General features: G+C 36.3%; 63 protein-coding genes, 4 tRNA genes and 1 rRNA gene. 51 read left to right on the forward strand and 17 right to left on the reverse strand.

The features are described from left to right. From hisG to PLI06_07735, 9 genes are all read left to right on the forward strand, one after another. On the forward strand, window positions 1-516 hold a 516-nt coding region (hisG, locus tag PLI06_07695; protein ID HOI77475.1), incomplete at its 5' end, for an ATP phosphoribosyltransferase. Beyond that, the gene (gene hisD, locus PLI06_07700) at window positions 517-1,785 is read left to right on the forward strand and encodes a histidinol dehydrogenase (GenBank protein HOI77476.1); all 1,269 of its coding nucleotides are present in this window, start codon (window positions 517-519) and stop codon (window positions 1,783-1,785) included. Continuing rightward, window positions 1,775-2,824, forward strand: a complete 1,050-nt coding sequence (gene hisC, locus PLI06_07705) for a histidinol-phosphate transaminase (GenBank protein ID HOI77477.1) — start codon at window positions 1,775-1,777, stop codon at window positions 2,822-2,824. The genes hisD and hisC overlap by 11 nt, the downstream gene beginning before the upstream one ends. Beyond that, window positions 2,814-3,422 carry an imidazole glycerol phosphate synthase subunit HisH gene (gene hisH, locus PLI06_07710; protein HOI77478.1) on the forward strand — a complete coding sequence of 203 codons (609 nt, stop codon included), beginning with the start codon at window positions 2,814-2,816 and terminating at the stop codon, window positions 3,420-3,422. The genes hisC and hisH overlap by 11 nt, the downstream gene beginning before the upstream one ends. Beyond that, a complete protein-coding gene (hisA, locus tag PLI06_07715; protein ID HOI77479.1) occupies window positions 3,419-4,129 on the forward strand; it encodes a 1-(5-phosphoribosyl)-5-[(5-phosphoribosylamino)methylideneamino]imidazole-4-carboxamide isomerase in 711 nt (236 codons plus the stop codon). Before hisH ends, hisA begins: the two co-directional genes overlap by 4 nt. A gap of 6 nt (window positions 4,130-4,135) precedes the next feature. Then, window positions 4,136-4,708: an imidazoleglycerol-phosphate dehydratase HisB gene (gene hisB, locus PLI06_07720; GenBank protein HOI77480.1), complete on the forward strand. Its 573-nt coding sequence runs from the start codon at window positions 4,136-4,138 to the stop codon at window positions 4,706-4,708. Next, window positions 4,705-5,463, forward strand: a complete 759-nt coding sequence (hisF, locus tag PLI06_07725) for an imidazole glycerol phosphate synthase subunit HisF (GenBank protein ID HOI77481.1) — start codon at window positions 4,705-4,707, stop codon at window positions 5,461-5,463. The genes hisB and hisF overlap by 4 nt, the downstream gene beginning before the upstream one ends. Continuing rightward, complete coding sequence (hisIE, locus tag PLI06_07730) at window positions 5,460-6,083, forward strand: bifunctional phosphoribosyl-AMP cyclohydrolase/phosphoribosyl-ATP diphosphatase HisIE (GenBank protein HOI77482.1); 624 nt, start codon at window positions 5,460-5,462, stop codon at window positions 6,081-6,083. Before hisF ends, hisIE begins: the two co-directional genes overlap by 4 nt. Window positions 6,084-6,087: 4 nt before the next feature. Beyond that, window positions 6,088-6,744: a histidinol phosphate phosphatase domain-containing protein gene (locus PLI06_07735; protein ID HOI77483.1), complete on the forward strand. Its 657-nt coding sequence runs from the start codon at window positions 6,088-6,090 to the stop codon at window positions 6,742-6,744. 43 nt (window positions 6,745-6,787) lie between these two features. Here the strand turns inward: PLI06_07735 and PLI06_07740 are convergent, their stop codons facing one another. Then, window positions 6,788-7,411 carry a DUF998 domain-containing protein gene (locus tag PLI06_07740; protein HOI77484.1) on the reverse strand — a complete coding sequence of 208 codons (624 nt, stop codon included), beginning with the start codon at window positions 7,409-7,411 and terminating at the stop codon, window positions 6,788-6,790. 143 nt (window positions 7,412-7,554) lie between these two features. On the opposite strand from PLI06_07740, the gene PLI06_07745 reads away from it, so the two are divergent. The 5 genes from PLI06_07745 to PLI06_07765 all read left to right on the forward strand — a co-directional run bounded on the left by PLI06_07745 (window position 7,555) and on the right by PLI06_07765 (window position 10,858). After that, a complete protein-coding gene (locus PLI06_07745) occupies window positions 7,555-7,812 on the forward strand; it encodes a hypothetical protein (protein HOI77485.1) in 258 nt (85 codons plus the stop codon). A gap of 11 nt (window positions 7,813-7,823) precedes the next feature. Further along, window positions 7,824-9,077 (forward strand): tRNA (N(6)-L-threonylcarbamoyladenosine(37)-C(2))-methylthiotransferase, encoded by a 1,254-nt coding sequence (locus tag PLI06_07750; protein HOI77486.1) that lies wholly within the window; start codon window positions 7,824-7,826, stop codon window positions 9,075-9,077. 4 nt (window positions 9,078-9,081) lie between these two features. Next, window positions 9,082-9,426, forward strand: coding sequence for a hypothetical protein (locus PLI06_07755; GenBank protein HOI77487.1), 345 nt, complete (start codon window positions 9,082-9,084; stop codon window positions 9,424-9,426). Between the two features lie 161 nt (window positions 9,427-9,587). Next, window positions 9,588-10,502 carry a hypothetical protein gene (locus PLI06_07760; protein ID HOI77488.1) on the forward strand — a complete coding sequence of 305 codons (915 nt, stop codon included), beginning with the start codon at window positions 9,588-9,590 and terminating at the stop codon, window positions 10,500-10,502. 29 nt (window positions 10,503-10,531) lie between these two features. Then, entirely contained in the window at window positions 10,532-10,858 is a 327-nt protein-coding gene (locus PLI06_07765; protein HOI77489.1) for a zinc ribbon domain-containing protein, read from the forward strand. Here PLI06_07765 and PLI06_07770 read toward each other — a convergent pair. Genes PLI06_07770 through PLI06_07780 form a run of 3 tightly spaced genes read right to left on the reverse strand, consistent with a single transcriptional unit; the run spans window position 10,855 to window position 13,784 of the window. Continuing rightward, window positions 10,855-11,499, reverse strand: coding sequence for a DUF116 domain-containing protein (locus PLI06_07770; GenBank protein ID HOI77490.1), 645 nt, complete (start codon window positions 11,497-11,499; stop codon window positions 10,855-10,857). The genes PLI06_07765 and PLI06_07770 overlap by 4 nt on opposite strands. After that, window positions 11,496-12,149: a DUF116 domain-containing protein gene (locus PLI06_07775; protein HOI77491.1), complete on the reverse strand. Its 654-nt coding sequence runs from the start codon at window positions 12,147-12,149 to the stop codon at window positions 11,496-11,498. Before PLI06_07775 ends, PLI06_07770 begins: the two co-directional genes overlap by 4 nt. A gap of 39 nt (window positions 12,150-12,188) precedes the next feature. Continuing rightward, entirely contained in the window at window positions 12,189-13,784 is a 1,596-nt protein-coding gene (locus PLI06_07780; GenBank protein ID HOI77492.1) for a tetratricopeptide repeat protein, read from the reverse strand. A 128-nt stretch (window positions 13,785-13,912) separates the two neighbouring features. Between PLI06_07780 and rrf the strand changes: the two genes are divergently transcribed. The 11 genes from rrf (at window position 13,913) to PLI06_07835 (ending at window position 22,617) form a co-directional block, all read left to right on the forward strand. Then, a 5S ribosomal RNA gene (rrf, locus tag PLI06_07785) occupies window positions 13,913-14,026 on the forward strand. Window positions 14,027-14,092: 66 nt separating this feature from the next. Continuing rightward, a complete protein-coding gene (rpl7ae, locus tag PLI06_07790; protein HOI77493.1) occupies window positions 14,093-14,458 on the forward strand; it encodes a 50S ribosomal protein L7Ae in 366 nt (121 codons plus the stop codon). 4 nt (window positions 14,459-14,462) lie between these two features. Beyond that, entirely contained in the window at window positions 14,463-14,681 is a 219-nt protein-coding gene (locus tag PLI06_07795) for a 30S ribosomal protein S28e (protein ID HOI77494.1), read from the forward strand. Window positions 14,682-14,685: 4 nt separating this feature from the next. Beyond that, window positions 14,686-14,889 carry a 50S ribosomal protein L24e gene (locus tag PLI06_07800; protein HOI77495.1) on the forward strand — a complete coding sequence of 68 codons (204 nt, stop codon included), beginning with the start codon at window positions 14,686-14,688 and terminating at the stop codon, window positions 14,887-14,889. A gap of 34 nt (window positions 14,890-14,923) precedes the next feature. Beyond that, window positions 14,924-15,361 (forward strand): nucleoside-diphosphate kinase, encoded by a 438-nt coding sequence (ndk, locus tag PLI06_07805; protein HOI77496.1) that lies wholly within the window; start codon window positions 14,924-14,926, stop codon window positions 15,359-15,361. Window positions 15,362-15,376: 15 nt separating this feature from the next. Then, complete coding sequence (gene infB, locus PLI06_07810; protein HOI77497.1) at window positions 15,377-17,140, forward strand: translation initiation factor IF-2; 1,764 nt, start codon at window positions 15,377-15,379, stop codon at window positions 17,138-17,140. 88 nt (window positions 17,141-17,228) lie between these two features. Then, window positions 17,229-17,846 (forward strand): archaeal proteasome endopeptidase complex subunit beta, encoded by a 618-nt coding sequence (gene psmB, locus PLI06_07815; GenBank protein HOI77498.1) that lies wholly within the window; start codon window positions 17,229-17,231, stop codon window positions 17,844-17,846. Window positions 17,847-17,905: 59 nt separating this feature from the next. Beyond that, window positions 17,906-19,831 (forward strand): beta-CASP ribonuclease aCPSF1, encoded by a 1,926-nt coding sequence (locus PLI06_07820; GenBank protein HOI77499.1) that lies wholly within the window; start codon window positions 17,906-17,908, stop codon window positions 19,829-19,831. A gap of 7 nt (window positions 19,832-19,838) precedes the next feature. After that, window positions 19,839-20,141, forward strand: coding sequence for a DUF424 family protein (locus PLI06_07825; GenBank protein ID HOI77500.1), 303 nt, complete (start codon window positions 19,839-19,841; stop codon window positions 20,139-20,141). 52 nt (window positions 20,142-20,193) lie between these two features. After that, window positions 20,194-21,297, forward strand: a complete 1,104-nt coding sequence (locus tag PLI06_07830) for an NMD3-related protein (protein HOI77501.1) — start codon at window positions 20,194-20,196, stop codon at window positions 21,295-21,297. 78 nt (window positions 21,298-21,375) lie between these two features. Continuing rightward, window positions 21,376-22,617 (forward strand): argininosuccinate synthase, encoded by a 1,242-nt coding sequence (locus PLI06_07835; GenBank protein HOI77502.1) that lies wholly within the window; start codon window positions 21,376-21,378, stop codon window positions 22,615-22,617. 12 nt (window positions 22,618-22,629) lie between these two features. Here the strand turns inward: PLI06_07835 and PLI06_07840 are convergent, their stop codons facing one another. Next, window positions 22,630-22,863, reverse strand: coding sequence for a KEOPS complex subunit Pcc1 (locus PLI06_07840; protein HOI77503.1), 234 nt, complete (start codon window positions 22,861-22,863; stop codon window positions 22,630-22,632). After that, a complete protein-coding gene (locus PLI06_07845; protein HOI77504.1) occupies window positions 22,860-23,510 on the reverse strand; it encodes an HAD-IB family phosphatase in 651 nt (216 codons plus the stop codon). The genes PLI06_07840 and PLI06_07845 overlap by 4 nt, the downstream gene beginning before the upstream one ends. Window positions 23,511-23,580: 70 nt before the next feature. Here PLI06_07845 and PLI06_07850 point away from each other — a divergent pair, with 70 nt between their 5' ends. Beyond that, window positions 23,581-24,120 carry a DUF367 family protein gene (locus PLI06_07850; protein HOI77505.1) on the forward strand — a complete coding sequence of 180 codons (540 nt, stop codon included), beginning with the start codon at window positions 23,581-23,583 and terminating at the stop codon, window positions 24,118-24,120. Next, window positions 24,120-24,263, forward strand: coding sequence for a 50S ribosomal protein L40e (locus PLI06_07855; protein HOI77506.1), 144 nt, complete (start codon window positions 24,120-24,122; stop codon window positions 24,261-24,263). Before PLI06_07850 ends, PLI06_07855 begins: the two co-directional genes overlap by 1 nt. Here the strand turns inward: PLI06_07855 and PLI06_07860 are convergent. Beyond that, window positions 24,252-24,842, reverse strand: coding sequence for an HAD family hydrolase (locus tag PLI06_07860; GenBank protein ID HOI77507.1), 591 nt, complete (start codon window positions 24,840-24,842; stop codon window positions 24,252-24,254). The two genes, PLI06_07855 and PLI06_07860, sit on opposite strands and share 12 nt — an antisense overlap. Window positions 24,843-24,960: 118 nt before the next feature. Here PLI06_07860 and PLI06_07865 point away from each other — a divergent pair, with 118 nt between their 5' ends. Further along, a complete protein-coding gene (locus PLI06_07865; protein HOI77508.1) occupies window positions 24,961-25,203 on the forward strand; it encodes a hypothetical protein in 243 nt (80 codons plus the stop codon). Window position 25,204: 1 nt separating this feature from the next. On the opposite strand, the gene PLI06_07870 is transcribed toward PLI06_07865, so the two are convergent. The 7 genes from PLI06_07870 to PLI06_07900 form a co-directional block, all read right to left on the reverse strand. Continuing rightward, window positions 25,205-25,486 carry a peptidylprolyl isomerase gene (locus PLI06_07870; protein HOI77509.1) on the reverse strand — a complete coding sequence of 94 codons (282 nt, stop codon included), beginning with the start codon at window positions 25,484-25,486 and terminating at the stop codon, window positions 25,205-25,207. Window positions 25,487-25,539: 53 nt separating this feature from the next. Beyond that, window positions 25,540-26,409 (reverse strand): DMT family transporter, encoded by an 870-nt coding sequence (locus tag PLI06_07875; GenBank protein ID HOI77510.1) that lies wholly within the window; start codon window positions 26,407-26,409, stop codon window positions 25,540-25,542. Window positions 26,410-26,426: 17 nt separating this feature from the next. After that, window positions 26,427-27,392, reverse strand: coding sequence for a zinc metalloprotease HtpX (locus PLI06_07880; GenBank protein ID HOI77511.1), 966 nt, complete (start codon window positions 27,390-27,392; stop codon window positions 26,427-26,429). A gap of 102 nt (window positions 27,393-27,494) precedes the next feature. Further along, a tRNA-Gly gene (locus PLI06_07885) sits at window positions 27,495-27,566 on the reverse strand. A 26-nt stretch (window positions 27,567-27,592) separates the two neighbouring features. Next, window positions 27,593-28,126, reverse strand: a complete 534-nt coding sequence (locus tag PLI06_07890) for a DUF531 family protein (GenBank protein HOI77512.1) — start codon at window positions 28,124-28,126, stop codon at window positions 27,593-27,595. Further along, complete coding sequence (locus tag PLI06_07895; GenBank protein HOI77513.1) at window positions 28,104-28,709, reverse strand: DUF99 family protein; 606 nt, start codon at window positions 28,707-28,709, stop codon at window positions 28,104-28,106. The genes PLI06_07890 and PLI06_07895 overlap by 23 nt, the downstream gene beginning before the upstream one ends. A gap of 11 nt (window positions 28,710-28,720) precedes the next feature. Beyond that, window positions 28,721-29,083 (reverse strand): ribonuclease III family protein, encoded by a 363-nt coding sequence (locus tag PLI06_07900; GenBank protein HOI77514.1) that lies wholly within the window; start codon window positions 29,081-29,083, stop codon window positions 28,721-28,723. A gap of 96 nt (window positions 29,084-29,179) precedes the next feature. Here PLI06_07900 and PLI06_07905 point away from each other — a divergent pair, with 96 nt between their 5' ends. Beyond that, a complete protein-coding gene (locus PLI06_07905; GenBank protein ID HOI77515.1) occupies window positions 29,180-30,859 on the forward strand; it encodes a methylmalonyl-CoA mutase family protein in 1,680 nt (559 codons plus the stop codon). Here PLI06_07905 and PLI06_07910 read toward each other — a convergent pair. Continuing rightward, on the reverse strand, window positions 30,854-31,747 hold the full coding sequence (locus PLI06_07910) for a PHP-associated domain-containing protein (protein ID HOI77516.1): 894 nt from the start codon (window positions 31,745-31,747) through the stop codon (window positions 30,854-30,856). The two genes, PLI06_07905 and PLI06_07910, sit on opposite strands and share 6 nt — an antisense overlap. 224 nt (window positions 31,748-31,971) lie before the next feature. Between PLI06_07910 and PLI06_07915 the strand changes: the two genes are divergently transcribed. From PLI06_07915 to PLI06_07980, 14 genes are all read left to right on the forward strand, one after another. Next, window positions 31,972-32,256, forward strand: a complete 285-nt coding sequence (locus PLI06_07915; protein HOI77517.1) for a chorismate mutase — start codon at window positions 31,972-31,974, stop codon at window positions 32,254-32,256. Next, window positions 32,253-33,275, forward strand: a complete 1,023-nt coding sequence (gene aroF, locus PLI06_07920; GenBank protein HOI77518.1) for a 3-deoxy-7-phosphoheptulonate synthase — start codon at window positions 32,253-32,255, stop codon at window positions 33,273-33,275. The genes PLI06_07915 and aroF (PLI06_07920) overlap by 4 nt, the downstream gene beginning before the upstream one ends. After that, the gene (gene aroF / locus PLI06_07925; GenBank protein HOI77519.1) at window positions 33,276-34,298 is read left to right on the forward strand and encodes a 3-deoxy-7-phosphoheptulonate synthase; all 1,023 of its coding nucleotides are present in this window, start codon (window positions 33,276-33,278) and stop codon (window positions 34,296-34,298) included. A 1-nt stretch (window position 34,299) separates the two neighbouring features. Then, window positions 34,300-35,397 (forward strand): 3-dehydroquinate synthase, encoded by a 1,098-nt coding sequence (aroB, locus tag PLI06_07930; protein ID HOI77520.1) that lies wholly within the window; start codon window positions 34,300-34,302, stop codon window positions 35,395-35,397. Then, window positions 35,394-36,899, forward strand: coding sequence for a shikimate dehydrogenase (gene aroE, locus PLI06_07935; protein HOI77521.1), 1,506 nt, complete (start codon window positions 35,394-35,396; stop codon window positions 36,897-36,899). The genes aroB and aroE overlap by 4 nt, the downstream gene beginning before the upstream one ends. After that, window positions 36,889-38,169 carry a 3-phosphoshikimate 1-carboxyvinyltransferase gene (gene aroA / locus PLI06_07940; GenBank protein HOI77522.1) on the forward strand — a complete coding sequence of 427 codons (1,281 nt, stop codon included), beginning with the start codon at window positions 36,889-36,891 and terminating at the stop codon, window positions 38,167-38,169. The genes aroE and aroA overlap by 11 nt, the downstream gene beginning before the upstream one ends. Next, a complete protein-coding gene (locus PLI06_07945) occupies window positions 38,166-38,678 on the forward strand; it encodes a shikimate kinase (GenBank protein HOI77523.1) in 513 nt (170 codons plus the stop codon). The genes aroA and PLI06_07945 overlap by 4 nt, the downstream gene beginning before the upstream one ends. Further along, window positions 38,678-39,760, forward strand: coding sequence for a chorismate synthase (gene aroC, locus PLI06_07950; GenBank protein HOI77524.1), 1,083 nt, complete (start codon window positions 38,678-38,680; stop codon window positions 39,758-39,760). The genes PLI06_07945 and aroC overlap by 1 nt, the downstream gene beginning before the upstream one ends. After that, a complete protein-coding gene (locus PLI06_07955; GenBank protein HOI77525.1) occupies window positions 39,757-40,587 on the forward strand; it encodes a prephenate dehydrogenase/arogenate dehydrogenase family protein in 831 nt (276 codons plus the stop codon). The genes aroC and PLI06_07955 overlap by 4 nt, the downstream gene beginning before the upstream one ends. Beyond that, complete coding sequence (pheA, locus tag PLI06_07960; GenBank protein ID HOI77526.1) at window positions 40,584-41,390, forward strand: prephenate dehydratase; 807 nt, start codon at window positions 40,584-40,586, stop codon at window positions 41,388-41,390. The genes PLI06_07955 and pheA overlap by 4 nt, the downstream gene beginning before the upstream one ends. Before the next feature lie 101 nt (window positions 41,391-41,491). Beyond that, the gene (locus tag PLI06_07965; protein ID HOI77527.1) at window positions 41,492-42,877 is read left to right on the forward strand and encodes a PIG-L family deacetylase; all 1,386 of its coding nucleotides are present in this window, start codon (window positions 41,492-41,494) and stop codon (window positions 42,875-42,877) included. Window positions 42,878-42,888: 11 nt separating this feature from the next. Continuing rightward, on the forward strand, window positions 42,889-43,851 hold the full coding sequence (locus PLI06_07970; protein ID HOI77528.1) for a heparan-alpha-glucosaminide N-acetyltransferase domain-containing protein: 963 nt from the start codon (window positions 42,889-42,891) through the stop codon (window positions 43,849-43,851). Window positions 43,852-44,013: 162 nt separating this feature from the next. After that, window positions 44,014-44,090, forward strand: a tRNA-Lys gene (locus PLI06_07975). A 116-nt stretch (window positions 44,091-44,206) separates the two neighbouring features. Continuing rightward, window positions 44,207-44,635, forward strand: a complete 429-nt coding sequence (locus PLI06_07980) for a nuclear transport factor 2 family protein (protein HOI77529.1) — start codon at window positions 44,207-44,209, stop codon at window positions 44,633-44,635. A 94-nt stretch (window positions 44,636-44,729) separates the two neighbouring features. On the opposite strand, the gene PLI06_07985 is transcribed toward PLI06_07980, so the two are convergent. After that, a complete protein-coding gene (locus tag PLI06_07985) occupies window positions 44,730-44,885 on the reverse strand; it encodes a hypothetical protein (GenBank protein ID HOI77530.1) in 156 nt (51 codons plus the stop codon). 636 nt (window positions 44,886-45,521) lie between these two features. Between PLI06_07985 and PLI06_07990 the strand changes: the two genes are divergently transcribed. The 5 genes from PLI06_07990 to PLI06_08010 all read left to right on the forward strand — a co-directional run bounded on the left by PLI06_07990 (window position 45,522) and on the right by PLI06_08010 (window position 50,085). Beyond that, a complete protein-coding gene (locus tag PLI06_07990) occupies window positions 45,522-46,958 on the forward strand; it encodes a hypothetical protein (protein HOI77531.1) in 1,437 nt (478 codons plus the stop codon). Window positions 46,959-47,086: 128 nt separating this feature from the next. Further along, window positions 47,087-47,314, forward strand: a complete 228-nt coding sequence (locus PLI06_07995; GenBank protein HOI77532.1) for a hypothetical protein — start codon at window positions 47,087-47,089, stop codon at window positions 47,312-47,314. A gap of 4 nt (window positions 47,315-47,318) precedes the next feature. Beyond that, window positions 47,319-47,480 carry a hypothetical protein gene (locus tag PLI06_08000; GenBank protein ID HOI77533.1) on the forward strand — a complete coding sequence of 54 codons (162 nt, stop codon included), beginning with the start codon at window positions 47,319-47,321 and terminating at the stop codon, window positions 47,478-47,480. A gap of 13 nt (window positions 47,481-47,493) precedes the next feature. Continuing rightward, window positions 47,494-48,336, forward strand: a complete 843-nt coding sequence (locus tag PLI06_08005) for a hypothetical protein (GenBank protein HOI77534.1) — start codon at window positions 47,494-47,496, stop codon at window positions 48,334-48,336. 306 nt (window positions 48,337-48,642) lie between these two features. After that, complete coding sequence (locus tag PLI06_08010) at window positions 48,643-50,085, forward strand: hypothetical protein (protein HOI77535.1); 1,443 nt, start codon at window positions 48,643-48,645, stop codon at window positions 50,083-50,085. A gap of 70 nt (window positions 50,086-50,155) precedes the next feature. Here PLI06_08010 and PLI06_08015 read toward each other — a convergent pair whose 3' ends face one another. Further along, a complete protein-coding gene (locus PLI06_08015) occupies window positions 50,156-50,356 on the reverse strand; it encodes a hypothetical protein (protein HOI77536.1) in 201 nt (66 codons plus the stop codon). 238 nt (window positions 50,357-50,594) lie between these two features. On the opposite strand from PLI06_08015, the gene PLI06_08020 reads away from it, so the two are divergent. From PLI06_08020 to PLI06_08030, 3 genes are all read left to right on the forward strand, one after another. After that, window positions 50,595-50,668 (forward strand) — tRNA-Ala (locus tag PLI06_08020). A 42-nt stretch (window positions 50,669-50,710) separates the two neighbouring features. Then, a tRNA-Val gene (locus PLI06_08025) sits at window positions 50,711-50,784 on the forward strand. Between the two features lie 41 nt (window positions 50,785-50,825). After that, the coding region (locus PLI06_08030; protein HOI77537.1) for a hypothetical protein at window positions 50,826-51,205 on the forward strand (380 nt) is incomplete at its 3' end.

Below are 51,205 nucleotides of genomic sequence, written 5' to 3' on the forward strand. Positions count from 1 at the left end.
GTGACAGAATTTCCCAATGTTACAGATAAATACTTTAAAGATAAAGGCATTAATCTGAAAGTGATTGAAGTATCAGGTTCAACGGAGATTGCCCCTTATCTCGGGGTCTCCGATTTAATATCCGACATAGTTAGTACTGGAACTACTTTAGCGATGAACAATCTAAAGCCCATATCCAAAATTATTGAATCTGAGGCAGTACTTATTGCAAACAAGGATAGCATTAACGAGAAGAGAGAGGAGATAGAACTTCTTTCTTCATCAGTTAAAAGCGTCTTGGAGGCTCAAGGTAAGAAGTACATCATGGTGAACCTCCCAACTAAATCTTTGGGCAAATTTGAAAAGGAGTTTCACGGTCTTGGAGGCCCAACAGTAATGGATGTGATCTCAAAAGAATCACTTGTTGCAGCTCACTTTGTGGTTGATGAAAAACAGGTATCAGAAACTATTCAAAAACTCAAAAAGATGGGTGGAACAGGGATTCTTATTACTTCCATAGAAAGGTTGGTGAACTAGTTGATTGAAATTTATGAAGGATCAAAGGTATTATTTGAAAAAAATAAACAGAGGAAGATTCTATTAGAAGATGATGGCTATGTCAAGTCAATTCTTTTGGATGTTGAAAAAAGAGGAGATGAAGCACTTAAAGAATACACATTGAAATTTGACGGTGTGAAAATAAATGATTTCTTAGTAACTCAAGACGAGATAGCCGAAGCCTACGATAATATAGACACTGAATTAATTGAAGCATTGGAAACTTCAGCTGAGAACATAGAGGACTTCCACAGGAGAGAAACTCCCCAGTCATTTTTATTTGAAAAGAAAGGTATCACAGCGGGGCAGATGATATTACCTATAGAAAGTGCAGGAATATATGTGCCTGGTGGCAGAGCTGCGTATCCATCTACTGTGCTCATGGCAGCAATCCCGCCTAAAATATGCGGTGTTCCAAGAATTGTTGTGGTAACGCCCCCTGGAAAGGATGGCAGATGTAACGATGCGGTACTAGTAGCATCGGATATTGCAGGTGTCGATGAGATTTACAAAGTCGGAGGTGCTCAGGCAATAGCAGCTCTATCCTATGGAACTGAATCGATAAAGCCAGTATCAAAAATAGTTGGTCCAGGAAATAGATTTGTCGCAATGGCAAAAAAACTTGTTGAAACACCAACTGAATTTCCGGCAGGCCCTAGTGAAGTAATGATAATAGCCGAAGAAAAATCAAATCCAAGATTTATAGCCTTGGACATGCTTGCCCAATCTGAACACGATCCAATGGCTTCAGCATATTTATTGACTACATCAAGGGCGCTCGCTGAAAAAGTCGTGAGAGAAATAGAAAATGAACTTAAAATACTTCCAAGAAAAGAAATACTTGAAGAATCACTCAAACGAGGCGGTATATTCATTATATCCTCTATCGATGAGGCTATAGAAATTTCAAACAGTTTTGCCCCTGAACATTTAGAGATTATGGTTAATGAACCATTCTCAGTTCTTACAAAGATTAAAAATGCTGGTTCAGTATTCTTGGGAGAGTATTCGCCTGAAGCTATGGGAGATTATGTTTCAGGAACAAATCACGTCCTTCCAACATCAGGATTTGCAAGATTTTATTCCAGCCTTTCAGTTGATGACTTTCTAAAAAAATATACATTTCAGTACGTTACAAAGAATGGACTAAAAGCTTATAGAGGTACTGTTTCAACACTTGCTAAATCAGAAGGGCTATTTGCGCACGAAAAAGCTGTTAATGTGAGGTTTGAAGAAGATGAAAAGTAAATTTGATAGGGATCTCTTAGAAAGTCTTGATCCATACTCTTCAGAAGTTTCCGTATTGGATGGGAATATAGATAGATTACACGCCAATGAACTGCCATGGAAAAACGAAGCTGTAATTTGGGCCTTACATGACAAGCTCTTATCAATGCCTTTTAACAGATATCCAGAGGTTACAAATTCGGATATAAGGAAAAAAATTGCAGATTATATTGGATTTGAAAAAGAAAATGTCTTAGTTGGAAATGGTAGTGATGAGATTATTGATACAATAGGAAAAGCATTTATTTCTCCACTTGATAAAATTTTGATACCATCTCCTACTTTTTCACTTTATTCCTCTATTGCAAGGATATATTCTGGGCTTCCAATAATAATCCCTCTCAATAATGATTATACACTCCCAGTTGAAAAAATAATCTCCGAAGCCAAAAGTTCTAAAATTGCAATTATTTGCAGCCCAAATAATCCAACTGGTGTCTTATATCTCGATGAAGAGATCAAAGCTATATTGGACACAGGGATGCTTGTAATCCTCGATGAAGCATACGCAGAATTTTCTGGCCATTCAGGATTGCACTTGTTAAATAATTATGATAATCTGATTGTCATGAAAACATTTTCAAAAGCATTTGGACTTGCAGGATTTAGAACAGGATACTGTGTGGCATCAGAAACGCTAATTGAGTCAATGAGCAAAGTCATGCTCCCATATAATCTAAATCTAATATCTATGAAAGTTGTGGAGTTGGCGATCCAACATGAAGATTTCATGAAAGACGCCGTCAGAAAAATAAAGGAAAACAGGAAATACCTTTATGGCACTATGCAAGAGATAAAGGGGATAAAACCTATTCAGTCAAGCACCAATTTCATATTATTTGAAGCAGAAAATCCTAGAGAAATATATGAAGGGCTCTTGAAAAAAGGAATTTTAATAAGATACTTTGAAAACAAAAACTACCTTAGAGTATCCATAGGAACTTACGAGGAATGTGTTAAATTTATTTCCAGTTTAAGGGAGATATTAAATGTCTGTTAAGATTGGTATCATAGATTATGGAATGGGGAATTTAAAGAGTGTGTATAAAGCTTTTAGATTTCTAAAAGTAGATCCCGTTTTTATAGATAAAGAAGAGGATTTTGATTGTGACGGTTTAATTCTCCCTGGTGTGGGGGCTTTTGAAGATGGGATGAAGAATCTCGCACCTTTCATAAAAGTATTAAAAAAAGAAGTGGAAACAAAACCCCTTTTGGGAATATGTCTGGGAATGCAGATGCTTTTTTCAGATAGCGAAGAAAACGGATTTTTCAAGGGATTAGATCTTATCCCCGGTTCAGTAAAGAAGCTTCCCGAAGGACAAAAAGTTCCACACATGGGTTGGAACAGTATAGAATTCTTAGATGATGACCCGCTCTTGATAGAAATAAAAAATGAATCTTATTTTTATTTTGTACACTCTTATGCACCTTTCTGTGGCCCTGATTACACTTTAGGCGAAACAGAGTATGGGATCAAATTCCCCTCAATAGTTGCAAAGGATTTTATCTATGGCACACAGTTTCACCCGGAGAAGAGTGGTGACCCCGGACTAAAACTTCTTAAAAATTACATAAATATAGTGGAGAGCACAATATGAAAGTTTTGCCCGCAGTTGATATCCTGAATAGAAAATGCGTTCAACTTGTCGGAGGGGACCCTGGCACCAAGATATTTGAGAATGCAGACCCAATGACAATAGCAAAAAAGTGGGCAGAGTTCTCAGATTATTTGCATTTGATTGACCTTGATGCTGCGATTTATAATACCGATACAAATAGGGACATAATAAAAAAAATCCTTTCAGAAGTTAAAGTCCCAGCCGAGGTCGGAGGCGGGATAAGAAGCATAGAAATATTTAGAGAATTAATAGGCGCTGGGGCAGATAAACTCATAATGGGAACCTCAGCAGTAAAAAATCTTGAACTTCTAAAAAAGATAAGGGATGAATTTGGAAAGGAAAGGATAGTCATAGCATTGGATGTTAAAGGAGAAGAGGTGTCAATTTCTGGTTGGACTCAAGGTTCAGGTTTAACAATATTTGATGCAATCAAAAATTTAGAGGAATACGCATCTTCTTATCTCATTACGAGCATAGGTGTTGAGGGAAGAATGAAGGGGCCAGATATAGAATTATACAAAAAGATTTTATCTCTTACCGATGTAGAAATAATTGCATCAGGTGGGATTTCATCAATTGATGATTTAATAAAGCTTGATAAAGTTGGAATAAACAAAGCTGTAGTTGGAACAGCAATTTACACTAATAAGATTGATTTAAAGAACGTAAGGGAAATTTTTGGGTGATTTGTTTTGAGAGAATCAAAGATTGAAAGAAAAACAAAGGAAACCAATATCAAGATTAAGTTGAATATAGATGGTCAGGGAAAATATAAAATTTCAACATCAAAGAAGTTCTTTGATCACATGCTTGAAACTTTTTCCAGGTACAGTCTTTTTGATATAGAGATAAAGGCAGAAGGGGATTTAACTCACCATCTTGTTGAGGATATAGGCATAGCGATGGGGATGGCATTTTCAGAGGCCATAGGCGACAAAAAAGGAATCAATAGAGTGGGCTGGGCCACCGTACCAATGGACGATAGCCTTGTCATGACATCCCTTGATATAGGGGGAAGGCACTATACAAAGTTTGATTTGAATTTCAAGTTTGATAAGATTGAAGAAGTTTCGCCTGATCTATTCTTACACTTTCTTGATTCTTTTGCTCAGAAAGTCCCATTGAATCTTTTCATAAAGGAATTTTATGGGGACGATGACCACCATAAGATGGAGGCAGTGTTCAAATCATTTGGTAAAGCACTTTTAATGGCAACTTCATTTAATGAGAGAATTGATCTTCTTTCAACTAAAGGGGTGATATAACGCACGCAAAGAGAATCATCCCTTGCCTTGATGTTGACCAGGGGAGAGTTGTAAAAGGTATAAAATTTGTAAACATCCGGGATGCTGGTGATCCTGTAGAGATGGCACAGCTCTATGACCAGAAGGGTGCTGATGAATTGGTATTTCTTGATATTACAGCTTCATCTGATAAAAGAAATATTATGGTTGATGTAGTTGAAAGGACAGGCGATGTCGTCTTTATACCATTTACAGTTGGTGGAGGATTAAGAAATATTGAAGATATAAAAGCAATATTAAGAGCGGGAGCAGACAAAGTTAGTCTCAACACCTCTGCAGTTCAAAATCCAGATCTGATAAAAGAATCTTCAAAGATGTTTGGAAGCCAGTGCATAGTTCTTGCAATAGATGCAAAGAAGAAAGGTAAAAGTTGGGAAGTTTATACCCATGGGGGAAGGACACCAACTAGTATAGATGCAGTTGAATGGGCAAAGAGAGCGGAAAATCTTGGATGTGGAGAGATATTACTTACAAGTATGGATGCAGACGGTACAAAAGATGGCTATGACATCCCTCTTACAAAGGCAATTTCTGAAGCTGTTACTGTTCCTGTCATTGCTTCGGGTGGAGCAGGGAATGCAGAACACATATGTGAAGCATTGACCAAGGGTAAGGCAGACGCTGCGCTTGCAGCTTCAATATTCCATTATGAGGAACATTCAATTAGAAAGGTAAAAGAATACCTTAGATCAAAAAATGTTTCGGTAAGATTATGAGCGATTTTAATCTAAAGTGGGACGAAAAAGGACTTATTCCTGCTATAGTTCAGGACTACAATACAAAAGAAGTTCTCATGACGGCCTACGTGAACGAGGCTTCATTGAAAAAGACGCTTGAAACTGGGAGAACTTGTTTTTGGTCAAGAAGCAGACAGAAGTTCTGGTTTAAGGGCGAATCTTCTGGCAATATCCAAATGGTCAAAGAGGTTAGATATGACTGCGATGCAGATTCTATTTTAATTCTAGTTGAACAGGTTGGTGCAGCATGTCACGAAGGGTATCCTACATGTTACTTTAGAAAACTAGATGGAAAAATAATAAGTGAAAAGTCCTTTGAAGGGGGGCTTTATGTCCTAGATGAGCTTTACAAGTTAATCGAAAAAAGGAAAAAGGAACTTCCGAGGGATTCATACACAACAAAATTACTTACTGATAAAAACCTCCTCCTTAAAAAAATCGGGGAAGAGTCAAGTGAGGTAATTATTTCATATACAGAAGAGAAGAATAGGACAGTTGAAGAAGCTTCTGACCTGATTTATCACTTATTTGTTTTATTAGTTGAAAGAGATATAAAACTTGAATCAGTATTAGAAGAATTGAAAAAGAGAAGGAAGTGAATAAATGGACTTAGGAAAAAGATGTGATTTCCATACTCATACAATATTTTCTGATGGTGAGCTTATCCCATCCGAACTTGTAAGACGTGCGAGGGCGTTAGACCACAAAGCAATTGCTTTAACAGATCATGTTGATGCTTCAAATATTGAATTAATTGTTCCTAGCCTTGCTAGAGTTTCTGAGGAATTGAATCAATACTGGGATATAACTGTAATCCCTGGTGTTGAGATTACTCACGTTCCTCCTGAGACAATTAAAAAACTAGCAGTCAAGGCAAAAAAACTCGGTGCAAAAATAGTCGTTGTTCACGGAGAAACGCCTGTAGAGCCCGTGATGCCGGGTACAAATAGAAGTGCAATTGAGAGCGGTGAAGTCGATATACTCGCTCACCCCGGAATAATTGAAGAAAAAGATGCAAAACTTGCAAACAAATCAGATATATTCCTTGAGATAACTGCTAGAGGTGGCCACAATATTGGAAATGGGAGAGTTGCTTCGCTAGGTGAGAAATTCATTTTAGATACAGATACACACTCACCGAGTAATCTAATCACCCAGGACTTTGCTTATAGGGTAGCTTTAGGTGCAGGGCTTAAAGAAGAATCTGCAATAAATGTGATTAAGGAAAATCCTAAAATATTACTTGAAAAGATTTTGTAAAAAATTAAATAGGCAGAGTTTTCATTCTTGCCCTTTTCTATTCTTACATCTTTTTTATAATTGAAGATTTAGTCCCAAGCAGATATCCACCTAAACCAGTTAACCACATGACGATTGGATATGCAATCCACCTTTCCGTTCCGCCGTCTCCTAATATTGGAATAAAAAAATTGGCAAAGAAAAGACAAATGAGTGCAATTATCCCAAAACATATGGATATATATCGAAATGGAGAATCCAATATTTTTGAAGAAGTAATAGCAGCAATCCCCCCAAAAATGAAAGTTATCAGTGCAGATAGCGGGTGTAATACTTCAACGTTTCCAGGGAACAATCCAACACATAATACGCCAAGGCCAAATAGCGCAAAGGGTATGTTGAAAAGAAGTTTTCTATAAGCTAAAAAAATACAATAAGCGCCTATCAAAACCATGATGCCTGTTACAATCATTGTTGAATTAAAAATAGTTGCTGACGGTTGCATAATTATGCTGTTTGGTGGCCGAGTTGCACCTAAATCACTTATTTCGCTGTTTGAGGTTGTGTAACCTGATGGATAGAAAGCTTCAGCAGTAATTATCCCCATTATAGAAATAACACCTGCAAGAAATAGCAAAGTACCTGCAATCATATGGGGATTCTTTCTGAATATATCTAAAATTACCATTAAAATCATCTCCTTTTCTATAGTTTTATTCGTCGGAGATTAATGGAGTTTATAATATTTGCCGTTCTTTGTCATTGTAAGTTGAATCTTAGATCACATATCACTGCAAAACTTTTATAAGTAAATTTTTAAATTCTAAGATTATGGACATAGGGCAATTTGTCATAAACGTTGTAGAGGCCATACTCTCATTTAGCGAATTCATAGCAGAAGAGATATCCGCTTTGACAAATGGTTTTCTTCCAGAAGGTGCTGTAAACGAAATAGGGATATTAATCCTTTTAGTCCTATTAAGATTGGGATTTGACTATGCCAAAAAAATATTAGAAATTTTAATTGTAATTTTTATTGTATACATAGTAATCCAACTTCTACCTTCTATTATCAATTCAATAGGGTAGCGTTAAGAAAAATGCAGCGTAAGATATTTATTGAAACTTATGGCTGTACCCAGAACAAGGGTGACAGCGAGATACTTAAATATCTCTTGAAAGATTTTCTTGTAGAATCTATCGATGATGCAGATACTGTAATTGTTAATACGTGCGGAGTAAAAGGACAGACTGAAAGAAAGATTGCACTAAGAATCTCCTCTTTGCTTGAGAATAAGCGGGTCATAGTCTCAGGGTGTCTCCCAAAAATTAATCTTGGGGCTATTGATGAAAGAGTTTCTGGGATTATAGGAACAAATGATTTGGATAGGATAGTTGAAGTTGTCATTTCCAAAGAGAAAATGATTCTTATTTCTGATGACAACAGAAGACTTGGACCAAAAACTGCTTTCAAGAAGATCCGGGATAATTCTGCATCTGCTATTGTGCAGATATCAGAAGGTTGTGCAGGTGGATGCAGTTTTTGCTGTACTAGATTTGCAAGAGGTAGTGTGCACAGCTTTCCGATTGGAGAAATAGTAAAAGAAGTAAAAGACGCTCTTTCAAATGGATACAAAGAGATACTTTTCACATCACAAGATACAGCCGTATATGGCCTAGACACAGGAGATACTCTTATCTCACTTCTAAATAAGACATTCATGATAAATGAAAGATTCATGTTACGATTGGGGATGGCAAATCCAAATCATATAAAAACTTTTGAAAATGAATTGGTCGATTTATACAAGGATCCGCACATGTACAGATTCTTACACATACCTGTTCAGTCAGGAGATGACCAAGTTCTTTTAGATATGAATAGAGGTCACTCAGTCAGAGAGTTCTTGGATACAGTTTCACTTTTTAGAAAAAATATTAAAGACCTCTATCTATGCACCGATATAATTGTGGGATTTCCAACAGAAGACGAGTCTGCTTTTGAAAATACTTACAAACTCGTAGAAAAGATAAAGCCTGATAAGATTAATCTGACTCGTTTTTCCCCCAGACCCGGAACAGATTCAGCAAAGGTGAAACAGATAACTACCTGGATTGTAAAGGAGAGATCAAGAAGATTGAATCTTCTAAGGAAAAAGATTTCTTCTGAAATAAACCAATCCTATGTCGGAAGAAGCTTTGAAGCATTGGTTACTGAGAAAAATAAGGATGATACTTACACGGGAAGAATATATAATAATAAACCAGTTATTTTAGAGAATGCAGTAGTAGGGCAGTTCATTGATGTAGATATCGAAGATGCTACTTCAACTTACTTGATTGGAAGAAGGTGATTTATTGGATTTGAGAGAAATACAGAAAAAAGATAAAACATTTTGTGAAGAGCGTGGATGGGAAAAATTTCCTCCGTCGCTAGTCTTAATTCATCTTTATGAGGAACTATCTGAAGTGGGGGAGTACATCCTCTATAAGGATGGCTACAAAAAAGGTGGAATGGGAAATGACAAATGTGCAGATTATGAGAATCTTAAAAGAGAATTTGGCCAGATATTATCTCTTTTTATGCAACTCGCAAATTCATTCGATATAGATCTTGAATCAGCTTTTTTATCTGAATTTGAAATAATGGAAAAGAGATTCGGTAAAGATGAATGGAAAAAATATACTGATAAGTTTGTTTAGGGGGGTTTTTAAGCCCCCCTGGAGGGAAAATGGAGGAAAAAGATGAGCAACACCATTAATCAATTTATAACAATGGTGCTCATAATTATATACTATTATAGTTGCATTAGTATATAAAGCTTTCGGTAATATTGCTAATCAATAGTATAACAATGATTGTCATGAACGTTTTACTCTCTTTGGGATCGGCTGTTAAAATCGGCTTTAAAAAAGGAACGCCTCGGGTAGACCAAAAAACATGTTATTTAATGATGGAGGGAGAGTGCAATGCTGGGTGCCTTTTTTGCATTAGATCAAAAAATAAATCTAAACTTTCTAGAGTGCCTTGGTATGAGATTAACTTAGAGAAAGCTATTCCTCAAATTGAGTCTAGTTTTGAGCGTATTTGTATCCAAAGTGTTAGTTACAATAATTTTATCTTTGATTTAAAAGAAATAATCTCCAAGTTCTCTCATAAAATACCAATTTCCGCATCTCTATCGCTTAAAGAGTATGAAGAAATAGATTGTCTCTACGGGTATGTAGATAAAATAGGCATAGGTCTTGACTGTGCAACAAAGGAAATTTTTAGGAATGTTAAGCCATATTACAGCTGGGATAAGACATGGAAAGGCCTAAAGAGTGCACCAGAGATATTTGGGACCTTTAATGTAATCTGTCATCTGATTTCTGGATTAGGAGAATCTGAAGAAAACATGGTATCAATCTTCCAAAAGCTATTTGATATTGGGGTATATCCTTCACTATTTGCCTTTACACCTATAGAGGGAACAGACTTTGAAAAACTGTCTCCTCCCAAAATTTCTAGTTACAGAAGACTTCAATTAGCTCATTATCTAATTACTTCAGGCATCAAAGAGTATGAAGATTTTATATTTGAAGAAGGGAAAATAATTTACGATGAGGTAGATTTATCCAATCTAAAGCAAGATATTTTTATCACAAGAGGCTGCCCATCGTGTGACAGGCCTTTTTATAATGAATCGCCTAAAAGTTCTATTTACAATTTCCCAGAGAGGAAGATGGTTTCATTATCCAAAATGAAAAATGACATTTTAAACCATAAGATTTATTAAATATTTAAGAGAATAAAATCTGTGATATTATGGATGATACATTTAATCTAGAGGTTAAGATACCTGAATTTGTGAAACTGCTAGGCGAGGAAGGGAAAAATCAGATTTTAGAAGAAGTAAAGAAAAGAGTTGACAAGGATATTTCCAATATTGTTGTTAAAGCAGCAAGAGAAATAATGGCTGAAAAACTGGGCCTTGATACAAGAGAAAGTCCTTTTGGCCCTGTACCTACAAAAAAGCACGCCGCACCTGTTGAAGAAGATGAGCCAAAATCAGATTTAAACTGTCCAAGCTGTCAAAAGCCGCTTGAGCCTGGTGTCAAGTTTTGTAGATTCTGTGGGCAAAAGCTAGCTTAATCTTCACTAATTATAACTGCTTTTTTTATCTTTTCATAATTAACTTTTGTTTCTACACATCCATCTTTTTCGAGATTAATACCTCTCCCTGGAACTTTAAGAAATTCTAGTACAAGACTTGCTTCCCTAAGTTCGATATGGCACCCAACACCAATAATAGCTTTAGGTCGTGTAAGCTTAATTATCTTCTTGACAAATGAGCCCCCTGGTATAATGAACACTTTAATATTTTTTTCATCACAGAATTTTATTAGTTCCCCTATACCACATTTACCGCAATTCTTGCATTGAAATCCTTGTATCGAATCAAGTATTGCCGGACAGTCTCTTTTTCTAAGGCACTGAGGCAGTAGAAGAATTCTATCTTCAAATGGAATTTTCGAAAGCTCTTTGTAATTGATAAAATTGCGCATGTCATTTGAAATCATATCAATGTATCCCTTTTTCATTCCTATCTTTTCAGTTAAGATTTTCAAGGGATGATATAGGAAATCAAGAACGAACAAAACAAATCCGGGAAATAAGACTTTCTTTGTCTTTACAGAATATGAAATAAGTAATATGGCAATAGCTAGTATTAATATCACGATTATGAAGAATACTGCCAAAATTATCCCAAGAATCTCAAATACGTCTATCATTTTCGTACCTCAAATAACACCTCTTCTACGAGGTCCATATCCACATCAGTCTCTATGCATCCCGTCTTTCGCAAAAGTATCCCATATTGGGGTATTTCCTTAGAGGACAATATCCTCATCATCTCATTTAATTCAACGTGGCAAGCTACTAGCAAAACGGAAGATTTTGGGTGTTTTTTCAAAACTCTTTTTACAAAAGATCCACCAGGTGCAATGAATACTTTAATAGAATTACTGTCGCATATTTCTTTGAAATCCCCTATTTTGCATTTTCCACATTTGATACAATTAACGCCTAGTTCTGGACTCACCTGTGCTTTGCATTCTATAGATCGTAAGCAATAAGGGAAAACAACTATTCTATTTTTTATGTTCGAGGAGAAATATTCCTCTTTTAGAATTTTATTTCTAATATCAATTTCAATTTTGTCAACTATGCTCTCATCAAGATTTATTGATACAACTAATCGCTTAAGTGGATAGTAAAGTGTGTCTAAAAGAAACAAGGTTGCCCTTGGAAACAAAATCTTTTTCCTTTTCACAATACTATATACCAGAATTATGGCTATTAATAGGAGTATTCCAAAGACAATGATAATTATAACGAATACAACACCTAGTATAGAAAAAAAACTTGGAAGTTCATTCATTATAGGAGAATAAAAAATTATATTTAAAAATATAATGTATTATTCCTTTTTTCTAAAAATCTCAGGCTTTATCAGATATGTTAAGACGCCAACTAAACCCAGACCCAATATGGCCAATATGCCGAGTATTAGTATTATGGAATTCTTGTTCATCGAGATACTATCGATTGACCTTATCTTTGATTCAATAAGGCTTACCTTTTCTTGGTCTCCAAGTTCCGTATAGAGGTTTTTTGATTTGACATAATTTTCTCTAGATGTTTTGTAGTCGCCCGCTAAATAGTTTTCTTCAGCTGCTTTGTAATATCTGGCCGCTTCATCTATTCTTGCGTCGTCTCCTATAGAAACAAGCATTGATTTGAATGCATTTGCATCTCTATCTGTTGGAGAAATATCAAGTGCTGTGTTTATCGCTTCAATGGATTCCTGATAGTTTCCAAGATTATACTGGGACCTTGATATCCCGTACCATGCCCCGAATAGTTTGTCATTTATTCCATTGGCAATATTATATGTTGATAAAGATTCTTCATATTTTCCGAGTGAAAGCAATATGTCCCCCTTTAGGATTAGGGCTTCTATTCTTTCATCGTACCCTGGATCTCTATCAAGTGTATTATTAATCTCAGTTAAAGCATCTGAGTATCTTCTTTTACCCCATAATGATTTTGCTTTGATAAAATATGGTTCGTATTTTGATGGATCTAAGTCTATAGCCTTGTCACTAGACTTTATAGCTTCATCATAGTTAATATCTTTTAGATAATCCTCTGCCGCCAAAACCAATTCAGAGTAAGTCAATTCTTTTTCTTCAGGAGTAGAACCCGATTCGCTTTCAGAAAGATAGTCAAATAAGTTTGAGATGAGTCTTAAGTGGTCATATTTAGTTATCATGTGATCTTCAAGAAAAGTTGAAGACCCCATTACTACTACTTTGCCACTTACAACATTTGATCTTGCAGCAACAATTAGGTCTGTTCCCGAGATAGGATTTAAAGGGTCTTTAGTGGGTATGCCAGATTTATCTGGGTCACTTAGATATGGCCTACTAAGGCTTTGAGGTGAACCCCTCATCAATGCTTTTGAGTTTTCAGATATAGTCAGTGAGCAGGGCAATTTCATGGCAACTTTAAATATCTCGTTTGTGACAGAATCACTAACCATATTGACAATAATCACATTTGTGGCATCATTGTCGTAGTAGTTTTGAGTATCCGTAACTAGGTCATCATTTAGTGTGATTCCCATGTTAATGCTCAGTTGGTTCAATACATCTCTCGTATTTTTAGTATCAAGAGAGCTACCTCCTCTACCAACTAATAAAAGACTGCCTCCATCTTTAACAAATTTTTCAATAGCAAATATCTCTTGCTGGGTAAAATTTGATTTAGGAACAATAATAAGAAGGATATCATAGTTTTTCAGAGTATTTTCTGTTATAGGAACTTTATTTTCAGTTAAGGTGAATCCTTTACTTGAAAGTTGGCCAATAAACATGTTATAACCAGCTGTAAAGTTTATTGGCTCGTCATGAGCCACATCAATTAGAATTCTTTTCTTTGATTCTGCGTTAACATTAAATGGCAAGCTAAATACGATTAACGCAATCATACATAAAACAAATACTTTCTTCATGGAGACTCCCTATAAAGCATGATTTAAAAACATTTAAAAGTATATTGTTTTTGTAATGTGCAGGTAAATCATGTTTTATGGTGGCCTATCGAAAGCTTTAAATACCAACTATAATTATTCTGGAATGGTACGGCGACCACAGCGAGAGTGATACACCTGGACTCATCCCGAACCCAGAAGTTAAGACTCTCTGCGTCGTGATTTGTACTGCTAGTAGCGGGAACATCACAACGTCGCCGGCCTTTATATTCTTGGCTATACTAGCCGACTGATGAGAAACTATATGTTTTGAGGAATGAGGTGTTTTAATGGCAGTTTATGTTAAATTCAAAGTCCCTGAAGAGTTAGCAAACAAATCTTACGAATCTCTTGAGATGGTAAGGGACACAGGAAAGTTAAAGAAAGGTGCAAATGAAACAACAAAGGCTGTTGAGAGAGGTATTGCAAAATTAGTTTACCTTGCAGAGGATATAACCCCTGAAGAAATAATTGCGCACATACCCTTAATTTGTGATGAAAAAGAAATTCCATATATCTACGTTCCAAGAAAGGATGAACTAGGAGCAGCAATAGGTATTGATGTTTCAACAGCAGCTGTTGCAGTAATAAAAGAGGGCAAGGCTAAGGATCTTATCGATGACATCATTGTCAAGGTAAAAGAACTTAGAAAGTGATTCAATGGCCGAAATAGATAAAGGGATACCGGCAGAAGTTTTGGAGATTGTCGTTCGTACTGGCGTAACTGGTGACATATTTCAGGTAAGGGTCAAAGTACTCGATGGAATGGATAAAGACAGAGTCATCACAAGAAACCTACGAGGCCCGGTAAAAGTCGGAGACATTGTTGTTCTAAAGGAAACTGAAAGAGAAGCAAAGGAGATAAAGACGCCAAGGTGAGACCATGCCAAGAAAAGTTAGCTGTTCTTTTTGTGGAGATCCAATAGCTCCTGGAACAGGCCTTATTTTAGTGAGAAAAGATGGAGTTATCTATAACTTTTGTACTCGAAAGTGCGAAAAAAATATGGTTGGCCTGCATAGAAAGCCAAGAAAAATCAAATGGACCGAAGAGTACAGAAAAGAAAAGGCCCTTAGAACTAAAAAATAATTTTATTAATATATTTTTTTAATTGGTGTTTAGCATGAGCGAAAAAACTTTAATTATTTTAAAACCTGATACTATAATGAGGTCAAACATTGGAAATGTTTTGTCCAGAATTGAAGCAAAGGGATTGAAGATATCTGCTTTGAAGATGGAATGGATTTCTAAAGAAAAAGCTGGAACACATTACGCAGAGCACAAGGGGAAACACTTCTATGACAGTCTTATTAGCTACATTACTTCATGCCCAGTTGTTCTTGGAGTCATTGAAGGAGACGATGCCATAACAGTGATAAGGACTTTATGTGGTGCAACAGATCCTCACAAAGCAGCTCCTGGAAGCATAAGGGGAGACTTTGGATACAAAAAAGGAAATGATATATTGAATGTAATCCATGCCTCCGATTCTCCAGAGAGTGCAAAGAGAGAAATTTCATTATTCTTCAAAGATCAAGAAGTTTTTAATTACAATAAATAATAGATCGTTGTTTAAATGATAAGGCAGCCGATTATCTCTGTTTTAGGGCATGTAGACCATGGGAAGACATCTCTTTTAGATTATATTAGAGGTACTGCCGTTGCTTCAAGAGAGGCAGGCGGAATTACTCAGCATATAGGTGCTACAGAGGTGCCCATTGACACAGTGAAGGCCATTTGCGGAAAAGATTTTGAAAAATGGGGCATTAAACTTCCGGGATTACTTTTTATTGACACACCCGGCCACAAAGCATTCACCAATCTTAGGTCAAGGGGCGGTTCTCTCTCCGATTTGGCTGTTTTGATAGTTGATATAAATGAGGGATTGCAACCCCAGACTCTAGAAAGCATAAATATCCTTAAGAATTACAAGACGCCTTTTGTAATGGCCTTAAACAAGATTGACAGGATTAATGGATTCAATGTAATTCCGAAGTCTTCTTTTGGCAACGTAATATCCAAACAGAATGAAAATGTTAAATCACTGCTCGACCAAAAGATATGGGATTTCCAGGCGAAGATGTATGAGCAGGGATTTGATTGTGATTTATACAATAAAATTTCAGATTATACTAAAAAGATTGCAATGGTGCCTATATCGGCTAAAACTGGTATGGGTGTATCTGACCTTCTTCTCCTTATAGCGGGTCTTTCTCAGAAATTTTTGAAAGACAAACTAGAAATTGATGAAAATGATCCCGGTAAGTGCACAATACTAGAGGTCAAGGAAGAAAAGGGGCTTGGCATGACACTTGACGTTATAGTATATGATGGAGTTGTTAAGAAAAAGGACAACATAGTTTTTGGTGGAAAAGATGGCATATATGTTACAACTGTCAGGGCTTTACTAAAGCCGAAGCCACTTGATGAGATACGAGATCCAAGGAAAAAGTTTGATTCAGTTGAATCTCAGTATGCCGCAGCCGGGATAAAAATTTCTGCACCAGATCTTGACAAAGCATTGGCAGGGGCCCCTCTTTATGTGGCCACAGATATAGAAAAAACTAAGAGCGAACTCTCAAAGGAAATTAAATCAATTAAAATTGAAAGTAATATCTCTGGTGTTGTAATAAAGACCGACACGCTTGGAAGTCTTGAAGCAATAGTGATGGAACTAAAAGAACTAGGTATTGGTATAAGAAGAGCAGATATCGGCGATGTTACAAAACAGGACATAATTGAGGCCAAATCGGTTAAGACAGACGATAAAGTCACGGCCGTTGTTTTTGCATTCAACTCAAAAGTCTTGCCTGACGCAAGAGAAGTAGCGACTAAAGAAGAAATAAAAATATTTGAAAGTGACATTATCTATAAATTAATCGAAGACTACGAGGCTTGGAAGAAAGAAGAAGTTGAAAAGGAAAAGAAAAGGAAGTTTGAAGGAATTATAAGGCCTGGAAAAATAGAACTTATGCATCATCATGTCTTTAGAGTTACCAAACCAGCAATAGTTGGAATTAAAGTATTGCGTGGGAGAATAAAAACTGACGTTTCTCTGCTAAAAGAGGATGGGAAAAACATTGGAACAGTCAAGACTCTAAAAGACAAGAATGATTTTCTAAAAGAAGCCTTACAAGGCAAAGAAATAGCATGTGCAATTGATGGTCCAACAGTTGGAAGGCAAATAAAGGAGGGGGATATGCTCTATGTAAATATCCCGCTTCCAGATTATAAAAAATTAAAGTTTGAGATTTATAATGAACTAACAGAGGATGAAAAGGAAGTCCTTGAAGAGTTTATTGTCATAAAAAGGAAGGAGGACTCCCTTTGGGGCATATAATTTTATTACCAAAAGGTTTAAATATGATTTTAAGTTATAGAAATTTGTTAACTTCTTATTATTTAAGTAATTATTTTGAGGTGATTTAGTGGAAGATGTTAAAAAAGGTACTACTACAGTAGCTATTGTATGTAAGGATGCTGTAGTGCTAGCAACAGATAGAAGAGCGTCTATGGGTTATTTAGTAGCCCACAAAAATGTAAAGAAAGTATATCAGATTGACGATTACATCGGGGCAACAGTTGCCGGGAGTGTCGGGGATATCCAGAGTTTGATTGGATCCTTAAAGGCTGAAGTAAATTTATACAAGATGAAAAACGGTACAAAGATGTCTACTAGGTCACTTGCCACGCTGACTTCACATATACTCCATGGCCAGAGATACTACCCATTGATAGCATGGCTTGTAGTAGCAGGATTTGACGATAAACCAATAGCATATTCTATAGACCCTATTGGAGGGGTTAATGAAGATAAGGCTATTTCAACTGGCTCAGGTTCACTTGTAGCATATGGTGTTCTGGAATCTATGTATAAGGAAAACATGGGCTGGGAAGAAGGTGCATTTGTTGCGATAAAGGCCATTAAGGCTGCAATAGAGAGAGACCTTGCCACTGGAAATGGCATCACAATGGCCGTTATTGATAAAGACGGCTACAGAGAGCTTTCTGATGAAGAAATTATTGGATTATCGAATCAGAATTAATTCTCTATTTTTATTTTAATTATTATTTATCTATAATTCTTAAGAAATTAGGTGAGTTCTTGTCTTCAGAGGAGATACTTAAAGAAATTAAAAACGTTGTAACGGAAAATATACCTCCAGGTGCAGTCATTACAAATATTGACTTCGAAGGTCCAGAGGTCGTTATATACACCAGAAATCCCGGGATGCTAGTTGACGACGGTGAAATAGTAAAAGAGCTAGCGAAGAACTTGAGGAAAAGGATCATTGTAAAACCTGATTCTGCTGTTCTTACTACGGAAGAAGATGCCGTAAACAAAATTAAAAATATTGTCCCAGATGAGGCTGAGATAACAGATATTACTTTTGATCCTTCAGCCTCAGAAGTAATAATCGAGGCAAAAAAACCTGGCCTTGTCATAGGTAAATCTGGGCAGACCTTAAGAGACATAACAAGGGTCGTAAGATGGGCACCTATTGTTAGGAGAAGCCCTCCTTTGCAGTCAGATACTATTAAGGCTGTCAGATCCACACTTCAGAAAGAGGCTGACGAGAGAAAAGCGATTTTAAAGAAAATCGGTCACAGGATATACAGGTCCCAGGATGTACGCTCTGAATGGATCAGAATTTCTCTTTTAGGAGGATTTAGAGAAGTAGGAAGATCATGTATTTTACTTCAGACCCCAGAGTCTAAAGTTTTATTGGACTGTGGTGTCAACGTTGCAACAAATGATCCAAAACACGCATATCCTCATTTAGACGCCCCAGAATTCAAATACCTCCTTGGCGCAAAGGAGCTCGACGCAGTTATAATAAGTCATGCGCACCTTGATCACTGCGGATTTGTTCCTTATCTATACAAATATGGGTATGAGGGCCCTGTCTATTGTACCCCTCCAACAAGAGATCTCATGACTATGTTGCAGCTTGACTATATCGATATAGCGTTTAAAGAAAATCATCCCTCGCCTTATACAAAAAAGGATGTTAAGAGTGTCATTCACCATACTATTCCTGTTGACTATAAAGAGGTAAGGGATATCTCACCAGATATCAGGATAACATTTCATAATGCAGGCCATATTCTTGGGTCGGCTATGGTTCACTTGCATGTTGGAAACGGACTCCATAATATTGTATATAGTGGCGACTTTAACTTTGAGTCATCCAAGCTATTAGAAAAGGCCAGCTTCAAGTTCCCACGTCTTGAATCGCTTATAATTGAAGCAACATACGGTGGATCCCATGATATGCAGATGCCAAGGGGAGAGGCAGAAAAGAATCTTTTGAAGATAATCTATGACACTACTTCTCAAGGCGGTAAAGTCTTAATTCCAGTACTTTCAGTTGGAAGGTCCCAAGAAATTATGCTCGTCTTAGAAGAGCTCATGGAAGGAGGAGCATTGGAAAAAATGCCAGTCTACCTTGATGGAATGATTTGGGAAGCAACTGCTATACACACTGCATACCCGGAATACCTATCCAAGGAGATAAGAGAGATGATATTCCATCAGGGAAAGAATCCATTCCTGTCCGAGACTTTTGAAAATGTAAAAACTAATGACAAAAGAAAGAGTATACTTGAAGGTCCACCATGTATTATACTTGCAACTAGCGGTATGCTTGTAGGGGGGCCATCAGTTGAATACTTTAAGGCATTAGCGGACGATGTTAGAAACTCAATAGTCTTTGTAAGCTACCAGGGCGAAGGGTCTCTTGGAAGAAAGGTCCAGAAAGGTATGACCGAACTCCCACACATGGGAACAAACGGCAAGAACGAACTGATTAACATCAGAATGAAAGTTTACACGGTTGATGGATTTTCAGGTCACACTGATAGGAATGGATTAATGGAATTTATCAAGAGACTAAATCCAAGGCCCGAAAAAATAATAACTGGCCATGGAGATCCTGCAAAATGTACCGACTTTGCAAGCACAATTTATAGAAAGTTTAGAATAGAAACTAAAGCACCATCAAATCTTGAAACAATAAGATTAAGCTAGGTGTATTATGGAATTTTATTACGCTGTATATCATCATGGGCATGAGACAATGGTCGCAGTCTGTGATGAGGATACACTTGAAAACACCTTCTGTTGCAATGAAAAAGGAATAAAACTAGATGTAAAAAAATCCTTTTATGGGAAAAATAAAGGTCAAAAAGAGGAAATATTGTGCCTAATGAAAGATGCAACTATCCTCAATCTTGTCGGTAAAGAGATTATAGATATAGCTTTGGGAGAAGGGCTCATAAGCAAAGAATGTGTTTTAGCTATAGGTGGTACTGTGCATGCCCAGAGCGTCAAGATGTGAAATCTAATTCTTTTATAAAAAGTAATTTAAACAATATCTTTTTCTTTATATTATGGAAAAGTGCTTTGTTTGTGGCAAGGAGGAGACTCTTACTGATGGCAGATGTAGAGTTTGCTACTTAAGAGAATCTTTTCAATTTTCTATACCTGGAAAGATAAAGGTACCTTACTGCAAAAGTTGTAATTCCTATTATACAAACAGGTGGAAGACCCTAGGAGATAAGATCTCCTTCATAAATGAAACACTAGAAAATAATGTTTCTTCAAATTTAGATGTCGAGTTTGTTAAAGAATTTTCTATAACAAAAAAAGATATTCAAGCTAAAGTTGAGTTATCTGAAGAAGGCAATATTACTAAAATCAGGCTTATCATAAGGCCATTTTGCGATGATTCTTCATTTGACATGGAAGCTTCAACTGAAATAATGCTTTCCGGTGAGCAGTGCAAGAGATGCTCAAGATTTTACGGTGGATATTACGAAGCAATACTCCAGATAAGAAATGATGAGAAAAAAATTGAGTTAGAAAGAGCAAATGAAATACTTGAAATTATCGACGATATATCGGATAGGCTGATTTCAAAAGATAGAATGGCTTTTATTGCAAGGGTTGAAGAACTCAAAGAGGGAATTGACATCTATATGGGATCTTTATCTGCAGCAAGAAAGATCGCAAATGAGCTAATCAAGAGATTCAGCGGTTCTATGGGGGAAGCACACAAACTCATGGGCCTTGACAGAGATTCAGGGAAAAAGATTTACAGGACAACTGTAACTGTGAGATTAAAAAATATGGCACAAAGGTATGCATTCTATCGTGGTCATTTGTATTTAATTGATATCGCAGGTGATAACTTCAAACTCACATCTCTTGAAGATGGAAGTATATTAAGTATTAAAGGAAAAGAGTTTGAAAAGGATATCAAAAAAGAGACGATGAGAATAATCGATAAGGAATTACTTGAAACTATAGACCTTTCAGTAACAGAGGTAACGCCTGAAAGATACCAGATGATGAAATTAGCAGGAGATTATGAAACCTTTTATGTTTCAAGAGATGAAGTTCATCTAAAAAGAGAATTAAAAACAGGGGATAATGTCAAAGGAGTAATCATAGACAATAGGGTCATTATTATTGAACAAGAAAGTATTATTTAAAACAATTAGGATATAAAAAGTTTCAACTCGGTCGTTATTCTTTTAAGCAATTTTTATACCTCATGCACGGCGATTCTAATGGTAAAAGATAAAGTTGTTTTGGCTTATTCTGGCGGTCTTGATACCAGCGTCATCTTGACTTGGTTGATAGATGAAGGATATGATGTCATATGTTTCATAGCTGATGTGGGGCAGGATGAAGACCTCAAGGCAGCTAAAGAAAAAGCAATAAAATGCGGAGCAACGAAGGTCTATGTTGAAGATTTGAGGACGGAGTTTGTCACAGACTTCATCTTCCAAGCATTGAAAGGAAATGCGATGTATGAAAACAGATACCTTTTAGGTACATCCCTTGCAAGGCCTTTAATTGCAAAGAAACAGATTGAAATTGCTCAAAAAGAAAAAGCAAAATATGTTGCGCACGGAGCTACAGGAAAGGGTAATGATCAGGTTAGATTTGAACTTACTTATTATGCCTTAAATCCTTCTATCCATGTAATTGCACCTTGGAAAATTCCAAAATATTTACAACAGTTCCAGGGAAGGAGCGACTTGATAAAATACGCTGAAGCAAAAGGAATACCAATTAAGGCTTCAGTTTCAAAACCTTACAGTGAAGATGGCAATCTGATGCACCTAAGCCACGAGGCGGGCATTTTAGAAGATACAATGCTTACCCCAACTGAAGACATGTTTGAGATAACAAAATCTCCAATGGATGCTCCAAATAAACAAACAGTAATAGAAATAGATTTCAAAAATGGACTTCCAATAAAAGTTACAAATAAAAATGATGGAACTGTAAAAACTAAACCTTTAGAACTTTTCCTATACTTAAATGAGCTTGCAAAAGAAAACGGTGTCGGTAGGATAGATATCGTTGAGAACAGGTTTGTTGGTATCAAGAGTAGAGGAGTATATGAAACTCCAGGCGCTACAATTTTATGGGCAGCTCACAGGGACATTGAAGGAATAGTAATGGACAGGGAAGTCATGCATATCAAACAGATACTCGAGCCAAAGTTTGCAGAGCTAATATACAACGGATTCTGGTACTCCCCAGAAATGGACTTTTTAATGGCAGCATTTAACAAGAGTCAAGAGTTTATCGACGGAAAAGTTGTAGTTGGACTATACAAGGGCAACGTAATGATGCTTGGAAGAGAGTCACCTACATCACTATACAACAAAGAACTATCAAGCATGGATGTCGAGGGTGGATTCGATCAGACCGATTCCAAGGGATTCATAAGGATAAACGCTATTAGGCTAAAAGCACACAAGGTTATCCTAAACAAGAAAACACTAGGACTAAAATAATTTTTTATTTTTTTATAATTTCATTCCTTCTTCTATGGCAATAAGCCAGTTCATGAAAGTATTAAAAGAACCTCGTAGTGCTGGTATGTCTTCTGATTCTATAGTAATTTTTAGAGAATTGCCTTCTGCTTCAATCTTAGATTTTGTCTTATAAAAAGGAGAGCTATTTTCTTCAATTCTTAGAAGCCTTTCTATGTCGTTTGCTTTTTCATGGATGTAGACAATTTCAATCTTGGCATCATTCATAATTCAATATACTCTAAAATCCTTAAAAGGTTTCTTTCACAGATAGTAATATCTGCTTCATTTTTAACCTCTTCATCTTTTGGATCAAATGCGATAGAGAGGCCTGATAAGCAAAACATAGGGATGTCGTATTTTGAATCTCCTATTGACATTATATCTTCTTTTTTAAAGTCATTTTTTTCCATAATCTTATTTATGATGATATCCTTCCTTAACAGATCAACTCTCCAGACATCCCTTCCTGTAAGATATCCTTTTTCATCATACTGAAATCCATTAGCCCAAATATCATATATGCCTAATACACTTCCTGCATTTTGGGCTAACAAATCAATGCCCGCAGAAATAATAAAAAGTTTTAATTCATTTTCCTTTAAGATTCGAACGCATTCTCTAGCCCCATCGATAAAAACATAATTCTTGAGGGCTTTCTCAACTTCACTTTTGTGAGGGAGCCTCCCATCCTTTTTCCACAAAGAAACGTCTTCTCTTATCCATTGGCCATAGTCTATTTCTTTTGAGAAATACCGGCGCATGTTTTCTTTCCTCTTTTCCTCATTTGCACCGAAATATTCATGGAGCCTTTCCCACGAGGAATGGGATTCTATGAGTACCCCGTCTAAATCAAAGAATATAGCACTGACCATAAATTAAAAAAATAGTCACCGTATTTAAAACTTTAGAAAATCTTTTAATGTGGCGTAATATTTGACAGTTGTGAAGCTCATCGTCTATAATCTAGGCCAGGATGATCCCAAGAAATGTACTGCCCACAGGCTACTAAAATTTGGCGAAGTTACATTTGTAAAAAACTTAAAGAGTTTACCGAATAATTGTATTCTCTTAAATCCCTTCTCAAGAGAAGTGCTGTCCCCAGAAGATGTTAAATTCTCAAAGAATGGCATCGTAGCACTTGACTGTTCTTGGGTGGAAGCGGAGAGAAGCTTTGATAAGATCAAATCAAGGGTACAAGGGAGGATTCTGCCATTCTTAGTTCCTTCAAATCCAGTAAACTATGGTAAACCGGGAAAACTATCTACAGCTGAAGCGTTTTCAGGGGCATTATATATATTGAGGGAGAAGGAGCAGGCTATAAAGGTCCTATCGACCTTCAATTGGGGACAAGAGTTTTTTAAAATTAATAAGGAATTACTAGAAGGCTATTCAAAATCTAAGGATGCAGAAGAAGTTTTAGATTTCCAAGAGAAATATTTAAAAGGGATTAAGGACAGAAAAAGTTCTATAGGGGAGATGTAATGAAGAACGAGTTAGCAGAAAAGAGACTTTTTCATGTAAAAATTTGCATGAAATGTAACGCGAGAAATCCATGGAAAGCTGAAAGCTGCAGAAAGTGTGGATACGCAGGATTGAGAGGAAAAGCAAAAGAATCAAGAGTATAAAATAGGTAGTAAATCTTTTATTCCATCAACTTTTTTATCTCCTATTTTTATTCCTATAAAATGACATCCAGCACCTTTAGCTGCAGCCATATCAGATTTGGTATCTCCTATAAACACCATCTTTGTAATTGGCACTTTTAGTATTTCTGATGCTTTTAGAAGCATGTCTGGGTGCGGTTTTGGCCGTTCGACATCATCAAGGCACATTACAACTTCAAAATACTTATGAAGATCAAAATAACTAAATGTTTTGTCAAGATTCTTCTTTGGGGTGTTTGTTGCAACGCCAAGCTTAAATTTTCCTAAAGCGTCTAGAGTCTCATGGACCTTTTCATATAGTTTCATCAAATGTACATTATTCCTTTGATTTCTCAGTGCTGCCTCGACCGCATCTTTGCCAAGGCCGTATCTTTTCAAGTCCTCTTCAACTGAAGGGCCCCAGAATATCTCTCTGTAAGTCTGTCTATCAACAGGATTTTTCTCAAACTCGACTAAAGTTTGATTAAAAGAGGTAAACCAACTTTCAAAAGAGTCAAGCAAAACACCATCGACATCGAAAACAATAGCTTCTATTTCCATAAGCGTAAGGTTAGAATTCTTTATTTAAGTTTTGTTATAGTAAAATATATAAGATTTGGAGTATATAATTATTATTTGGATTATAATTTATTTTTATAAAAACAGGAGGAGGGATAAAATGAGATTTATAATATCAAGAGTTAGTAAAGGCAATTCCAATCCTGAAGACCCTCCATGCATTGATGCGCAATTTGATAAAATAAACAAATGCTGGGTGAAGGAATTACTTGACTTGAAGGATCTCATGAGATTCTTCAGTAAATACGGGGATTTAGTAATAAAAGAAAATGAAAAGACTCAGATGGCCGAGATAGTAATATATGACGACTGGGAAGAAATAATGACAAAATTGAAGAGATAAATTACTTTTTTTCAAGTATTTTTATTAGATGCCAGCCAAACTGTGTTTTAACAGGCCCAACTACAGACCCCACATTCCCTTCAAAAGCTGCCTTTTCAAATTCCTTTACCATCTTCTGTCTCGAGAAAAATCCCAGATCTCCCCCCTTTTTACCCGAAGGGCATTGGGAAAATTTTTTTGCTAGTTCAGAGAAGTTGTCTCCTCTCTTTATTTTTTCAAGAACTTCTTTTGCAAGTTCTTCTGATTTAACTAGAATATGTGCAGCATGGACTTCTTTTACCATAAATCCGATTTAAAAATAATATATAAAAGAGTTACTGAATATTTCTATGATAATTATCTTTCTGCAAGATATACCCCAAAGATAACGAGTATACCGCCAAGCACTGTGAATATTGTAATTACCTCTCCAAGGAGAAACCAAGCCATTATTGCAGTAACAACAGGAACAAAGTACAAAAACATTGCAACATTGGAGGCTTTTTCACATTTCATTGATCTGTTCCAGCATATGTATGCGTATACTGAGCATAAAAGAGAGAGGTATAAAACAGAGCCTACGCCCAACATTGTGACCCCACCAATGAACGAAAATCTAGATTCAAACAGTGCCATTGGAAACAAAAATATGGTCCCAAATAGGAATGAAAAAGAGGTCATAGATAAAGGAGTTCTTTGCTCCATCGTTTTTTTTCCGGCAACAGAATAAGCTGCCCAGAATATGCCAGTTAATACTATTAGAATGTCTCCAATATTGATCTTCTGAAATCCTGAGAGTGAACCATTGACTACAATTATGGCTGCACCAATAAATGAAACAAATATTCCAAAAGCTGTTTTTTTGTGAATGGCTTCGCCAAGAAAAATCATTGCAAAGATAGCTATGAAAGGGACATTGAAATTTATCAGGATTGATGAGTTTATCGCAGATGTAAATTTTAATGCGTATACTTGAATTCCCTGGACTAGGGTAACACCAAGAAGTCCAAGAATTGAAAAAGTAATAATTTCATTTTTATTAATTCTAAGACTCTTCTTACCCTCAAGGTGATATGTAATAGCAACAATTACAGGGCACGCAATAAGAAATCTAAAGAATGCAAGAGAGTATGGGGGGATTTCTGTCAATCCCCACTTTATTGCAATCCACGATCCCGACCAAATCAGGACTAGAGCTAGTAACTCAAGGAATGTTTTTAATTTCATTGGGCATCTTTTTCCTTCTACTTATCTAGCTCGGAGAGATGTTTTATTCGTTTAAGCATGTTGGGATGTGTGCTCATGAGCTCCATTATGCTGGCAGATGTGCCAACTCTAATCCCTCCTTGTCTTACGGATGCAAGTTCATTTCTGTCAATAGTACCGCTCATATCTCTATCTACTTCAGTAAGCTCATTAAAATCGCCCATCGCCCTAGTTGGATCATTTAAGAAGAAAGCTTTGATTCCTTCTAATCTCTGCACTTCTCGTTTTGGTGTCTTTGCGGTGCCATATGTAAGTTTGTAAAGTGCCGATGCTAATTGATGAGGTTCATTTCCTATTTCCGCGCTTCCTTTGTCTGCATAGTATTCCCTTATTCTTGATCCATACATCACTAATAGATTTGTAATAAAGTATACAACTAATGCTATTATCCCAATCATAGCTGTTCCTCCGGAATTCCTGTCATTACTTGTACCCATTCTCCCACTGTACATCGAAGACATATACATGTAATAGGCTATCATTGGAACAGCACTAAGTAAAGTAATAATTGCCATGTCACTATGTTTCACATGAGAAATCTCGTGCCCTATCACAGCTTTAAGTTCATCCTCTGAAAGTAAATTTGTAATACCTTCTGTAACGCATACCCTTGCATCGCCTTTTGATCTTCCAAAAGCAAATGCGTTTGGCATTGGAGTTGGACATACACCAACACGAGGTGTTTTCTTCAGGCCTGCTTTTCTAGCCTGTTCTTCAACCATTCTGTAAAGCTTTGGATTATCCCCTTCAGTAATGTATTTGACCTTCATTGATGATTCGACCATCTTTGGCCCAATCATATACTGTACAAACATCATTCCCAGTGCCAAAATAACTGAGTAATTAATAAAACTCTGGCCTGAATAACCAACAGCAGCCCCTACAAAAAGTAAAAATCCATATAGTATCACAAACATTAATCCAATTAACATATACATTTTCATCTGAAGCCACATAGTATTCCCTAAGATTAAATATACTTATTATATATTTAAACATTTCTTATAATCATTTGAGAAAATAGGATTGCTTGACCTTAAATGAAGTGCGACTGGCGGGATTCGAACCCGCGCTTGAAGCTTGGGAAGCTCCAGTCCTAACCACTAGACTACAGTCGCTGCTATTAAAAGTGGCTAATACAAATTTATAAATTTATCTTTTCGTAAATCCTCCCGATAATAAATCCAATTGCAGTGCATGTTTCAAGAGAGATACCTTCACCAGTTATATCAAGATGATACGTTGTCATCTTCCTAATCTCCCTAGGAAGGCCTCGCCTACCAAGCCCAATAAATAAAACAAAATCATCGCCGTCTCGAATATTCTTTGCTATGGTACTCAGATCACAACTTTTTTCTGGCTTTGAAGTAGTAGATATGAAAACACCTTTTAGCTTGTTAGGGTCATCGGTAGCTACTAGTTTGCCATGTTTGATAAGCTCTTCGATATACTTACCACCGTCTCCTATGGTGGTGTTTTCTTTTACTTCCTTCAAAAGAAATTCTTTGTAATCTTCTTTGAACGGAAAATCAAAAAGGCACAGGTCAAATCCAGTATAATGGCACAGGGGGGCTGCTCTTGCAATATTCCTTGAATGTATATCGTGCCATTTCAATTTGTCATAGGTGTTTACAATACAGATTGTAACTTTTCCTTTAGGGTTTCTTTGTTGACTCACCTTTAACAACTCCTGTTGCTATAATATGGGATACTCTTAGGGGCTCTGGAATGTTAGAGTGCATTGATGAAATCCTGATCAATTCTCTTGCATTGTCTTCCTCAATCCCTTTAAACTGAAAAAAAATATCCGATTTTTCTTGAACTTTTCCCTCGTAAATTTGTCCGGCCTTTTTTATAATCTCTAATCGTTTTGTTTTATGATTTAGATTTGAAAGAGCTTTTTCTATGGAGCTAATGTCCGGCATTTTTCTCATAACAACTACAACGGGCAGGCTTGTATCTTGATTTAGCTTTTCAATGTCCACAAGATTGAAGCCAGCTATTGTAATCCCTTTGAGCATAATCGCCCTTAAGTCCTTGTAACGTGCGTTAAGAATCATCTTAGTAATTTTTTCTGTTGCGTCAAGACCGTCTCTTTTAACATAGGTGCTGAGAACGCCATCGATCCAAAATCCGCCTCTAACTAAAGCACCAACGACTAAAACCTCAGTATCATCTCTTGTAAAATTTGAGTCATCGATTCCAAGGATCCTTATCTCCTTCTTTATCCGCATCATCTTAGAATAGAAGTTAGTATTAATATGTTTAAGCCCTAGAAGTAGTGGTCAATAAAATATGAGAACGCCTCTGCTATAGCCTTTCTTTCCTCATCAGGATCGTTCAAATCTCTCCCACCAAGTTTTTCAGAAAGAATATCTACGGCCTCATCGATACTAAATACTTTTTCAATATACCCTTTGCCAATTAAGGCCTCGACGAAATCCCCTCTCATCTTCTTGTCACTTCGTCTTGGGGATTTTATTTTTGATTTTGCCAAAGCATCAGATAAGGCAATATTTGAAACCTTCTTGCCCGTGTATCTACCCTGGACTCTTGATTTTGCAGCGGAATATAGAAAGTTCACGACAGCATCACCAAAGGCCGAAAGATTTGAATCTTCGGAGATTTCTTCCATGGAAAATCTCCTTTCATCTGATTTATAAGTCTTCACAGGGGGATAATAAAACTTATAATAAGTGAATTCTATAATATTATAGGAAAGTGATTTTTCATGTTTGATATCGTTGTTTTGGCTAGTCTTAAAGAAAAAATTGATTTCTGGAAAAAAGAGAAGTATTCAAAGACAATAACGAAATTTCCAGAGAGGAGAAAAGAATTTTTCACTTCGTCTGACATCCCAGTTGATGTCCAATATACTCCTCTTGATATTGTTGATTTTGATTATACAAAAGACCTTGGCAATGCCGGAGAATATCCTTATACTAGAGGGGTACAACCAAATATGTTCAGGGGAAAGCTCTGGACAATGAGACAATACGCTGGATTTGGCTCTGCTGAGGAAACAAACAGGCGGTACAAGTTTCTATTATCTGAAGGCCAGACCGGACTTTCAGTTGCATTCGACCTTCCCACTCAGATAGGATACGACTCGGATAATCAAATGAGCTTTGGCGAAGTTGGAAAGGTTGGAGTTGCTATAGATTCACTAGAGGATATGGAGGCCCTTTTTGAGGGAATACCCTTGGACAAAGTTTCTACTTCCATGACTATTAACTCAACAGCAGCAATTCTCCTTGCAATGTATATCGCCGTAGGAGAAAAACAAGGTGTTGCACCTGAAAAATTAAGAGGCACAATACAAAACGATATCCTAAAGGAATATGTCGCAAGAGGAACTTATATATTTCCTCCAAAAGAATCAATGAGGATAATTACAGATATTTTTGAGTACTGCACTAAGAATCTTCCTGAGTGGAATACCATCAGCATAAGCGGATACCACATCAGGGAAGCCGGAGCAACTGCAGCTCAAGAAGTTGCGTTCACACTTGCAGACGGTGTTGCCTACGTTGAGGCGGCCATAAAAGCAGGTTTACAGGTAGATGAATTTGGAAAAAGGCTATCTTTCTTTTTTAATGCGCATAACAATTTCATAGAGGAGATAGCAAAATTCAGAGCCGCAAGAAGAACATGGGCGAAAATAATGAAAGAAAGATTCGGCTCTAAAGACCCAAAAGCTATGATGTTGAGATTCCACACTCAGACTGGTGGAAGCACCCTCACAGCACAGCAACCTGAGAATAATATTATACGGGTAACGATGCAGGCATTGGCAGCTGTTCTTGGAGGAACACAATCACTGCATACAAATTCAATGGATGAGGCGCTTGCACTTCCTTCAGAGAAAGCCGTTACAGTAGCCCTTAGAACTCAACAGGTAATAGCACATGAAAGTGGTGTTGCAGACACAGTTGATCCATTTGCAGGTTCATACTATGTCGAATATTTGACAAATATGATTGAAACTGAAGTAACTAAGTATTTTGACAAGATCGACTCACTTGGTGGAATGGTTAAAGCCATCGAAGGGGGCTATGTACAAAAGGAGATTCAGGACAGCGCTTACAAGTATCAAAAAGCCATTGAAAAAAATGATGTAATAGTTGTGGGCTTGAACAAATTTACCATGGAAGAAAAACTGCCCGAAGAACTTCTTAAATTAAATCCCGAAGTAGAAAAAATTCAGATTGAAAAACTAAAAAAATTAAAGGCAAAAAGAGACAATACCAAGGTCAAAGATATTTTAGAGAAAATCGAGGATGCTGCAAGAAACGACAAAAATCTCATGCCATTAATACTTGAGGCAGTAAAATCTTATGCGACACTTGGGGAGATAAGCGACAGCCTAAGAAAAGTATTTGGAGAATACAAATCATCTGTTATATTATAATATCTTTTTTTTATAGCCCATGTAAGAGAACATAAAGGATTCCCAAGGATAACTCTTTTTTACCTTTTTATCATGGTAACGGTTTAAAACATATGCCATCATTATAGGGACTACAGGGATTACAGAAACTCCAGAACCGATAAATAGTCCCGTATTCTTTTTGACCTCATTTCCTTTCACGATATTCCTCATTGACCTTTTCATGATATAATACCCAGTATTCCAGCTCCACAACATAGTTTGCTTCATTGAGGCTACATGCCCCTGAGGGATCGTCTTTTTCTTTTTTACAGCCTTATAGAAATCTTCTATAGTGTTGCCTTCAAATAGCGTGTATGCATTTCCAACCATTCTTTCGGTGTGTGCGTCACTTCCAGCGATTGAGGCATTTTTTATTTTCTTGTTTTCTTCTGATGCTTTTCTATTTATTATTCCATCTCTGTGAAATGCATTGAAGACCTCAATTCCGTCGATATTCAATTTATGTATAAGGTCCTTAAAGCATGGGCATATTACGCTATATGGGTGAGGTACAATAGCAAGGCCACCTTGATCCCTTACACTATCTATGGATTCTTCGGCGGTTAAATTTGGAGGGATAGTCTCATTCAAGAAAAGTCCAAGTAACTCACCATCTGATGTTGATATTTCTTCTCCGACTATTATTCTGGAAGGTGCAAGTTTTTCTGTTTCAATTCCACCCCTTATGGTATCGTGATCAGTTATAGCTAAGAAATCTATTCCTCTTTTATCTGCATATTTTAGAATCTTTTCAGGCCTAGAAATACAGTCAGGAATAACGGGGATTTTTTTAGAATTTCCAGAATATTTTGTGTGGATATGGGTATCAACTTTACACATACCCGACCTTGAATCAGAATAATCCATTAGATGAACAGATAAAAAATCACTTATAAATCTAATGCCCAAGATAAAACTATCCCGAAAGTTTTAAATACTCATTTTAATTACATTTTCATGATGGGAAAGATTAGGTCTTCCGAATCGGTATCAAGAAAATTATATTATTGTTTTAGCTTTAGGTATTGATACCTTTCACTGGCCGAATCCTTAGTTTCTCTTTCCAATCCCCTTTTAAGGAGGTTATTTTTATGGAGAGTTCTTTAGAGACTCTTAGAGAAGAAATTAACAGGATCGATGAGGAGATTATAGGTCTGCTTTCAAGAAGAATGGAAGTAGCAAAGAAGATAGCTGCCCTAAAAAAGGATAAGGGCATTCCGATAGAGGATAGAGATAGAGAGAAAACACTTTTTCTTAAACTTGAAAAAGAGGCTAGACGAAATAATATTAATGAGAAGTTTGTTTCGGAAGTCTTTGGGGTAATTGTTTCCCATTCAAAACTTATCCAAAATAAGATATTGGAGGAACAAAAATGATTGTTATAATGAAAGCAAAGGCCGAGGAGGAGGATGTTAATAGAGTTATAGCTACAATCCAGTCGCTTGGCCTTAGAACGCAGTTGAATTTAGGTGCGGAAAGAATGGTAGTTGCCGTAATAGGCGACATTAGTAAGATTGGAGAAGACAACTTCTTCCGGATCAGGGCAATGAAAGGTGTAGAAAACACAGTATTTGTTTCAAAGCCTTACAAATTAGTTTCAAAAGACTTCAAAAAAGAGCAGACAATAATAGATGTAGGTGGAGTAAAGATAGGCGGAAAGAAAATCGTTGTATTTGCAGGACCATGTTCAGTTGAGAACAGAGAACAGATAATGGAAGTCGCTGAGAAGATAAAGAAAGCAGGTGCAAGCATGATAAGGGGCGGAGCATTCAAACCACGTACATCTCCCAAAGATTTCCAGGGGCTTGGAGAAGAAGGATTAAAATTATTGTACGAAGCAAAAGAAGAAACTGGGCTTCCAATTGTAACTGAAATTATGGATGCTAGAGATGTAAGTCTTTTGTCTGACTATGCTGACGTTCTCCAGGTAGGAACTAGAAACATGCAGAATTACACATTATTAAAAGAGCTCGGAAAATGTGACAAGCCTGTTCTTCTAAAAAGGGGAATGTGGGCAACAATGGCAGAATTTCTTGGGGCCGCAGAGTACATAATGAACGGGGGAAATGAAAACGTTATATTGTGTGAGCGAGGTATCAGGACTTTCTCTGATTACTCTAGAAATACTCTTGATCTTAGTATCATTCCAGCCATAAAAGATGAGAGCCATCTACCTATAATATCGGATCCAAGTCATGGTACTGGTAGGAGGAGTTTAGTCTTGCCCATGGCTAAAGCATCAGTTGCCTGTGGTGCAGATGGATTATTGATAGAAACACATCCTGACCCAGATAGGGCAATTAGTGATGCGGATCAAACTATTTCCTTGAGTGCTTTTTCAAAACTCATGGAGGATTTAAAACAGATAGCAAAAGCAGTTGGGAGGGAAATATAAATGATAATAGTAATGAAGATGGGCGCAGAAGAAAGCCAAGTTCAAGAGACCATCAAAAAAATAAAAGATCTTGGTTTCAATACTCACCTATCACAGGGAGAGAATAGAACTATAATTGGTGTAATCGGAGATGTGTCTTCGATAGATGAAAGCGATGTTGAAAGATTAAGGGCGACACCTTACATAGAGGAAGTTGTAAGGGTGTCAAAGCCTTACAAATTAGTCTCTAGAGCATTTAACAAAGAGAATACTGTCATTAAGATAAACGGCACCGAGATAGGCGGTAAAAAGATTGTCGTAATGGCAGGGCCATGCACTGTAGAAAGCGAGGATCAGATTATTAATATCGCAAGAGAGGTAAAAAGCTCAGGGGCTACTATCCTAAGAGGTGGTGCATTCAAGCCACGTACAGCGCCTAAAGACTTCCAAGGTCTTGGAGAAAAAGGCCTGAAATTTTTATTAGAAGCAAAAGAAGAAACTGGGCTTCCAATATGTACTGAAGTAATGGACACAAGGGATGTAAATCTTGTAGCCGAATATGCAGATATACTACAAGTTGGAACTAGAAATATGCAGAACTACGCTTTATTAAAAGAGCTCGGAAAATGTGACAAGCCTGTTCTTCTAAAGAGAGGAATGTGGGCCACACTAAAAGAATTTCTTTCAGCTGCAGAATACATTCTTGCAGGCGGAAATGAGAAGGTCATGTTGTGCGAAAGAGGCATCAGGACATTTTCAGATTTCACAAGAAATACATTGGATCTAAGCATAGTTCCAGTATTGAAGGCTGAAAGCCATTTGCCTGTAATAGTTGACCCAAGTCACGGCACGGGGAGAAGAGATATTGTAAAACCCATGGCACTTGCTGCAATTGCATGCGGCGCGGACGGTGTCACCGTTGAAGCACACACCGATCCAGAGAAAGCTATAAGTGATGCAGATCAGACAATAAGCACTGCTGACCTTCATGCATTGATGGGCGAAATAAAATATATATCTAGAATGTTTGGACGGGAAATATAGAATGAACAACCCAGAAACTGAAATAATCAAGGTATCCGCTGGAAGAAGCCATTATGAGATAGCTGTTGGCAGGAATATCCTCCAAAATGCGTTTGAAGAGATATTTCAAGAATACAAAGGCCATAAAATTGTCGTAATAACTGACTCAAACGTAGAAAGGATATATGGGAATAAAATCCTTCAAAAACTCAGTAATAAAGATCGAGTTTTTATTCTATCTTTCAATGCAGGTGAAGAATCAAAAAATAGGAAAACAAAAGAGGAGCTTGAAGATAGGCTATTTGAACTTGGATTTGGTAGAGATACTTTGATTATTGCTTTAGGGGGAGGAGTCACTGGAGACCTTGTAGGTTTTATAGCTGCCACGTACATGAGGGGAGTTCCTTTCATACAGATACCAACAACGCTTCTATCTCAAGTTGATAGTAGCATAGGTGGTAAAGTGGGGATAGACCACCCCTCAGGAAAAAATCTTATTGGATCCTTTTATCCCCCGAAGAAGGTTTATATTGATTTAGATCTTCTTAATACTCTTCCAAATGAAGAAATAGTAAATGGTATTGCTGAAATAGTCAAAGCTGCAATTATCAAAGATGGAAAATTTTTCACATACCTAGAATCAAATATTGATATGGTAGTTAAACTTGAAAAAGAATTTATTGATAATGCGATTATCTCATCCCTGAAAATTAAGGCTAGTATAGTGCAAAAAGATGAGAAAGAATCCGGCCTTAGAAAGATTTTAAATTTTGGGCACACAATTGGTCACTCTATCGAAATCCTTTCAGATTTTGAAATACCTCATGGGAGGGCAGTTGGCATCGGGATGGCAATTGAAACATTGATTTCTGAAAAAATTGGAATCCTGAAATCAGAAGATAAGGAGAAGATATTCCAACTTCTCAAAAAATCAAGACTTCTTGACATATCTTTCAAAGCACATCCTGATGAAATAATAAAGAAAACTATTTTGGACAAAAAAACTAGAGAAGGGATAGTTGAATATTCTTTGATAAAAGGGATAGGCAAAGCTGTTTATGGGATCAAAGTAGACGATGGGATTATTAGGGAATCTTTAGCGGAGGTAGGATTTTCTTGATCACTGCTTCTATTATGCCGTCATCGCAAAAAGAATCAATTACTCTTTTAGAAAAGGCATTGGATAAAGGTGAGCTAGCCGAGATAAGAATAGATTTAATTACCGATTTAAATCTTTTAGAAATCAGCAATAAATTCGACAAAAAAAGAATTATAGTCACCAACAGAAAAAAAGACGAAGGCGGCTCATTTGAAGGAAGCGAATCTGAGAGAATTTCTTCCCTAATAGAAGCATTAAAGATTGGATTTGGATTTATCGATATAGAGTCATCTTCAATTGATTCATTGCACAATCTAATCTTAAAAAAAAGAGAATATAACTCAAAGACAAATATAATTATTTCTTACCACAACTTTGAAGAAACACCACAAAACTTGAAAGAAATATTGTGGCATATGGAAAATCAAGGACATGATATAATTAAGATAGCTGCATATGCTAAAGATATTTCTGACAATCTAACAATAAAAGATCTTTTATCTTCCAGATCCAGTCAAAGCAAAAAAGTTATTTCTTTTCTCATGGGCGAGAAAGGCGAGATAAGCAGAATACTATGTAACTCTTGGGGAAGTTACACTTCTTATGCACCATTAAAGGGAGTGGGAAAAACAGCCCCGGGACAGATACCGATAGAGGTTCTAAATGATGTATACAGAGTTAACTCTATTAATGGTAATTTTGATATTTATGGCCTTATTGGAAATCCTGTTAAGGAAAGTATAGGGTATTACGTTCATAACAAATTATTTTCTTACTATAATATGGATGCAGTTTATCTGAACTTTTTGGTAGATGACTTAGATAGGTTCATGGGTTCATTTAAGGGCCAATTCAAAGGACTTTGTGTCACAATGCCTTTCAAGGAAAAAATTATTCCCTACCTAAATAGAATAGACCCTATGGCACAAAAAATAGGTGCGATTAACACAATAAAGAAAAACAATGAAGGGCTATTTGGAACAAATACAGATTGGATAGGGGCTGTTTACTCAATTGAAAAATTGACTTCAATAAATAATAAAAAAGTATTAATCCTTGGTGCAGGGGGGGCTGGTAAAGCAATTGCATTTGGTATAAAAAATAGGCAGGGCGAAGTAATAATATCAAACAGAAATAAAAAGAAGGCCATAGAACTTTCAAGGAATATAGGAGTTGAAACAGTATTGTGGGAAGATAGAAATGACGCTGAATTTGATATTTTAGTCAACGCCACAAAAATTGGGATGAAGCCGGAAGAAAATAATTGTCCAATGGAAGATTCATTTTTTACTAAAGACTTATCGGGCATTACAGTTTTTGATGCTGTTTACAGCCCAATTGAGACTAGGTTATTGATGAGGTCAAGGGAGCAAGGGGCAAAGATTGCAAATGGATTGGATATGTATATGGGTCAGGCCATGGCCCAATTTGAACTCTGGACTGGGATAAAGCCATCTTATGAGAAGATGGAGAAATTTTCTAGAGAAGCTTTAGAGATTAGGAGTGGACACAATGAAAATTAAAGAAATTAAATCCATCCATTCCAATATTGATGTTAAAATAAAAGCCCCGCCTTCAAAAAGTTACACACACAGGGCTCTCTTTGCATCTGCACTAGCAGAGGGAAGATCAAAGATTATCGATCCACTTATCTCAGATGATACTAACTATACTATTACATGCTTAATGCAACTTGGAATAAAAATAAAAGAGAAGCCAAATAACGAGGGGCTTATTTTTGTTATAGAAGGAAGCGGGGGCAATCTAAAAGAACCTACTAACCCGCTTTATATTGGAAATTCTGGGACGACCCTTAGATTTCTTATGGCAATATCTTCACTTGTAAATGGGGTTGTTACCATTGATGGCGATGAGGAAGTAAAAAAGAGACCTGTGAAAGGACTTGAAGATTCTCTCATGAAACTTGGCATTGTTATTGATTCAAACAGTGGATGTCCGCCTGTTAGAATCACTTCAAATGGAAATATTGGGGGGGAAACAGTACTTGAATCAAGAGAGAGCAGTCAGTACCTAAGCGCTTTACTCATGGCATCACCATACGCACGTCCTTCTATGAAGATCAAGGTAAATGGTCAAGTTCCATCGAGCCCTTATGTTGAGATGACCCTAGACGTAATGGAGAAATTTGGAGTTCGAGTTCAAAGAAAAGAATTTTCAGAATTTTTTATTTCTCCCTCGAAATACACAGGTCAGGAGTATATAGTTGAAGGAGATTTTTCAAATAGTTCTTACTTTATGGCTGTTGCAGCTATCAGCGGCGGTAAGGTAAAAATTGAGAATCTAAATAAGAACTCCAAACAGGCCGATAAGGTATTTGTTGATATACTTGAAAAGATGGGTTGTGAAGTTTCTTGGTCCGATAATTCATTGGTATTAAATGGTGGAGACCTCAAGGGGATAGATATTGATATGAAAAAATCTCCTGATATTGTCCCAACACTAGCCGTTGTTTCTGCTTTTGCAAAAGAACCAACAAAAATATATAATATTGAAACATTGAGATTTAAAGAAACAGATCGATTGAGTGCAGTTGCTAACGAGCTTTCAAAGATTGGATGCAAAATTGAAGAAGGGAGGGACTATATGATAATAATCCCAGATAAGTTAAATGGGGCTGAAATTGAAACCTATAAAGATCATCGTATGGCAATGTCATTTGCAGTCGCTGGTCTTTTTATCGAAGGAATAAAAATCCTCGATCCAGATTGCGTCTCAAAATCATATCCACGCTTCTGGGAGGATTTTTCAAAATTATATGGGGGCCTTAATTGAACATAACCCTCTTCGGACTAAGGTGTGTCGGTAAGACTACAGTTGGCCTTAGATTATCAGACATCACAGATCGGATATTTTTTGATACAGACTCTATAATAGAAAAAAGAGAGTCAAGAAGAATCCCGGAGATTATCCATGAAAAGGACTGGGATTATTTCAGAACAAAAGAGAAAGAAGTCATTAAAGATGTATCAAAAGAGAATAATGCTGTTATCTCCTTAGGGGGTGGAGCGCTTATGGACAAAGAGAATGTCGAATCACTTAAGGACTCACTCTTTATTTTACTAAAGGCAGATATTCAAACAATGAGGAGCAGGATGGAAAGAGATTCTCCAAGACCTTCCCTTACAAATCAGGATTCACAGAATGAAATAGAGGTAATAATGGCGGAAAGGATGCCAGTATATGAAGAAATAGCAGATATAATTATAGATACAGATGGATTAAGTACATACGAGGTCTGCGATAAAATCTTATTAGAGCTTGAGAAAAGGAGATTGATGTAATGGGAGGAAATACTTACGGGAGATTTTTTAGAATTACAACCTGGGGCGAGTCGCATGGCAGAGCATTGGGTGTCGTTATAGATGGGTGTCCACCAGGAATTGTTCTTAGTGAAGAGGAAATTAATAAAGAGCTGAATTTAAGAAAGCCGAAAAGCGATGACCTTTCTACATCAAGAAAGGAAGATGACAGGTGTGAGATTTTATCTGGAGTGTTCGAGGGAAAGACACTTGGGACCCCTATTTCGATTATTATTACCAATAAAGATGTTGACTCTTCTTCATATGAAAAAATAAAAGGTGTATTCCGGCCAGGGCATGCCGATTATACCTACTTCAAGAAATACGGATTGTATGACCACAGAGGCGGTGGAAGAGCCTCTGGCAGGGAGACCGTTGCTAGAGTTGCAGCAGGGGCAGTTGCAAGAAAAGTTTTGGAAAAAGAGATCAAAGGATTTGAGTTATTTTCATTTACGAAGGATATCGGCGGTAAGGGAATATCTGGCATTGATCACAACTCTCTAAAAAGAGAGGAGATAGTAAAAGATAGATTATGGTGTCCTGATAAAAGAATCTCTGAACAAATGGCCCAACAAATTGTCAATGCAAAATCTCAAGGTGAGTCTGTTGGTGGGATTGTCGAGATAGTTGTTAAAAATATTCCTATGGGATTGGGAGAGCCAGTATTTGATAAACTTGAAGCTGATTTAGGAAAAGGGCTCTTATCCATTGGTGCAGTCAAAGGAGTAGAATTTGGCGGAGGATTTAATCTTTCCAATTTATTCGGTTCTGAAAGTAATGACCAAATGAATAAAAGTGGTTTTGTGACAAATAGGGCCGGAGGTATTGTAGGGGGTATATCCAATGGAGAAAATGTTATTATTCGGATTGCAGTAAAACCGATACCTTCAATTTCTAAAGAACAAAAAACAATTGATACAAAAGGAAATGAAAAGATAATCAAAATTGAGGGGAGGCATGACCCCTGCGCCATTCCAAGAATAAATCCGGTATGTGAATCAATGGTCGCCATTACAATTTTAGACCATCTACTTATGCAGAAGTCTATAGGGGGAATAAAGTGACAGTAGTTGGAATAATTGGTGGCACGGGAAAACTCGGGAGTCTATTCAAAAAATTCTTTGAAGAGGAAGGATTTGAAGTACTTGTTTCATCTAGATCCACATCACTTTCCAAAGAAGAGCTTATCCGAAAAAGCGATATCGTAATCGTATCAGTTCCTATTGAATCCACCATAGCAGTAATAAGAGAAATAGTTCCTTTCATGGGAGAAGGAAAACTCCTGATGGACCTAACATCGCTTAAGGTAGGGCCAATAGATGAAATGTTAAAATCTAAGGCAGATGTTTTAGGAACTCACCCCCTGTTTGCACCATCTATAGGTGATATATCTGGTCAGACTATTATATTGTGCCCTCAAAGAATATCCAATAAAGATCTCTACCAAAAGATTAATTCCACACTTTCTAAAAGAGGGGCAAACATTGTTGAGATGCCTCCAGAAACACATGACAGGATGATGGCCGTGATCCAGGGATTAACCCACTTTTCTGCAATAGTTCTTTGCCATTCTCTAAAAGATTTAAATTTTGACATAAAAAAAAGCCTTGAATGTACAAGCCCTGTGTATAGATTGACTCTAGATATGGCAGGTAGAATCTTAAATCAAGAGCCTGAGTTGTATGCAGACATATCTCTTTTAAATCCAAAAACACCTGAAATACTGTCACAGTACATCCAGTCAGCTGAGACGTTATTTAAGAAAATTGAAACAAAAGACCGAGATGGATTTATAAAATTCTTCGAAGAAGCTTCAGAATACCTAGGAGATTTCACGGAAAAGGCTGAAAAGGAGAGCAATATATTAATCAAAAGGATGGCGAGAGAATGAAGGTATCTACATTAGGGCCAAAGGGCACTTTTAGCCATGAAACGTCTTTGTTACTTGGTGCAGATGACATATTATTCAAACGAAGTATATGGGAAGTATTCAACGCAGTTGAGAAAAGTGAATGTGAAGGTGGCGTTGTTCCAGTAGAAAATTCTCTTGTAGGTGGCGTATCACAAACTCTTGACAGCCTCATTGAATTCAATCTAAAGATCAATAAAGAATACCTTCTACCTATCCACCATAATCTTGCCTGCTGGGGAGAACTAGAAGATATAGAGGTATTGTATTCCCATAATCTTACCCTATCTCAGTGTGAAAAGTTTGTCAGAAACTATCTGCCAAAAGTTGAAGTCCATGAAACATCTTCAAATGCAATCTCAGCAGTTGAACTTTCAAATAGAAAAGATAAGAGGTATGCAGCGCTCGTGTCTGAATTTGCCGCTGATTTATACAAGCTAAAATTATTAAAAAAAGATGTTCAGGATGAAAAACTCAACTTCACAAGGTTCTTTGTTGTTGGAAATCAAAGTGCTTTGCCAACTGGCAAGGACAGAACGAGCATAGTAGTGTCTCCAAGTGTTAATAGGCCTGGAGTTTTGTATTCTGTTATAAAACCTTTTTACGATGCAGGAATAGATCTCACTAAAATCGAATCAAGACCTTCTAAGAAGAGAATGGGCGAATATATATTTTTTATTGATTTCAAAGGCCATACAAAAGATAAGAAGATAAATCTGACATTAAAGGAACTATCCTCGATATTCTCTGTAAAAGTTTTGGGGTCTTATCCAAGGGCATATTAGTTTATTATTTTTTATATTAATTAAGAAATCCGCAACTTCAACCTGAAAATTTTTAAGCATAATTTTTTGCCTAATTACAAATACAGCAAAGGAAGATTATTATGAAAAGAAATAAAAAACTTGGAATTATTTTAATAGTTATAGCATTATTTGCTCTATACTTTTTCTGGCCAACAATAAATCCTATTGAGCCCGACAATCCCAATATTCCAAATGTTATTTTATCTAAAGATGATCGCATACTAATCATGGCGCCGCACCCAGATGACGAATCTGTTGCGACAGGTGGCCTAATACAGGATGCTCTTGATAAAAAAATCCCTGTACATATAGTCTTTTTTACATATGGGGATTTCAACGTATGGTCCTATACAGTATTTCAAAAGATGCCCATGCTTACTCCGGGCCAGGCATTAAATCTTGGAGAAATAAGACATGGTGAAGCTTTGAGCGCAATTAAAAATCTAGGACTTTCTGAAGCAAATGTTACTTTTTTAGGATACCCCGATTATGGAACTTCTGAGATACTTTACCATCATTGGGGTTCTAGCCCTCCATATGCAGGTATTCTTACAAGAAAGACTTCAGTGCCATATTCAACAGCACTTAGTCCAGACTCTCCATATAAAGGTGAATCTATAACGAGTGACATTGAATCAGTCATAAATGATTTCAATCCCACAAAAATATTTGTTTCTCATCCGGATGATCACCATCCAGACCATAGGGCGTTATTTGTATTCACTACGGTTTCCCTTTGGGATATGAAAAATGATGTCGAAGTTCACCCCTATCTTGTCCATTACCGTCAATGGCCATCTCCGTTGGGTTACTATCCGGGATATTTTTTAGATCCGCCTTCATATGATGACGGGATTATATGGAAGGAACTCCCAATGCCATATAGAGATACAATGACAAAATATTCTGCATTAAAAAATCATGTAACCCAATATGAATCAAATAAGAAATACCTTAACTCTTTTATCAGGACAAACGAAATATATGGGAACTTTGAAGATATCTATCTAAGCACTAATCCGATTGATATGTCCTTGGATAAGAGTGACTTAGAGGAATCTGCGCCTTCAGAGTTTAATGAAAGCCAGAAAGATGCATTTGTGAGAATCGAAGCTCAATCAGCCCACATTGAAAATGACAAACTTGTATTCCATTATATCCTGTCAGAGCCTTTTGGTGAAAGAATAGATTTTGACCTGTATGTGTTTGGCTATAGGGGCGATAAGGAATTTTCAGAGATGCCAAAGATAAATGTTGAAGTCAATCTAAAGGGATATTCAGTTTATGACCAAAAAAAGCCCATCTCTAGAGATGGTATTGAGGTCGTGAAAGCACCAACTGAGATAACAGTCAAAGTCCCGCTTAGCGTAATAGGGGACCCAGAAAAGATATTATTTAGTGCAACAACTTCAACAGGTCTTCTTTCACTCGATTCGATGCCATGGAGAATTGCAATCCTAAATTAAGGAATGAAAAAATGGCCGATGACAATAGACTTGAATCAATCGATGAGTTCAGAGGATTTGCCATATTTATGATGGTAATCATCAACTTCCTTGCTAGAGCAAACAACGTGCCTCTATTTCTAAAACATGCACCCGATATTGGATTTACAGTTGCAGACATAGTTGCCCCAATGTTTATCTTTGCAATTGGACTTACCTATGGTTTGTCATTTAGAAAGCGTGTTGAAAGAGCTGGCAAAGGGAAAACATATAGTCATTTCTTTACTAGGTATATGGCCATTGCAGGAATAGGATTCTTCTTGACGGCTTTTGGAAATCTAACTGGTACATATGAGAATAGCTCAAACTGGGGACTTTTACAAGCAATAGGGGCGGCTGGTTTGTTTACCTTAATATTCATTAAGTTTTCAACTAAAATAAGGGCCATAGTAGGAGTTTTATTCTTAATCTTTTATCAGTTCATGCTTGAACGGTTCTGGCTTCAAACTATACTTAGTTCCTCCCATGGAGGAATTTATGGATCTTTATCGTGGGGGGCTATGTTATTATTGGGAACAGTATTTGCAGATTTATATCATTCTCAAAACAATAATAAAAGATTTTTATTCGTGGCAATAATAGTTTTAGTAATTGGTTTATTCTTGTTATTTTTTATTCCTATCAGTAAGAATAGGGTTTCATTTAGCTATGTTTTAGTGGCCTTAAGCTTAAGTGCGTTAATTTTTGAGATTTTCGATTACTCAATTAAAAAATTCAGAATCAATATTAGATTGTTATCAAGCTGGGGAAAGAATCCATTGTTGCTTTATATCCTGCACATATTTCTTCTTGGAATATTCGTTATACCTCCGTACAGGTGGTGGCATACCGAAGCGTCCATTTTGTTACTATTTGTTGAAATTATAGGATTGATCGGAATTCTAAGTTGGATTGGAATATTCCTTGACTCCAAAAAATGGTATTTCTCATTATAAAAAACCCATTCTAAGTTTGTGGATTTGAATCTAGTAGTTCTCTCCATTTCTCATCGATAATTATACATTAATTACATATAATTTATTGTGATATAGTTCAATCTATTTTGAAGTCAAATTAACCCAAAAAACTTAAATATCGAGTTTGTTTTTGTGCGTTAAGGGCAGTTAGCTCAGTCTGGTAGAGCAGTAGACTCTTAATCTACGGGCCAGGGGTTCGAATCCCTTACTGCCCGCCAATAACTTTTCTGGCGGCTATTGATTCTAGTTGTGGCTATGACAAGGTGTGCTCCGAGTTTTGATTTCAAGTTGAAAAACTTTATATATTTACTAATTTAAAATTATAAGGATAGCTATGAAAGAAATTAAATTTCCAAAAGGAGAGGAACCATGGAATGAAGAGCAAGTTGACGCCTTGCTTAGAATAGTTGAAGATATTTTTCATAGAACGGACATAGATGCCTTAATCAACGGCTTCACTGAAAACTGTGTATTTAGATTTGCAGAACAGCCTGAGCAACATGGCAGAGAAGCGCTACGTAGATTATTTGAAGCACGTATGTCAAGACAAAAGAATTATAGGCTAAAGAAAACAAATCTTGCGCTTCAAGGAAATCGCCTTGCTAATATGTGGATAGGAACATGGCAAGATAGGGTTACTGGAAAGAAAATGGAAGGTCACGGAGTTGAAGTATGGGTGATGCGTGACGGAATGATCGCTGAATGGGATGCTGCCTTTAACGTATGGGGGGCAGAAGGAGAGAGACGCTCTGCAGTCATGTAATATATTTTTTAATTTATTTTAATAATCGCTATTTTTCATCAAGAAGATTATTTCACGCGTTTATATTTTTATTTATGGGAATTATTAAAAATAATTATTTGATATTACTATCTTTTGTTTTAGTATATTTGTTTAGCATCTGAATATCTTTTTTTACTCTTCTATAATTTATTTTTGTTAATACAGATATTTCATTTGCATCTAGAAATCCATCGTGCCTGTTTATTACTTCAATAACTTTAGTATCCATAAGATTCACCTTAACAGAATTTAATCTAGCGGAGGGCATATATCCCTTAATAAAGTGAAAAATAGTATTTCTTAATTCTAAATAGAAAATAAATTATTATTATTCTTAAAATGTTCTCAGATTAATATCGATTTAGAGTATTATTTTCTTAATTGATTTAATATTTTTTAATTATGTCATTTTTTGTATATAAATCGTGGTTTTCTAGCAGCACATAATTCTTGGAGAACTATTACTATTGATTATCAATATTGTATTATTTATTGCTAACCAATAACTTTATATATTAGTATCAATATAGTTATTATTGTCAATCAACATTGACAAAACCTATCCGTTAGTAGGAATCTTGGAGCAGATTCCTGCATATAAAACTCCAATTACGATGATGGGGGAGAAATCCCCCTGAGTATTTAGCTATTTTTCGATTAATGATACGTCAAATGACTATAAATTAGGGATACCTACACGGCAATATTATCTGTAAAAACCGAAAAGTTTATATATAATTGCCTTAAAATATGTTTGTTTGAGTATATTATTCTTAGCTAATATCTGCTAAAAAGTATATATTCAAGCATGTTGATTAAGTCAATTGACTTTTTCAAACAAAAAAAAAAATGGAGGAAAAAAACAATGTCAGGAATTGGATATTTTGGTCCAAGGAGAAAACCTGGATACGAAGAGCAGCCTTCCATAAACCCCAGCTTTTTGAAGCTTAGACTACCATTCTACCACTACCCAATCGAGTACCAGGATTTTATCCAAGGGATGATTTTGGCGTGTGTACCTTTAGGTATCACGGCAACTATGGTGCCTACAATGGGAATACCAATTGAAGTAGCAGTTTTAATGGTAATGATAAACAACCTTTTCTATCTATGGCACACTTCTTTCGGTGACCCATCAATAGCCGGTTGGATTACTCCCGGTATACCAATTTACGTAGCATACTTTGAATCGTTCTCAACGGAAATCGTTGGTCCATCTGGAGTATATATTGAAAGAATGCAAGCGTTAATAGCAGTTCAGCTAATATTGGCTGCTGTTTTCATAATTCTTGGTGTATCTGGAGCAGGTAGACACTTGGTAGAACATATTCCAAAATCACTAACAGCAGGTATTCTTCTAGGATCAGGATTAGCATCCATAGAGAGAATCTTCAATCCAGCACAACCATTCGTAAAAGACTTACCAGTATCTTTCCTAGTATCCTCATTCTTGTCTCTATTTCTCTTGTTCTCTAAGAGGGCAGTTTCATGGAGAAAGAATAATAAGATATTTGCATGGATTGCCGGGTTTGGAATAGTTCCAGGATTCGTTATAGGATACATCTTGGGAGTTATAACTGGAGAAATCAAAGTCGATATGGCAGTAATTACGTCAAGACTTGTTATAGATATGCCATTCCAAAGAATGTTAAATGAAGTATCAGTCTTTGGAGTTGGATGGCCATCTGCTACAATGTTCGGTGCAGGAATTGCCGTTGCTTTGGTAGCCTACATCATATGTTTTGGGGATATTATCGTTCTCAAAGCTTTGATTAAACAGGCCGATGAAGCTAGACCAGACGAAAAAGTAGTTATTCACATAGGCAGAACACATATCATATCAGGATGGAGAAATATCCTTGAAGGTTTATTCTTACCTTACGTACCATTATTAGGTCCACAGTGGACTGGTGGTCAAGCGCTAGTAGTTCAGAGATATATGCACGCAACACCCGATCAGGAATACACCTACTGGGGAGGAGCAACAAGTATGTTCTGGGGTATGACTCTTGCACTATTACTTCACCCTATAGTTCAGATAATGCTACCTGCCAAAAACATAGGATTCGGTCTAACTTTGTTAATTCAGGGATATCTTTGTTCATACCTTGCTATGGAGATGTGTGAGACTAATGTTCAGAGAGCTATTGCAGGTATAATGGCGGGATCTTTGATCATGGCAAACTATATCAAACTCTGGGGAAGTCCATTCTTCTCTGCACCAGCAATGGGTCTAGCAACAGGAGTTATCCTCTGGCTAGTACTTGAATACCAAGGTAAGGGAAAGGAAAAGAAGAAATAAAATTAATTTAATTTTCTTTTTTATTTTTTTAAATCAACATGTTTTTTTTATGTATACGTATTTTTTTGATACTTTGTTTTAGAGGGAAACTTTTATAAACTTTTTAAATTCTTAACGTAGGAGATATAATGGTAACAGTAAAGATTTCGAAAAGAAAAAAAATGGGATCAAAGGCATTCTTAAAAAAGAGCTTACCTTTCTTTGTATTAAGTATAATTGTAGTTATTGGTGGGCTTTTTCTAATAGGTAGATTATTAGAAGATGATCCTCTCCGCAACACAGCACAATGGGGATGGTTTATCGTAACTTTCTTAATAGTCCAGTATATCAATGTAAAATATATAGTGAAGAAGTGATTTTATGGAATTCAGAGATATTTTTAGATATGTACTTTTGTTGGTATGTGTAGTTTATGGTATTAGGGCGTATATGACTGGTCAATTGACACTTAGGTATCTGTTAATAGCTGTTGTTCTTTGTGCAGTAACATATTTCATAATAGCAAGACCGGATAAATATTGAGATAGGCGTTCATATGTTTGATAAAATAATCAATAAAAAGTTATCTTTGCTTCCTTGGTTAATCTACTTAGAAGACGGTCCTGTACTCGAAGCCTTTAATTCATTGAAAGGTGAGAAAGAGATATTTGAAACGTATATCCCTGTTAAGTTGGGCAATCATCTATATTATAGTAGCCTATACTATAAAAAGACTTTGAGAAAAGAAGAGCTTTCCAAGTTAGTCATTGTTGATGAAAATGGTAAGATTCTAAAAGATAAAGAAAAAGCTTATAAAATTTGTCTTGCCGTAAATCTTTTTGTTAGAATAACTCCTTCAGAAAATCTTAAGTATATAGTGAGAAATCTGGAAGATATCGAAAAAGTCAAGGAATATAAATCAAAGGCAGATTATTTCGTGCCTACTGCAAAATTGTTTTTATCAAAAAAAGATGCGGAAACTTTAGAAAAATCTTTAGAGAGCTTCTATCAACATGAAAATACCGCAAAACAATTACTTGCTCATTATGTGCAGGGAGTTGAAAAGATTAAATCTTTAAAATCTATTGATTATACAGAGATCACAGATTTGGTTGACTCTTATACGAAAGCAGGATTTGAAAGAGTAAGAGCAAAAGAAAATATAAAGAAATTCATTGAACTTATCAGAGATTCTAAGAAAGCTTTGCCTCACCAAGAAGATAACTATTTAGATACTGAAGCTGGCGCTTACTACATGATTGATAGACTTGAAGCGTATGTAGTTAGAGATATTAAACTATTGGAAATTAGGTATGAGGGTATTCGTCAGTATTATTCAAAAAATGTAGCAGAAGATGAAGCTAAAGCATTATTGGATTTTTTTAATAAAAATATTTAATTCTTTTCTTTTCGTCATTATATTAATAATCTTTGAAAGATTTTTAGCTATCAATATTTTAGGTATATCTAAATATAATAGGATTAGTTAATATCTAATTATTATTATATGTAATTTTTTTGATTAATATATTAATTATGTTTTATTTTATTTTTTTTGTATTAATTTAATCTTTTCTTTATTTGCCGATAATAAAATAACTATTAATAGAAAACCTTATATATAATTTCGATTAGCCTCAATTGATTGGGCTTACTAAATTATATAGGTATGCCTAAATCAAAATATAAATGGAGGAAAAAAACAATGTCAGGAATTGGATATTTTGGTCCAAGGAGAAAACCTGGATACGAAGAGCAGCCTTCCATAAACCCCAGCTTTTTGAAGCTTAGACTACCATTCTACCACTACCCAATCGAGTACCAGGATTTTATCCAAGGGATGATTTTGGCGTGTGTACCTTTAGGTATCACGGCAACTATGGTGCCTACAATGGGAATACCAATTGAAGTAGCAGTTTTAATGGTAATGATAAACAACCTTTTCTATCTATGGCACACTTCTTTCGGTGACCCATCAATAGCCGGTTGGATTACTCCCGGTATACCAATTTACGTAGCATACTTTGAATCGTTCTCAACGGAAATCGTTGGTCCATCTGGAGTATATATTGAAAGAATGCAAGCGTTAATAGCAGTTCAGCTAATATTGGCTGCTGTTTTCATAATTCTTGGTGTATCTGGAGCAGGTAGACACTTGGTAGAACATATTCCAAAATCACTAACAGCAGGTATTCTTCTAGGATCAGGATTAGCATCCATAGAGAGAATCTTCAATCCAGCACAACCATTCGTAAAAGACTTACCAGTATCTTTCCTAGTATCCTCATTCTTGTCTCTATTTCTCTTGTTCTCTAAGAGGGCAGTTTCATGGAGAAAGAATAATAAGATATTTGCATGGATTGCCGGGTTTGGAATAGTTCCAGGATTCGTTATAGGATACATCTTGGGAGTTATAACTGGAGAAATCAAAGTCGATATGGCAGTAATTACGTCAAGACTTGTTATAGATATGCCATTCCAAAGAATGTTAAATGAAGTATCAGTCTTTGGAGTTGGATGGCCATCTGCTACAATGTTCGGTGCAGGAATTGCCGTTGCTTTGGTAGCCTACATCATATGTTTTGGGGATATTATCGTTCTCAAAGCTTTGATTAAACAGGCCGATGAAGCTAGACCAGACGAAAAAGTAGTTATTCACATAGGCAGAACACATATCATATCAGGATGGAGAAATATCCTTGAAGGTTTATTCTTACCTTACGTACCATTATTAGGTCCACAGTGGACTGGTGGTCAAGCGCTAGTAGTTCAGAGATATATGCACGCAACACCCGATCAGGAATACACCTACTGGGGAGGAGCAACAAGTATGTTCTGGGGTATGACTCTTGCACTATTACTTCACCCTATAGTTCAGATAATGCTACCTGCCAAAAACATAGGATTCGGTCTAACTTTGTTAATTCAGGGATATCTTTGTTCATACCTTGCTATGGAGATGTGTGAGACTAATGTTCAGAGAGCTATTGCAGGTATAATGGCGGGATCTTTGATCATGGCAAACTATATCAAACTCTGGGGAAGTCCATTCTTCTCTGCACCAGCAATCGGCTTAGTAGTTGGAGTTCTTCTCTACCTCTCTCTTGAATACGAAGGTAAGGGAAAGAACAAAGTAAAGAAAAAATAAATTTAATTTTTATTTTATTTTTATATTTTATAAAAATTAATACGTAGAAAATTAAAAGAAATATTATATCTTAAAAATTTATATCGTCTTCTTTAGAAAACATGGTCGCAATCATTATTCCTATAGTGATTAAAACAAATCCTGCGGCAAAAGTTCCCTCACTCTTCAATAAAAACAACTCTAATTTGTAGCCAACTATCTCAGAAAGTAACAATATAAACCCTATTACAGCTAATGTTGCTCCAATAATTCTATTTATTTTTTGTCCCATGCGTCTTAAAATGATGGGCCATTTAAAAGATTTATTGTCATGTAGTGTATATTCTCTAATATGATAAGATTTACTATGGCATAGAAAAGAAACTTTCTCTAACTTTTCTTATTATTTTGTGAAATGTAACTTTGTAATATATTCTATTTCTATATACGAATTCTTCACATCAATATTTTTGTATTTTCAAATTTCCGGGCGTAATTAAATTTAAAAACTATCTTTTGTATATTTATTAGGGCTCGTAGCTCAGCTGGTATGAGCGCGGCATTCGCAATGCCGAGGCCGCGGGTTCAAATCCCGCCGAGTCCATAAATAGATAACTTTTTTAAACTTTTAATATTATTTCAAACTGGGCCCATGGTCTAGTTGGTCATGACGTCACCCTCACACGGTGGAGGTCCTGGGTTCGAATCCCAGTGGGCCCATATCTAACAAATAAGGTTTATTATTGAGTGAAGGTGAATAATTGAAGTACACAAAAGATGAATTTCTTAATTCGTTTGGTAACAAAGCATGGATATCACCTTTTGAAAAGATTGTTGTTCTTGCAGATAAAGAAAAAAAAATAATTGAGATTTTCGAAAAGCATCCAAGAGGGATGGCAACAGCATCATGGGTTACATATCATTATCCTAAGGCTTCGTCTTTGATTACACAAGCCATAGGTGAAGGAAGTCAAAGTTTTTTTAGGGCTAAAGAGGGAAAGTGTGATTTGGATTTGAAAGCAGGGATTTCTGCAGCAGGCATTGAAGAAATTAAAATCACTCAAAATAAAATCCTAATTACTTATGCCGGTCTTGGTGGTGGCGGAGTTGGTGCCGTTCTTAATAGGGGGCTTGCAGAGGG

It is taken from the genome of Methanofastidiosum sp., assembly GCA_035362715.1.
Lineage (GTDB): Archaea > Methanobacteriota_B > Thermococci > Methanofastidiosales > Methanofastidiosaceae > Methanofastidiosum.

Coding starts and splice junctions, on each gene's coding strand:
- PLI06_07915 (HOI77517.1), top strand. CDS start 31,972: ATGGAGAGTTCTTTAGAGACTCTTAGAGAAGAAATTAACAGGATCGAT.
- hisIE (HOI77482.1), top strand. CDS start 5,460: ATGAGCGATTTTAATCTAAAGTGGGACGAAAAAGGACTTATTCCTGCT.
- PLI06_08010 (HOI77535.1), top strand. CDS start 48,643: ATGTCAGGAATTGGATATTTTGGTCCAAGGAGAAAACCTGGATACGAA.
- aroC (HOI77524.1), top strand. CDS start 38,678: ATGGGAGGAAATACTTACGGGAGATTTTTTAGAATTACAACCTGGGGC.
- PLI06_08000 (HOI77533.1), top strand. CDS start 47,319: ATGGAATTCAGAGATATTTTTAGATATGTACTTTTGTTGGTATGTGTA.
- ndk (HOI77496.1), top strand. CDS start 14,924: ATGAGCGAAAAAACTTTAATTATTTTAAAACCTGATACTATAATGAGG.
- PLI06_07990 (HOI77531.1), top strand. CDS start 45,522: ATGTCAGGAATTGGATATTTTGGTCCAAGGAGAAAACCTGGATACGAA.
- PLI06_07905 (HOI77515.1), top strand. CDS start 29,180: ATGTTTGATATCGTTGTTTTGGCTAGTCTTAAAGAAAAAATTGATTTC.
- PLI06_07995 (HOI77532.1), top strand. CDS start 47,087: ATGGTAACAGTAAAGATTTCGAAAAGAAAAAAAATGGGATCAAAGGCA.
- PLI06_07855 (HOI77506.1), top strand. CDS start 24,120: ATGAAGAACGAGTTAGCAGAAAAGAGACTTTTTCATGTAAAAATTTGC.
- PLI06_07865 (HOI77508.1), top strand. CDS start 24,961: ATGAGATTTATAATATCAAGAGTTAGTAAAGGCAATTCCAATCCTGAA.
- aroA (HOI77522.1), top strand. CDS start 36,889: ATGAAAATTAAAGAAATTAAATCCATCCATTCCAATATTGATGTTAAA.
- hisC (HOI77477.1), top strand. CDS start 1,775: ATGAAAAGTAAATTTGATAGGGATCTCTTAGAAAGTCTTGATCCATAC.
- PLI06_07910 (HOI77516.1), bottom strand. CDS start 31,747: ATGGATTATTCTGATTCAAGGTCGGGTATGTGTAAAGTTGATACCCAT.
- hisA (HOI77479.1), top strand. CDS start 3,419: ATGAAAGTTTTGCCCGCAGTTGATATCCTGAATAGAAAATGCGTTCAA.
- PLI06_07875 (HOI77510.1), bottom strand. CDS start 26,409: ATGAAATTAAAAACATTCCTTGAGTTACTAGCTCTAGTCCTGATTTGG.
- PLI06_07775 (HOI77491.1), bottom strand. CDS start 12,149: ATGAATGAACTTCCAAGTTTTTTTTCTATACTAGGTGTTGTATTCGTT.
- PLI06_07825 (HOI77500.1), top strand. CDS start 19,839: ATGGAATTTTATTACGCTGTATATCATCATGGGCATGAGACAATGGTC.
- rpl7ae (HOI77493.1), top strand. CDS start 14,093: ATGGCAGTTTATGTTAAATTCAAAGTCCCTGAAGAGTTAGCAAACAAA.
- aroF (HOI77518.1), top strand. CDS start 32,253: ATGATTGTTATAATGAAAGCAAAGGCCGAGGAGGAGGATGTTAATAGA.
- PLI06_07965 (HOI77527.1), top strand. CDS start 41,492: ATGAAAAGAAATAAAAAACTTGGAATTATTTTAATAGTTATAGCATTA.
- PLI06_07985 (HOI77530.1), bottom strand. CDS start 44,885: ATGGATACTAAAGTTATTGAAGTAATAAACAGGCACGATGGATTTCTA.
- PLI06_07735 (HOI77483.1), top strand. CDS start 6,088: ATGGACTTAGGAAAAAGATGTGATTTCCATACTCATACAATATTTTCT.
- hisH (HOI77478.1), top strand. CDS start 2,814: ATGTCTGTTAAGATTGGTATCATAGATTATGGAATGGGGAATTTAAAG.
- PLI06_07880 (HOI77511.1), bottom strand. CDS start 27,392: ATGAAAATGTATATGTTAATTGGATTAATGTTTGTGATACTATATGGA.
- PLI06_07765 (HOI77489.1), top strand. CDS start 10,532: ATGGATGATACATTTAATCTAGAGGTTAAGATACCTGAATTTGTGAAA.
- PLI06_07840 (HOI77503.1), bottom strand. CDS start 22,863: ATGAATGATGCCAAGATTGAAATTGTCTACATCCATGAAAAAGCAAAC.
- PLI06_07860 (HOI77507.1), bottom strand. CDS start 24,842: ATGGAAATAGAAGCTATTGTTTTCGATGTCGATGGTGTTTTGCTTGAC.
- PLI06_07780 (HOI77492.1), bottom strand. CDS start 13,784: ATGAAGAAAGTATTTGTTTTATGTATGATTGCGTTAATCGTATTTAGC.
- PLI06_07870 (HOI77509.1), bottom strand. CDS start 25,486: ATGGTAAAAGAAGTCCATGCTGCACATATTCTAGTTAAATCAGAAGAA.
- pheA (HOI77526.1), top strand. CDS start 40,584: ATGAAGGTATCTACATTAGGGCCAAAGGGCACTTTTAGCCATGAAACG.
- PLI06_07980 (HOI77529.1), top strand. CDS start 44,207: ATGAAAGAAATTAAATTTCCAAAAGGAGAGGAACCATGGAATGAAGAG.
- PLI06_07900 (HOI77514.1), bottom strand. CDS start 29,083: ATGGAAGAAATCTCCGAAGATTCAAATCTTTCGGCCTTTGGTGATGCT.
- aroF (HOI77519.1), top strand. CDS start 33,276: ATGATAATAGTAATGAAGATGGGCGCAGAAGAAAGCCAAGTTCAAGAG.
- PLI06_07830 (HOI77501.1), top strand. CDS start 20,194: ATGGAAAAGTGCTTTGTTTGTGGCAAGGAGGAGACTCTTACTGATGGC.
- aroB (HOI77520.1), top strand. CDS start 34,300: ATGAACAACCCAGAAACTGAAATAATCAAGGTATCCGCTGGAAGAAGC.
- PLI06_07795 (HOI77494.1), top strand. CDS start 14,463: ATGGCCGAAATAGATAAAGGGATACCGGCAGAAGTTTTGGAGATTGTC.
- PLI06_07845 (HOI77504.1), bottom strand. CDS start 23,510: ATGGTCAGTGCTATATTCTTTGATTTAGACGGGGTACTCATAGAATCC.
- PLI06_07740 (HOI77484.1), bottom strand. CDS start 7,411: ATGGTAATTTTAGATATATTCAGAAAGAATCCCCATATGATTGCAGGT.
- PLI06_07835 (HOI77502.1), top strand. CDS start 21,376: ATGGTAAAAGATAAAGTTGTTTTGGCTTATTCTGGCGGTCTTGATACC.
- PLI06_07760 (HOI77488.1), top strand. CDS start 9,588: ATGAACGTTTTACTCTCTTTGGGATCGGCTGTTAAAATCGGCTTTAAA.
- PLI06_08015 (HOI77536.1), bottom strand. CDS start 50,356: ATGGGACAAAAAATAAATAGAATTATTGGAGCAACATTAGCTGTAATA.
- PLI06_07800 (HOI77495.1), top strand. CDS start 14,686: ATGCCAAGAAAAGTTAGCTGTTCTTTTTGTGGAGATCCAATAGCTCCT.
- PLI06_07770 (HOI77490.1), bottom strand. CDS start 11,499: ATGATAGACGTATTTGAGATTCTTGGGATAATTTTGGCAGTATTCTTC.
- PLI06_08005 (HOI77534.1), top strand. CDS start 47,494: ATGTTTGATAAAATAATCAATAAAAAGTTATCTTTGCTTCCTTGGTTA.
- PLI06_07750 (HOI77486.1), top strand. CDS start 7,824: ATGCAGCGTAAGATATTTATTGAAACTTATGGCTGTACCCAGAACAAG.
- PLI06_07745 (HOI77485.1), top strand. CDS start 7,555: ATGGACATAGGGCAATTTGTCATAAACGTTGTAGAGGCCATACTCTCA.
- PLI06_07970 (HOI77528.1), top strand. CDS start 42,889: ATGGCCGATGACAATAGACTTGAATCAATCGATGAGTTCAGAGGATTT.
- infB (HOI77497.1), top strand. CDS start 15,377: ATGATAAGGCAGCCGATTATCTCTGTTTTAGGGCATGTAGACCATGGG.